This window comes from Streptomyces sp. NPDC047117 (genome assembly GCF_040643545.1).
Taxonomy (GTDB): Bacteria; Actinomycetota; Actinomycetes; order Streptomycetales; family Streptomycetaceae; genus Streptomyces.
In genome coordinates this window covers 1-57671 of the sequence record NZ_JBEYUN010000014.1, presented here as the reverse complement: position 1 = coordinate 57671, position 57671 = coordinate 1, and the positions used below count along the sequence as shown (strand labels likewise).

General features: G+C 73.2%; 37 protein-coding genes and 1 other RNA gene (1 of these 38 running past the window's edge). 18 read left to right on the top strand and 20 right to left on the bottom strand.

From position 1 onward, the window contains the following. A protein-coding gene (locus ABZ840_RS25530) for a nitrate/nitrite transporter (protein WP_361562598.1) crosses the window boundary here: on the bottom strand, positions 1-1032 show its 5' portion. It extends 330 nt beyond the left edge of the window; the window shows 1032 of its 1362 coding nt (coding positions 1-1032); the start codon lies at positions 1030-1032; the stop codon falls past the left edge of the window. Positions 1033-1170: 138 nt separating this feature from the next. Beyond that, on the bottom strand, positions 1171-2139 hold the full coding sequence (locus tag ABZ840_RS25525; protein WP_361562596.1) for a LysR family transcriptional regulator: 969 nt from the start codon (positions 2137-2139) through the stop codon (positions 1171-1173). Positions 2140-2372: 233 nt separating this feature from the next. On the opposite strand from ABZ840_RS25525, the gene ABZ840_RS25520 reads away from it, so the two are divergent. Beyond that, positions 2373-3572: an MFS transporter gene (locus ABZ840_RS25520; protein ID WP_361562850.1), complete on the top strand. Its 1200-nt coding sequence runs from the start codon at positions 2373-2375 to the stop codon at positions 3570-3572. Between the two features lie 129 nt (positions 3573-3701). After that, positions 3702-4880, top strand: coding sequence for an epoxide hydrolase family protein (locus ABZ840_RS25515; RefSeq protein WP_361562595.1), 1179 nt, complete (start codon positions 3702-3704; stop codon positions 4878-4880). Between the two features lie 39 nt (positions 4881-4919). Here the strand turns inward: ABZ840_RS25515 and ABZ840_RS25510 are convergent, their stop codons facing one another. The 6 genes from ABZ840_RS25510 to ftsE form a co-directional block, all read right to left on the bottom strand. Continuing rightward, positions 4920-5912, bottom strand: coding sequence for a PHB depolymerase family esterase (locus ABZ840_RS25510; RefSeq protein ID WP_361562594.1), 993 nt, complete (start codon positions 5910-5912; stop codon positions 4920-4922). 152 nt (positions 5913-6064) lie between these two features. Continuing rightward, positions 6065-6435: a transfer-messenger RNA gene (gene ssrA, locus ABZ840_RS25505) on the bottom strand. A 145-nt stretch (positions 6436-6580) separates the two neighbouring features. Then, positions 6581-7096, bottom strand: a complete 516-nt coding sequence (smpB, locus tag ABZ840_RS25500; RefSeq protein ID WP_030250378.1) for an SsrA-binding protein SmpB — start codon at positions 7094-7096, stop codon at positions 6581-6583. A gap of 18 nt (positions 7097-7114) precedes the next feature. Continuing rightward, positions 7115-8338 (bottom strand): S41 family peptidase, encoded by a 1224-nt coding sequence (locus ABZ840_RS25495; RefSeq protein WP_361562592.1) that lies wholly within the window; start codon positions 8336-8338, stop codon positions 7115-7117. Positions 8339-8405: 67 nt separating this feature from the next. Then, positions 8406-9317 (bottom strand): permease-like cell division protein FtsX, encoded by a 912-nt coding sequence (gene ftsX, locus ABZ840_RS25490; RefSeq protein WP_361562590.1) that lies wholly within the window; start codon positions 9315-9317, stop codon positions 8406-8408. 32 nt (positions 9318-9349) lie between these two features. Further along, positions 9350-10039, bottom strand: coding sequence for a cell division ATP-binding protein FtsE (ftsE, locus tag ABZ840_RS25485; protein WP_361562588.1), 690 nt, complete (start codon positions 10037-10039; stop codon positions 9350-9352). 306 nt (positions 10040-10345) lie between these two features. Between ftsE and ABZ840_RS25480 the strand changes: the two genes are divergently transcribed. Continuing rightward, on the top strand, positions 10346-10546 hold the full coding sequence (locus tag ABZ840_RS25480) for a hypothetical protein (RefSeq protein ID WP_361562586.1): 201 nt from the start codon (positions 10346-10348) through the stop codon (positions 10544-10546). 99 nt (positions 10547-10645) lie between these two features. On the opposite strand, the gene ABZ840_RS25475 is transcribed toward ABZ840_RS25480, so the two are convergent. The 4 genes from ABZ840_RS25475 to ABZ840_RS25460 form a co-directional block, all read right to left on the bottom strand. Beyond that, positions 10646-11518, bottom strand: a complete 873-nt coding sequence (locus ABZ840_RS25475) for a hypothetical protein (RefSeq protein ID WP_361562585.1) — start codon at positions 11516-11518, stop codon at positions 10646-10648. A gap of 310 nt (positions 11519-11828) precedes the next feature. Beyond that, on the bottom strand, positions 11829-12941 hold the full coding sequence (gene prfB / locus ABZ840_RS25470; protein ID WP_361562583.1) for a peptide chain release factor 2: 1113 nt from the start codon (positions 12939-12941) through the stop codon (positions 11829-11831). A 177-nt stretch (positions 12942-13118) separates the two neighbouring features. Beyond that, positions 13119-14378, bottom strand: coding sequence for a serine/threonine-protein kinase (locus tag ABZ840_RS25465; protein WP_361562581.1), 1260 nt, complete (start codon positions 14376-14378; stop codon positions 13119-13121). A 251-nt stretch (positions 14379-14629) separates the two neighbouring features. Then, positions 14630-16348, bottom strand: a complete 1719-nt coding sequence (locus ABZ840_RS25460; protein WP_361562579.1) for a serine/threonine-protein kinase — start codon at positions 16346-16348, stop codon at positions 14630-14632. Between the two features lie 539 nt (positions 16349-16887). Here ABZ840_RS25460 and ABZ840_RS25455 point away from each other — a divergent pair. From ABZ840_RS25455 to ABZ840_RS25430, 6 genes are all read left to right on the top strand, one after another. Beyond that, complete coding sequence (locus ABZ840_RS25455) at positions 16888-20919, top strand: FHA domain-containing protein (protein WP_361562577.1); 4032 nt, start codon at positions 16888-16890, stop codon at positions 20917-20919. A 161-nt stretch (positions 20920-21080) separates the two neighbouring features. Beyond that, positions 21081-22421: an ABC transporter substrate-binding protein gene (locus ABZ840_RS25450; RefSeq protein ID WP_361562575.1), complete on the top strand. Its 1341-nt coding sequence runs from the start codon at positions 21081-21083 to the stop codon at positions 22419-22421. Positions 22422-22425: 4 nt separating this feature from the next. Further along, on the top strand, positions 22426-23775 hold the full coding sequence (locus ABZ840_RS25445) for a sugar ABC transporter permease (RefSeq protein WP_361562573.1): 1350 nt from the start codon (positions 22426-22428) through the stop codon (positions 23773-23775). Beyond that, positions 23772-24653: a carbohydrate ABC transporter permease gene (locus ABZ840_RS25440; RefSeq protein ID WP_361562571.1), complete on the top strand. Its 882-nt coding sequence runs from the start codon at positions 23772-23774 to the stop codon at positions 24651-24653. Before ABZ840_RS25445 ends, ABZ840_RS25440 begins: the two co-directional genes overlap by 4 nt. 152 nt (positions 24654-24805) lie before the next feature. Then, positions 24806-27148, top strand: a complete 2343-nt coding sequence (locus ABZ840_RS25435; protein ID WP_361562569.1) for a CDP-glycerol glycerophosphotransferase family protein — start codon at positions 24806-24808, stop codon at positions 27146-27148. Further along, positions 27145-28062 carry a class I SAM-dependent methyltransferase gene (locus tag ABZ840_RS25430; RefSeq protein WP_361562568.1) on the top strand — a complete coding sequence of 306 codons (918 nt, stop codon included), beginning with the start codon at positions 27145-27147 and terminating at the stop codon, positions 28060-28062. Before ABZ840_RS25435 ends, ABZ840_RS25430 begins: the two co-directional genes overlap by 4 nt. Positions 28063-28125: 63 nt before the next feature. Here ABZ840_RS25430 and ABZ840_RS25425 read toward each other — a convergent pair whose 3' ends face one another. After that, positions 28126-30390 (bottom strand): bifunctional glycosyltransferase family 2 protein/CDP-glycerol:glycerophosphate glycerophosphotransferase, encoded by a 2265-nt coding sequence (locus ABZ840_RS25425; RefSeq protein WP_361562566.1) that lies wholly within the window; start codon positions 30388-30390, stop codon positions 28126-28128. Positions 30391-30542: 152 nt separating this feature from the next. Between ABZ840_RS25425 and ABZ840_RS25420 the strand changes: the two genes are divergently transcribed. Then, the gene (locus tag ABZ840_RS25420) at positions 30543-34100 is read left to right on the top strand and encodes a CDP-glycerol glycerophosphotransferase family protein (RefSeq protein WP_361562565.1); all 3558 of its coding nucleotides are present in this window, start codon (positions 30543-30545) and stop codon (positions 34098-34100) included. A gap of 65 nt (positions 34101-34165) precedes the next feature. Here the strand turns inward: ABZ840_RS25420 and ABZ840_RS25415 are convergent, their stop codons facing one another. The 3 genes from ABZ840_RS25415 to ABZ840_RS25405 form a co-directional block, all read right to left on the bottom strand. Continuing rightward, positions 34166-35167, bottom strand: a complete 1002-nt coding sequence (locus ABZ840_RS25415) for a class I SAM-dependent methyltransferase (RefSeq protein ID WP_361562563.1) — start codon at positions 35165-35167, stop codon at positions 34166-34168. A gap of 141 nt (positions 35168-35308) precedes the next feature. Further along, positions 35309-36904, bottom strand: a complete 1596-nt coding sequence (locus tag ABZ840_RS25410; protein ID WP_361562561.1) for a glycosyltransferase family 39 protein — start codon at positions 36902-36904, stop codon at positions 35309-35311. Continuing rightward, positions 36901-38739: a stealth family protein gene (locus tag ABZ840_RS25405; protein ID WP_361562559.1), complete on the bottom strand. Its 1839-nt coding sequence runs from the start codon at positions 38737-38739 to the stop codon at positions 36901-36903. Before ABZ840_RS25405 ends, ABZ840_RS25410 begins: the two co-directional genes overlap by 4 nt. Before the next feature lie 240 nt (positions 38740-38979). On the opposite strand from ABZ840_RS25405, the gene ABZ840_RS25400 reads away from it, so the two are divergent. The 4 genes from ABZ840_RS25400 (at position 38980) to ABZ840_RS25385 (ending at position 46312) form a co-directional block, all read left to right on the top strand. Next, complete coding sequence (locus tag ABZ840_RS25400) at positions 38980-39996, top strand: hypothetical protein (protein WP_361562557.1); 1017 nt, start codon at positions 38980-38982, stop codon at positions 39994-39996. Beyond that, positions 39993-42839, top strand: a complete 2847-nt coding sequence (locus tag ABZ840_RS25395; protein WP_361562556.1) for a stealth conserved region 3 domain-containing protein — start codon at positions 39993-39995, stop codon at positions 42837-42839. The genes ABZ840_RS25400 and ABZ840_RS25395 overlap by 4 nt, the downstream gene beginning before the upstream one ends. Then, a complete protein-coding gene (gene galE / locus ABZ840_RS25390; RefSeq protein WP_361562555.1) occupies positions 42836-43822 on the top strand; it encodes a UDP-glucose 4-epimerase GalE in 987 nt (328 codons plus the stop codon). The genes ABZ840_RS25395 and galE overlap by 4 nt, the downstream gene beginning before the upstream one ends. 135 nt (positions 43823-43957) lie before the next feature. After that, positions 43958-46312, top strand: a complete 2355-nt coding sequence (locus ABZ840_RS25385) for a bifunctional glycosyltransferase family 2 protein/CDP-glycerol:glycerophosphate glycerophosphotransferase (protein ID WP_361562553.1) — start codon at positions 43958-43960, stop codon at positions 46310-46312. Positions 46313-46384: 72 nt separating this feature from the next. Here ABZ840_RS25385 and ABZ840_RS25380 read toward each other — a convergent pair whose 3' ends face one another. Beyond that, positions 46385-47056, bottom strand: coding sequence for a TetR/AcrR family transcriptional regulator (locus tag ABZ840_RS25380; protein ID WP_361562551.1), 672 nt, complete (start codon positions 47054-47056; stop codon positions 46385-46387). Between the two features lie 156 nt (positions 47057-47212). On the opposite strand from ABZ840_RS25380, the gene ABZ840_RS25375 reads away from it, so the two are divergent. Together ABZ840_RS25375 and ABZ840_RS25370 are read left to right on the top strand one after the other, a co-directional pair. Further along, a complete protein-coding gene (locus tag ABZ840_RS25375; RefSeq protein WP_361562549.1) occupies positions 47213-48124 on the top strand; it encodes an ABC transporter permease in 912 nt (303 codons plus the stop codon). A gap of 16 nt (positions 48125-48140) precedes the next feature. Further along, positions 48141-48938: an ABC transporter ATP-binding protein gene (locus ABZ840_RS25370; RefSeq protein WP_361562848.1), complete on the top strand. Its 798-nt coding sequence runs from the start codon at positions 48141-48143 to the stop codon at positions 48936-48938. 83 nt (positions 48939-49021) lie between these two features. On the opposite strand, the gene ABZ840_RS25365 is transcribed toward ABZ840_RS25370, so the two are convergent. Next, a complete protein-coding gene (locus tag ABZ840_RS25365) occupies positions 49022-53986 on the bottom strand; it encodes an NAD-glutamate dehydrogenase (protein WP_361562547.1) in 4965 nt (1654 codons plus the stop codon). Positions 53987-54468: 482 nt separating this feature from the next. Between ABZ840_RS25365 and ABZ840_RS25360 the strand changes: the two genes are divergently transcribed. Then, positions 54469-55035: a DJ-1/PfpI family protein gene (locus ABZ840_RS25360; RefSeq protein WP_361562545.1), complete on the top strand. Its 567-nt coding sequence runs from the start codon at positions 54469-54471 to the stop codon at positions 55033-55035. Positions 55036-55114: 79 nt separating this feature from the next. Here ABZ840_RS25360 and ABZ840_RS25355 read toward each other — a convergent pair whose 3' ends face one another. Next, positions 55115-55783 carry an HAD family hydrolase gene (locus ABZ840_RS25355; RefSeq protein WP_361562544.1) on the bottom strand — a complete coding sequence of 223 codons (669 nt, stop codon included), beginning with the start codon at positions 55781-55783 and terminating at the stop codon, positions 55115-55117. Positions 55784-55923: 140 nt separating this feature from the next. Continuing rightward, positions 55924-56430, bottom strand: a complete 507-nt coding sequence (locus ABZ840_RS25350; protein ID WP_361562543.1) for a hypothetical protein — start codon at positions 56428-56430, stop codon at positions 55924-55926. A 407-nt stretch (positions 56431-56837) separates the two neighbouring features. On the opposite strand from ABZ840_RS25350, the gene ABZ840_RS25345 reads away from it, so the two are divergent. Then, positions 56838-57416 (top strand): Rv3235 family protein, encoded by a 579-nt coding sequence (locus ABZ840_RS25345; RefSeq protein ID WP_361562542.1) that lies wholly within the window; start codon positions 56838-56840, stop codon positions 57414-57416. Positions 57417-57671 lie beyond the last annotated feature (255 nt).

Genomic DNA, 57671 nt, shown 5'->3' with positions numbered 1-57671 from the left:
GCCGTTGCCGAGGCCGGTGAGCACGAAGAGGGCGATGAAGCCGACGAGGAAGACCGGCAGCGACTCGCGTACCGAGGCGGCGATCACGACGCCCGTCGCGACGCCCATGGCGGCGAAGTTCCCCAGCGTGATCCGCGCGCCCCCGAAGCGGTCGGCGAGCTTTCCGCCGACGGGCCGGATCAGCGAGCCGAGCAGCGGCCCGATGAAGGTCAGCGAGGCCGCCTGCAGCGGGGTCTGCGCGAACTGGTTCTGCAGGACGAGGCCGAAGGCGAAGCTGTAGCCGATGAACGACCCGAAGGTGCCGATGTAGAGCAGCGACATTATCCAGGTGTGCGGGTCGCGCGCCGCTTCCCTGGCCGCGCCGGTGTCATTGGTGACCGGCGCCAGGTTGTCCATGAACAGCGCGGCGCACAGGGCGGCGAGCACGATCAGCGGGAGATAGACGCCCAGCACGAGGCGCGGGTGCGCGGCGCCCGCCGTACCGATGACCAGCAGGCCCAGCAGCTGGATGACGGGTACGCCGATGTTCCCGCCGCCCGCGTTCAGGCCCAGTGCCCAGCCCTTCTTGCGCAGCGGGAAGAAGGAGTTGATGTTGGTCATGGAGGAGGCGAAGTTGCCGCCGCCCACTCCGGTGAGCGCCGCGACCACCAGGAAGGTGGTGTACGAGGTGCCCGGCTCCATCACGAAGGCCGCGGCGACGGTCGGCACGAGGAGCAGCAAGGCGCTCATGACCGTCCAGTTGCGTCCCCCGAAACGCGCCACCGCGAACGTGTACGGCACCCGGAGCACCCCGCCGACCACCGTGGGCATCGCGACCAGGAAGAACTTCCCGGCCGGGTCGACGCCGTACTCGGGCCCCATGAAGAGCACCATCACCGACCACAGGCTCCACACGGAGAAGCCGATGTGCTCGGAGAGCACGGAGAACCACAGGTTGCGGCGCGCGATCCGTTCGCCCCCGTCCGCCCAGAACGCCGCGTCCTCGGGATCCCACGTCTCGATCCACCGCTTGCCCTTGCGTGCCACCGTCATCGCGCCTCCCGGCTCTCGAAGTCACCCGCTCCGACGCTAGGGACGGCGCGTTTCGCGGCGGTGCCGCCAGGTGTCACGGACGCAATATCGCGCTCACCCGGAACCGCGGAACGCGGTGAGTACCGCCCGCGCCGCGCTTCACCCTGCCATCAACCGGGCGTCCTCGGGAGGCAGCCAGGCACCCCGGGGGCGGGACAGCCAGCCGCCCTCCGTGCCCAGTTCGCGCGCCGCGGCCCGCAGCACGTCCAGGCCCGGGTGGCGCAGCCCCCGCCGCCAGACCACCGACACCGGGGACAGCGGCACGGGGTCCACGAGGGGCCGCAGCACCATCCCGGGCGCCTCGATGAACTCCACGCCGGCCAGCACGGACCAGCCGCGCTTCCGTACGACGCGCAGGAACTCGGCCGGGCCGTCGATCTCCGGGTACGGCGCCGCCGCCCGGATGCCGCGCCCTTCGAAGAGCCGGTCGGCGAGGGCGGTCCACTCCGCGGTGTGCGCGTTGCCCGCCCCCGTGTACAGCGTCTCCCCGGCGAGCGCGTCCACGGGCACGGCGGCGCGCGCTGCCAGCGGGTGCTCCGCCGGCAGCAGGACGGCCATCGGCTCGTACCGCACCGGATGGTGGGCGAGCCGGTTCCGCACCCCGCGCGGCAGCCCCGCGACCCGTCCGAAGGACACGTCGAGGCCGCCCGCCAGCAGCCCTTCCGCCGCGCCGGTCAGGCCGCTGTGGAAGCGCGCGGCGAACTCCAGGTCGGGGGCCGCGGCACGGGCCCGCTCCAGCACCCGGTACGCGGTCCCCACCGGCGCGCCCACGTCGACCAGCAGCGGACGCGCGCGGTCGGCGCCGCCGGTGAACGCCGCGGACAGCTCGTCGTGCGCGGCGAGCACGCGCTGGGCGTACGGGAGCAGCCGCTCGCCCTCCGGGGTGAGCCGCACCTGGCGGGTGGTGCGCAGGAACAGCACGGTGCCGAGATCGCGCTCCAGGCGGCGGATGTCCCGGCTGAGGGCTTGCTGGGCGACGTACAGGCGGGCGGCGGCACGGGTGAAGTGGAGCTCCTCGGCGGCGGCCAGGAAGGCGCGCAGCAGTCGAGGCTCTATGTCGTGGGGCACACACCCATGGTGACAAAGCCGGGCCGAGGTCCCCCAGTCCTGGTGGCGGCACATTGACAACCAATATCGGTGAATGGGCGGCGGGAAGGTGTTGGACGCCCCGTGGGCGCCGGCCCGACCGTGGACGGGTGATCCTCTTCCTCGCCGCCCGTCCCGTGACCGCCCCGCCCGTTCCCGGACGCGCACGCCGTGCCGCCGGCCGCACCCGCCGCCCGGCCGCCCGCGGCCCGCGCCTGCCCTTCCTCCGCCCGTACGCCCGGATCTTCGAGGTGCCCGGCGCCCGCGCCTTCACCGCGGCCAACCTCCTGGCCCGGCTTCCCATGGGCATGTTCAGCGTCAGCGCGGTGCTCATGATCGCCGGCTCGCGCGGCTCGTACGCGCTGGCCGGGGCCGTGACCGCGGCCGGGCTCGCGGCGACGGCCGTCGTCGGCCCGTGGACGGCGCGGCTGGCCGACCGCCACGGACAGGGCCGGGTGGCGCCGCTCGCCGCCCTCCTCGCCGTCGCCGGCTCGCTGGCCCTCGTGCTGTGCGTACGGCTCGACGCGCCCGCCTGGACGCTCTTCGCCTCCTACGTGTGCACCGCGACCACGCCCAACACGGGCGGCATGTCGCGGGCCCGCTGGGCGCACCTCTTCCGCGACGACCCCCGTGCCCTGCACACCGCCCACTCCTTCGAGCAGGCGGCGGACGAGGTGTGCTTCATGCTGGGGCCGGTGCTCGCGGCCTTCCTGTGCACGGCGCTGTTCCCGGAGGCGGGCACGCTCGTCGGGGCCGTTCTGCTGCTGACCGGGATGGTGCTGTTCGGGGCGCAGCGCCGTACGGAGCCGCCGCCCGCGCCCCGTACGGGCCGGGTCCGCTCCCCGCTGCGCCGTCGCGGCCTGCCCCCGCTCCTGCTGACCTTCCTGTGCACGGGCGCGGTCTTCGGCTCGCTGGAGGTCGTCACCATCGGGTTCGCCGACAGGCACGGCGTACGTGCGGCGGCGGGCGGCATCCTGGCGCTGCAGGCGGCCGGTTCGTGCGCCGCGGGCCTGCTGTACGGGCTGCTGCCGCCCGCTGACCGGCCCGCCGCGCGCTTCGCCGGCTGCGTGGCGGCGATGGCCGCCCTGATGCTGCTGCCGCTCCTCGGGGCGGCGAGCGGCAGCCTCGCGGTGCTGGCGGCCGCCCTGCTGGTGGCCGGCATGGCGACCGCGCCGACGATGGTCACCGGCATGGGCCGGGTGCAGGCCCTGACCCCCGCGGGCCAGGTCAACGAGGGCCTGACGCTCGCCGTCACCGCCCTGCTGGCCGGCATCGCGGCGGGCTCGGCGGCGGGCGGCTGGGCCACGGACCACCTCGGGAGCGGCGGGGCGGGATACGCCGTACCGGCCGCCGCCGCGGCCCTGGCTGCGGCCGTGACGCTCACCGGGCGCCTCCGGACGGCCCGGAGCGCGTGACGCGGGCCGCGGGGCCCACGCGCTGTCCCGAGTGCGTGCCGCGGGCCGCCGGGCCCCTCGCGGCGGCCCGGCCCGCGCGATCCCGCGTCGCGGTCCCGCCCCGTCCGCGGTGGCCCCTACGGTCGGCCCATGACCTCCGACCGACCGCACACAGAGACCGCTGCCGCCGTCACCCCGTTCCGTATCGACATCCCCGCCGCCGACCTCGCCGACCTGCGCGAACGGCTCGCCCGGACCCGGTGGCCGGACGAGCTGCCGGGCGTCGGCTGGAGCCAGGGCGTGCCGCTCGCTTACCTCAAGGAGCTCGCCGCGTACTGGCACGACGGCTACGACTGGCGGCGGCACGAGGCCGAGCTGAACAGCTACCCGCAGTTCACCACCACCCTCGACGGCACGACCGTGCACTTCCTCCACGTGCGCTCCGGTGCCCCGGACGCGCTCCCCCTCGTGCTGCTGCACGGCTGGCCGGGCTCCTTCGTGGAGTTCCTCGACCTGATCGGGCCGCTCACCGAGGCGGGGTACGACGTCGTCGTGCCGTCCCTGCCCGGCTACGCCTTCTCCGGGCCGCCGGCGAAGCCCGGCTGGGGCGTCCCGCGCATCGCCACCGCGTTCGCCGAGCTGATGCGGCGACTGGGGTACGCACGCTACGGGGTGCACGGCAGCGACTGGGGCGCGATGATCGCCCGCGAGTGGGGGCGGCAGCACCCGGAGGCGGTGGCCGCGGTCCATCTGACGCTGCTGCCCTCCGCGGTGGCGACCGCCGAGCCCACTGAAGAGGAGCGGGCGGGGCTTCTCGAAGCGCAGCTGGCGGAGGTGCACGCCTCTCTGGAGCAGCGCGCGCACGTCCAACGGGAGGAGATGGGCTACGGCATCCTGCAGTCCACCCGTCCGCAGACTCTCGGGTACGCGCTCACCGACTCCCCCGTGGGCCAGCTCGCCTGGATCACCGAGAAGTTCAAGGTGTGGACGGACTCCCGGCACACGCCCGAGGAGGCGGTCGGCCGCGACCGCCTCCTGACGAACGTGATGCTCTACTGGCTCACCGGCACCGCCACGTCCTCGGCACGCCTGTACTACGAGACGATGCACTCCGGGGCCGGCTGGGGCGGGAACACGGTGCCGTCCACCACCCCGACCGCCGTCGCGGTCCTCCCCGCCGACCTGACCCGCCCGGTGCGCCATCTCGCGGACCGGTCGGACGCGGTGGTGCGGTGGACGGAGTACCCGCGCGGCGGCCACTTCCCCGGCCTGGAGGTGCCGGACCTGCTCCTGGACGACCTGCGGGAGTTCTTCGGCACGTTCCGGTGAGCCGGCGCTCTCCGATGGGCGGCCGGGCCGGCGGCGGGCTCAGCCGCCCAGGCCCCACCCCTTCCCCATCTCGTAGGCGGCGCAGAGGTTCACGTCGAGCATGTACGCGCCGGCCGTGCCGCACTGGGCGGGGCCGGTCCCGGGGTCCAGCGGCTGCCCGTGCCCCATGCCGGTGATCTCGTACGTCTCGGCGGCCACCGCGCCCGCCGCGTCCCGGTACACCGCGTGCGGGTGGCCGCCCACCGTGTCCTTGGTGTCCGCGATCCGGTCGGCTCCGTGCACGTTGGTCCACTGCTCGACGAGGTCGGCCATGTTCACCGGCTTCACGGTCGTGTCGGACGTGCCCTGGAAGACCGTGAGCCGGGGCCAGGGGCCGGTGTACCCGGGCCGGGCCGCCCGCACCCGGTCGCCCCACTGCGCGGGCGTCTGGGTGGCGCCGACGTACATGCACACGTACGGCGAGCCCGCCGCCTGCGCACAGCCGTACGGGAGGCCCGCGACCACGCCGCCCGCCGTGTAGGTCTCCGGGTACGCGGCCATCATGACCGCGGTCATGCCGCCGCCGGCCGAGAGCCCGGTGACGTACGCCTTGGAGCCGCCCGCGTCGGCGAGCTGCCTGGCGGTCATCTGCTGGATGGAGGCCGCCTCGCCCTTGCCGCGTTCGATGTCGCCCGCCTGGAACCAGTTGAAGCAGGAGCTGAGGTTGTTGGCGCTCGTCTGGCCCGGGAACACCACGGAGAAGCCCCAGCGGTCGGCGAGTTCGGTCCAGCCGCTCTGCTTGCCGTAGGCGGTGGCGTTCTGCGTACAGCCATGCAGCGCGACGACCACGGGGCGGCCGGCGGGCAGGCCCTCGGGGGCGTAGCGGTACATCCGCAGCGCCCCGGGGTTGCTGCCGAAGCCGGTGACCTCCTCGAGGGTGCCGGCGGCGGACGCGGCGGCAGTGCCCGCCCGCGCGGTGCCGGAGGGCAGGAACAGGGCGGCCAGCAGGGCCGCGAGAAGGATGCTCAGCGCACCTTTGATTGTCTTGTACATGCCCGAGGACGGTAGAAGCGGACGACGCGCCCCGATATGGCGCCGGGCGCCACATCCGGCGCCCGCACCATGGGCCGGACATGACGAAGCCCCGCTGCCCGAGGCAGCGGGGCTTCGCCCACATGGGATGTCCGGAGGCCGGGGCCTCCGTTCGGTGGAGATGGCGGGAATCGAACCCGCGTCCAACGGTGCAGAATCAGGGCTTCTCCGTGTGCAGTCCGCTGCGATTTTCTCAGCCCCGGAGATCACGCGGACAAGTCTCCGACGGGCTCAGTCACTGTTTGATGTCTCCACAGAACCCCGTGACCGGGCTCAGTGGATAAGACCCCTAGCTGATGCCAGGATCCGGGTCGGGATCATCCCCGGGCTGACACTTCGCAGGTCGCTACTTAGGCAGCGAGGGCGAAGGAATCGCGCTTGGTGTTGGCGATTATTGGTTGCGACATATGGTTAACGAGATCATTGCCGCTTCCTCGACACGCTTCCCCTGCTTCGACATCCGCTGTCGAAACCGATCATCCCCATGTTGTGTTTTCAACGCCGGACACTCCGTCCCGCGGAGCGCCCCGCACCCCGTCATTCCGAGGTACGTGTGCCATCGTACGGGAACAACGCGGCACCGTGCCAGCAATATTCCCCGGGGTCACCGGGAGGGCCCTTCCGCCAGGTCAGGCCCGCTGCCGGCGGCGCACCGCCGAGATCGCCCGGTCGGCCTCACGGCGGTCCTGCTGCTCGCGCAGGGTCTGCCGCTTGTCGTACTCCTTCTTGCCCTTGGCCAGCGCGATCTCGACCTTCGCGCGGCCCTTCAGGAAGTACAACTGGAGCGGCACGATCGTGTGGCCGGTCTCCTGGGACTTCGAGGCCAGCTTGTCGATCTCCTCGCGGTGCAGCAGCAGCTTGCGCTTGCGGCGCGCCGCGTGGTTGGTCCAGGTGCCCTGCGCGTACTCGGGGATGTGCACGTTGTGCAGCCACGCCTCGCCGCCGTCGATCTGGACGAAGCCGTCCACGAGCGAAGCCCGCCCCTGCCGCAGCGACTTCACCTCCGTGCCCGAGAGCACGAGGCCGCACTCGTAGGTGTCGATGATGAGGTAGTCGTGCCGCGCCTTCTTGTGCTGCGCAATCAGCTTGCGCCCGGCCTCCGCGGCCTGCCGCTTCGCCTTCGTCTTCGCGTTCGCCTTAGCCATAGTGCGGCCATTTTCGCACTACGACCCGCCCCCCAGGCCACTCATTACTGCTCTGGCCCGGCTCTCCGCACGGTCCTCGGCGGGAATGTCGGGGCGGATGCCCCGGCCGTCGACGCCATGGCCGGACGGGGTGCGGTAGTGGCCGACGGTCAGCTCGGCCACCGAGCCGTCCGCGAGCTTGCTGGGCATCTGGACCGAGCCCTTGCCGAAGGTCGACGAGCCGATCACCACCGCGCGGCCGCGGTCCTGCAGCGCCCCGGCCAGCAGCTCCCCCGCGCTCATCGTGCCGCCGTCGACCAGCACGGCCACCGGCGACTTCGTGGCCTGCCCGCGGTCGGCGTACAGCGCGCGCTGGCTGCCCCGTACGTCGTACGTGGCGACCAGGCCGCCGTCGAGGAACGCGGCGGCCGCGGTGACCGCCTCCCCGACCAGGCCGCCGGTGTTGCCGCGCAGGTCCAGCAGGATGCCGCCGGGCGGGGCCGAGCGGACCGCCTCCCGGATCTCCTCGCCGGTGCCCTTGGCGAACGCCTCGACCTTGATCCGCGTCAGGCCGCCGGGCGCGGCCGGCCGCTCCACGGTGACGTTCGCCGTGCGCAGCCGGGCGCGGTGCAGCGTCACGGACCGGTCCTGGTCCGCGCGCCGGAGCCGCAGCTCCACGGGGGTGCCGGGGGCGGCCGCGCCGCCCGCGCGCTTCGAGGTACTGCCGGCGTCCCCGCGCAGCCCGGCCACCACATCGGTGACGGGGCGGTGGCGGGTGGTACGGCCGTCGACGGCGAGCAGGCCGTCACCGGGCGCGATGCCGGCCCGCGCCGCGGGGCTGTCGGGCCGGACCCGGGAGACCTGGACCCGGCCGTGCTCGCCCTGGCGCAGCCACAGGCCGACGCCGACGTACTCGCCGTCGAGCTCCCGCCGGAAGTCCTCGTACTCGCCCGCGGTGTAGACCGTGGACCAGCGGTCGCCGCTGCGGCTGACCACGTCGGCGGCGGCCTGGCTGCCGGACTTGCCGGCCTTGGCAGCCTCGGCGGCGGCCTCCTCGACGGCCTCGCGGTCCGCCGTACCGTCCGCCGCGGCCCGGCCGTCGGCGACGGTCCGTACCGGTATGTGCCGCTCGGCCCCTTCCCGGCCTTCGCCGGTCCAGGTACCGGCCGCTGCGCCGGTGCCGAGCACGCTCGCCACCACCAACGTCATGGCCGCCCCGCGGCGGATGCGGCGGGGCCGGACAAAGTGCAATCGGCCCGACATGCCGGTGAGTCTAGGCCAGAAAGAAGCGCCGTACGGGCAGTTGCCCGTACGGCGCTCTTGGCATAACTCACACCTTCAGATACTTGCGGAGCGCGAAAAACGCGGCGAGCGCCGGCATCAGAAGACCGATGAGCAGCACCAACGGGAGTACCGCCACCACGGAGTCCCAGCCGATGAAGTTGATCACCTGGATCTTCTCCGCCAGCCAGTTGTTCACGAGGATGAACTTGCCGCCGACGATCAGGACGCACGCGAACGCGGCGCCGATCAGGCCGGCGATGGCGGCCTCCAGGATGAACGGCATCTGGATGTAGAAGCTGGACGCGCCGACCAGCCGCATGATCCCGGTTTCCCGCCTGCGGCTGAACGCCGACACCCGCACGGTGTTGACGATCAGCAACAGCGCAACGACCAGCATCAGCCCCATCACGCACAGCGCGGCGATATTCATGCCGTTGAGCAGGTTGAACAGCGGCTCGACGGTGTCCCGTTGGTCCTGGACCTCCTGGACGCCCGGCCGCTCGCTGAAGGCCGATTTGATGACCGCGAACTTGGTCGGGTCCTTCAGCTTGACCCGGAAGGACTCCGGCAGCTGGTCGGGCGTGACGAGGCCCGCCACGGGCGTGTCGCCGAACTGCTCCTTGTAGTGCTTGTACGCCTGGTCGCTGGACTCGTAGCTCACCTTGTCGACGATCGGCAGCCGGTCCAGCTCGGCGCGGATGTCGTTCTTCTGCTGCGTCGTCGCCGCGCCCTTGGCGCAGTTGGCGCCGGAGTCGGCGTCGTTCTTGTTGCAGAAGAAGATGGAGACGTTGACCTTGTCGTACCAGTAGCCCTTCATCGTGCTGACCTGGTCGCGCATCAGCAGCGAGGCGCCGAAGAGGCCGAGCGAGAGAGCCACGGAGACGATGACGGCGAAGGTCATCGTGAGGTTTCGGCGGAGACCGACGCCGATCTCCGACAGGACGAACTGGGCGCGCATGGCGTCCTTTCAGTGCTGGGGGCCGTACACGCTTAGTGCTGGTAGCCGTACACGCCGCGCGACTGGTCGCGTACGAGCCGGCCCTTTTCGAGTTCCATGACCCGCTTGCGCATCTGGTCGACGATCTGCTGGTCGTGGGTGGCCATGACCACCGTCGTACCGGTGCGGTTGATCCGGTCCAGCAGCTTCATGATGCCGACGGAGGTCTGCGGGTCGAGGTTGCCGGTCGGCTCGTCGGCGATCAGCAGCATCGGGCGGTTCACGAACGCCCGGGCGATCGCGACGCGCTGCTGCTCACCACCGGACAGCTCGCCCGGCATCCGGTCCTCCTTGCCGCCGAGGCCGACCAGGTCGAGCACCTCGGGGACGGTCTTGCGGATCTGGCCGCGCGGCTTGCCGATGACCTCCAGGGCGAACGCGACGTTCTGCCCGACGGTCTTGTTCGGGAGCAGCCGGAAGTCCTGGAAGACGGTGCCGATCTGGCGCCGCATCTGCGGGACCTTCCAGTTGGACAGCTTCCCGAGGTCCTTGCCCAGTACGTGCACCGCGCCGTGGCTGGACCGCTCCTCACGCAGGAGCAACCGCAGGAAGGTGGACTTGCCGGAGCCGGAAGAGCCCACCAGGAAGACGAACTCGCCTCGTTCGATCTCGAGCGAGACGTCCCTGAGCGCGGGGCGGTTCTGCTTCGGGTAGGTCTTGGAGACGTTGTCGAATCGGATCACTGATGCACCACGGTCGACCTGGGTAGGGGCACGGTTTGCCGTGTTGCGGCTCCCGTCGGTGAGCGTGACCATACGCGAACCACGTGGCGCGGCGCAGTCGGCGTCCGGTCTTGGTGCGTTTATTCACGGCACCTACGGGGACAAAACGAGCACATTCCGGCTTCCGCCGAGGGCCTGCGCGCGGCCTGAATACGCCGTGCGCTGCGAGGATTCCCGTAGGCGCGCCGATGTCCGGCCGAGCTGGCACAGTAGAAGAGGGAACCAACGCGCCGGCCCGCGCGTTGGAGCGGGTGAGAAGGAGGTCGCATGACGTACGACCGGCTGGTGTGCGCCAACTGCGCGGCCCCCGTGAACGAGGGCCGTTGCCCGGTGTGCCGGGCGAGCAGGCAGCGACTGCAGCAGCAGAGTGGCCTGACCGGGCTTTTCGCGCAGGTCAACCCGGCGGCGCTGATCGCGCTGCTGGTGGCGCTGGTCGCGGTGGGCCTGCTGTGGGACCGGGTGGGCTGAGGCCCCGACTGATCTTGTGCAGGACGCACCAGGGCCCGGCGCGGAATCCGCGCCGGGCCCTCTGCTGTGCTGCGTGTCGCGCTACGAAGCCGTACGGCCTCAGGCCGCGGCCGCGCCACCCTTGTTGATCAGGCGGGGCAGCATGCGGAAGCCGACGCCGCCGGCGATCATCGTCGCGGCACCGATGAGCAGGAACGTCGTACCGGACGAACCGGTTTCGGCCAGCTCGCCACCGGCCTGCTGCTGGCCACCCTGCGGGGTGTCCTGCGCCTGACCCGGCGTGTTGGCGATGTCCTCCTTGGAGTCGCCCGGCTGCTCGACCGGCGTCTGGCCGCCGTTGTCGGGGCCGGGGCCGGTGTCGCCACCGTCGTCGGAGCCGCCGGCGTTGCCGCCACCGTTGTCGCCGCCGCCGACGTTGCCGTTGTCGCCACCGTTGTCGCCGCCGTTGCCGCCGCCGACCTGGCCACCGTTGCCGTTGTCGCCGCCGTTGCCGCCGCCGACCTGACCGCCGTTGCCGTTGTCGCCGCCGTTGCCGCCGCCGACCTGGCCACCGTTGTCCTGGCCACCGTTGTCGTCGCCGCCGATGACGCCGCCGTCGTCGTCGCCACCGATGGCGCCGCCGTTGTCCTGGCCACCGTTGTCGTCGCCGCCGATGGCACCGCCGTCGTCGTCGCCGCCGCCGATCGCGCCGCCGTTGTCCTCGCCGCCGTCGCCGCCGCCGATCAGACCGCCGTCGGTCTCGCCACCGGTGTCGCCGCCGGTGTCGCCGCCGGTGTCACCACCGTTGCTGCCGCCGCTGTCGCCACCGCCGACGAGGCCGCCGATCAGGCCGCCGATGATGCCACCGTCGTCCTGAGCCTGAGTGCCCGGCGTGGCAGCGGAAGCGGCACCCGTCACGGTGAGCGAAGCGCCCACTGCGATCACGGCACCGGCCGCAACGCGCGCCACGCGCACTCGCGTCTTCTTCGTCATCTAGTGCTACCCCCAGTAGCTACATGTGTCATTGGGGCATCGCTGTGCGGGGCAACGGCCGATGCGGGACACGAGTCCGCTCCGTCTCTCGCAGGCGGTTACCTCAGATCCCCGTTTCACACGCGCCCCAGACATACGCATGCCGCGCACTACCCTTCCCAGATCCCAACGGACCGTCAAGGTCAAATAAAGGCTCGATGACCGTATTGCGGTACTTTGATGGGCTCGGCGGCGTACGACTGTAACCAAATCAGCACAACGAAAAAGCAACCGCCGCCTCGACGGCGACGGTTGCTCCGGGTGTTCCGGTCTAGCCCTGCTGCTCCTGCTGCTTGCGCCAGCGGATGCCGGCCTCCAGGAAGCCGTCGATGTCGCCGTCCAGCACACCCTGCGGGTTGCCGACCTCGAACTCCGTCCGCAGGTCCTTGACCATCTGGTACGGGTGCAGGACGTACGAACGCATCTGGTTGCCCCAGGAATTGCCGCCGTCGCCCTTGAGCGCGTCCATCTTGGCCTGCTCCTCCTGGCGGCGCCGCTCCAGCAGCTTCGCCTGGAGGACGTTCATGGCGGTGGCCTTGTTCTGGATCTGCGAGCGCTCGTTCTGGCAGGAGACCACGATGCCGGTCGGGATGTGCGTCAGGCGGACCGCGGAGTCCGTGGTGTTGACGCCCTGGCCACCGGGGCCGGAGGAGCGGTACACGTCGACCCGCAGGTCCGACTCGTCGATCTCGATGTGGTCGGTCTGCTCGACGACGGGCAGCACCTCGACGCCGGCGAACGACGTCTGGCGGCGGCCCTGGTTGTCGAACGGGGAGATCCGGACCAGGCGGTGCGTGCCCTGCTCCACGGAGAGCGTGCCGTAGGCGTACGGCACGTTGACGGCGAAGGTGGTCGACTTGATGCCGGCCTCTTCGGCGTACGAGGTCTCGTACAGCTCCGTCTTGTAGCCGTGCCGCTCGGCCCAGCGCAGGTACATGCGCTGCAGCTTCTCGGCGAAGTCGGCGGCGTCCACGCCACCCGCCTCGGCGCGGATGTTCACGACCGCCTCACGGGAGTCGTACTCGCCGGACAGGAGGGTGCGCACCTCCAGCTCGTCCACGGCCTTGCGGACCGCGGTCAGCTCGGACTCCGCCTCGGCCTGGGCGTCATCGTCGCCCTCGTCCGCGGCCAGCTCGAACAGCACTTCGAGGTCGTCGACCCGACCGCGCAGCTCCTCGGCCTTGCGCAGCTGGCCCTGGAGGTAGGAGAGCCGGCTGGTGACCTTCTGGGCGTTCTCCACGTCGTCCCAGAGGTCGGGGGCCGCTGCCTGCTCCTCGAGCGCAGCGATATCGGCCCTCATCCTGTCGAGGTCGAGGACGGCCTCGATCGACGCCATGGTCGAGGCGAGGGACTTCAGCTCTTCGGATACATCGACGACTGCCACGACTCCAGCCTAACGGCTGGGGAAGGCGACCTGACCCGTGGCCGTCCCCGGCCGTCCTCGTAAGGCCTCGCACGGCCCCCGGACGGACCGGACGGTGGGCATGTGCGGCGCCGTCGCGGTTGCCCGCGCGGTTCCCCGCGCCCCTTGCGGGGCGCGCCACTGCTGCGGGGCCGTGCGTTACGGCACGTCCGGTGACGACTGCTGCGTACCGGGGCGGGCGTCGTCCGGGGCGTCGTCGCCGGAGGCGAGCCACGTGCCCAGGCCCGCGGCGACCACGAGGGCACCCGCCGCGAGGCCCAGCCGGACCCGGCGCTTCCGTACCCGGTGACGGGCAGAGCCCGCCCGGCGCTCACCCGCGGCGCGCGGCGTGCGGGCCGTGCCGTGTGCCCCGCCGGCCAGCTCGTCCGGGCCCGGCACCCGCATGCTCGTGTGCGTGTCCCGATTGGAGTCCGGAGCCGCGCCGTGGACCAGCGGCACCGCTCCACGGACCCTGCCGCCCTCCTCGGGCGCCGGGTGGTACGGGCCGCCCTCCTCGCGGGCCGCCTCCGGCACCGCGGCCGGCTCGTCGGCCTCCTCCTCGCTCTCCGGCTCGTCGATGTCCAGCGGCGGGATGCCCGCCAGCGACGGCTGGATCTCCCGCAGCCGGGCCGCCAGCTCGGGGGCGCGGAGCCGGGAGGCCGGCGCCTTGGCCAGGCACTGGAGGAGCAGCTGCCACAGCTCGTCCGGGATGCCGGGCAGCGGCGCCACCCGCTCGGTGACGTGCCGGCGGAGCACCGCGCCGGGGTGTCCGCCCCCGAAGGGCGTGAAGCCGGCGAGCAGCTCGTACAGGACCGTGGCCAGCGCGTAGACGTCCACGGAGGCGCGGGGCGGGAGGCCCTCGATGATCTCGGGGGCGAGGTAGTCGGGGGTGCCGATGACCCGGGTGGAGCGGGTGCGGCGGGGCGAGTCGACCAGGCGCGCGATGCCGAAGTCGGTGAGCAGGGCGGGGTGCGCGCCGCCGGGGCCGAGCGGGCCCTCCATGTCCAGCAGGACGTTCTCGGGCTTCACGTCGCGGTGCACGATGCGCGCGGCGTGCGCGGCGGCCAGGCCCTCGGCGACGTCGGCCACGATGGCGACCGCGGCCTCCGGGGCCAGCCGGCGCTGGGCGTCCAGGCGGGTCCGCAGGTCCGTGCCCCGGACGAGGTCCATCACCAGCGCGAGGTCGTTGCCGTCCACGACCAGGTCGCGGACGCCGACCACGTGCGGGTGGTCCAGGCTGAGCAGCGCGGCGCGCTCCTGCACGAAGCGGCCGACCAGCTCCTGGTCGGAGGCGAGGTCCTCGCGCAGCAGCTTGATCGCCACGGCCCCTTCGGGGCCCTCGCCCAGCCACACCGTGCCGGCGCTCCCACGACCGAGGATCTGGTGGGCGGTGTACCGGCTGCCGATCTTCCGTGCCAAGACTGCTCCGACGGGTCTTGTCCGACAGGTGACGGCCCGCGGCGCGGATGCGCGGGGGCCGCGGCCCGGGGCGCGGGGGTGCGCGGGGCCGATGCTGGCGACAAAACTACGCGGGCCGCGGGGCTTTCGGCGCCCCGGACGCCGTCAACCGCCACTTCTCCGCCGGAAAATCTGCTGGGATGTCGACAAATCTACGACGTCCCCTTCCGGCGGAGCGGTGGCGGCGGACGGGTCCGCTTACGGGCGGGCCGCTACTGGCCCACCGACTTCGAGGCTTCGCCGATCGTGGACACCCAGTCCGAGACGTCGGTCCACCACTGGCTGATCTGGTTCCAGAAGCTGCGGCCCTGGCCGATCCAGTCCTGGAGCGGGGTCAGCTCCCAGATGAGCCAGCAGCCGACCACGATCAGCACGATCATGATCAGGCAGCCCTTGAGGCAGCCCAGGCCCGGGATGTGCACCGGGTTGGCGCTGCGCCGGCGCGGCTCCCGCTCGCGGCGGCGCGGCTCCGGGGCCGGCGGCCGCGGCTCGTACCGCTGCGGCGGCGGCTCCTGTCGGCGCTGGCGCGGCTGGGGCTGCGGCGGCTGCTGGTACTGCGGCGGCTGCTGCCCGTACTGCGGCTGCTGCTGGTACTGCTGGGGCGGGGGCTGCGGGGGCCGGCGCTGGGGGCGGCGGCGCAGCGGGTCCTCGTCCGGGTTCAGGTACTGGACCTGGGTCTGCTCGTTCCGGTCCCGGGCGGCGCGCAGCTGGTTCCCCCAGGGGTGGGGCTCCTCGGGCTGCTGCGGATCACCGCCGGGCGGGCCCGGCGGTACGGGCGGCATCGCGCGGGTCGGGTCGCCGCTCCCCGGGGGGCGCCCGGAGTCGGCGCCGAAGCCGGCGGCTGCGGCGCCCGCCGCCGCACCGGCCGCGGCGGCGCCGGTGGTCGGCATGACGTTGGTCGCGGCGGACGGGTCGTACGTACCGCCGCCGGCGCCGCCGGAGGGCAGTACCTGGGTCGGATCGGCGTCACCGCTGCCGCCGCCGTCGGCTCCGGTGTCGGGCACGGGCGCGGGCGCCGGGTCGGGCGCGAGCAGGGCGGCGACGCCCAGCGCGGCCTCGGCCTCGGCGGGCGAGGCGTGCACGCCGATGCCGGCCGCGACCACGCGCAGGGCACGGGCGAGGTTCTCGGCGCTCGGCCGCCCCTCCGGGCGCTTGCTCAGGCAGCGCTCTATGACGGTCCACAGCGGCTCGGGAACGCTGCCCGGACGCTGCGGGTCCTCGCTGAGGTGCCGGTGCAGCACTTCGAGGGCGGTCGAGCCGGCGAACGGCGGACGGCCCGTGACCAGCTCGTACAGCAGGATGCCCGCGCCGTAGATGTCCACGGCGGAGGTCTGCGGGCGGCCCTCGGCGGACTCCGGCGCGACGTACGCGGGGGTGCCGACGAACTCCTGGGTACGGGTCAGGCCCGGGGAGTCCGCGAGCCGGGCGATGCCGAAGTCGGTCAGCATCGGATGCATCTCGGCGGCGCCGTCGGCCCCCGCGAGCAGGACGTTCGCGGGCTTCAGGTCCCGGTGCACGACGCCGTCGGCGTGGCTGGCGGCCAGCGCGTCGGCGATCTGCGCGGTCAGCAGCGCGGCCGCGACCGGGCTGAACGGGCCGTTCCGGCGCAGGTACTGGTGCAGGTCCGGGCCGTCGACCAGGTCCATGACCAGGGCGAGCAGGTCACCCTCCACGACCAGGTCGCGGGTCCGGACGATGTTCGGGTGGGTGAGCCGCAGCAGGACGGAGCGCTCGCGCAGGAAGCGCATCACCACGTCCGGGTCGTGCGCCAGCTCCTCTTTGAGAACCTTGATCGCGACCGTCTCGCCGGGCTGCCCGGCGACGGCGGCCTCCTCGCCCGCCGTCTCCCGCTGGCGAGCACGCCAGACGGTGCCCGTGGCGCCGCGTCCGAGCGGCTCCTCGAGCAGGTATTTGCTCCCTACCGGCCGCACGTCATGGGCTCCCTGGTCGTTACTGAGCAGCTGCCTGATCTGCGCTGTCTGTCGGGCTGTGGGGTCTGTGGGCCACTCCGGTGTGCCGGGCAGGCCCTTCCGCCCCACCATAGTGCCGTGTTCCGCGGCCGCTGCCGGGCGGATCCCGTGGTCCGGGGCGGTTCCGTCCGGGTCGTCCGGTAAGGGACCCGGCGGGGCTCCTCGGAAAGACGCCGGTTCCGGACGGATGGTTGCTCCCTACCCACGTCGCTGACCATTCAGTGGACGATCTTTGGCCGATCATGGGTCGCAAGCAGCCACTTTTGCACACATGCGTGACCGAACAAGATCACTGAAGGACAGTCGCCCCGCCTGTTGTCGGTGGCAGGTGCGAGGATGCTCTCCAGCACGGCAGCGGTGGGGTACGGGGGCACTGTGCCGCGGCGTGCGGCGTGCGCATGCACGCGGACTTGGACTTGTACGTGCCGACGTGTCCGGGCGCGGTGGGGGGAGGTGACGGTCCCCGCCGCATTGCCGGGCGGAAGGGACCGTTGACGGCGATGCAGATCCGGCTGACCGTCCTCGGGCCGCGCAGCGGCCACTCCACCCGTGCCTGCGACGTGCTCGTGACGGCCCCTGCCGGTACGGCGCTCTCGGCGGTGGCCAGCAGCCTCGCGGCGGCCGTCGCGGGCGCGGGCGCCGACGTCGGAGGGGCCGGCGCCGGCAGCGGCCCGGTCGTGCTCTACGCCGGCCAGGAGCGGCTCGACCTCCAGCGTGCCGCGCTCGGCGAGCCGCCACTGATAGACGGCGCGGTCCTCTCCCTCCAGGGCCCCGGGCCCGCGCCGGCGCACGGCCTGCCCGCCGGCCCCGCCCGGCTGCGGGTCGTCTCCGGCCCGGACGCGGGCGGCGTGCATCTGCTGCACGGCGGCCAGATCCGCATCGGCCGCTCCGCGGACGCCGACGTGCCGCTGGACGACCCCGACGTCTCCCGGATGCACTGCGCGGTCACGGTGGCGCCGGACGGCGCGGTGACCGTGGCCGACCTCCGCTCCACGAACGGCACGGCGGTCGACGGCACCGAGATCGACGACCGCCCGGCGCTGCTGCCCCCGGGCGCGCTGCTCCGCATCGGCGAGTCCGCGCTGCGTCTCCAGCCGTCCCCCGCCTCCCCCGATCCCCTGCTCCCGGCCACCCCGGACGGCGAGGGCCGGCTGCGCGTCCACCCGGCGGACGGCGGCGCCCCCGGCGAGGAGCACCACTCGTCGCCCGGCGGCCCGTCCCCGTACGGCGCGGCGGGCTCCGCCCCCTCTTACGGCCCCCGGAGCGCGGCCCCGTACGGCGCTGCGCACGGCAGTTCGTACGGGAGCGAGCGCGGCGCCGGCAGCGGGTCGCCGCGCGCGGAGGGCGTCGGGACGGGCCGGATCGACGCGGGCCCGGCGCGCGCCACGGGCATCGGTCCCGGTCACGGCCCGGCGCAGGAGGTCCACGGCACGGCGGGCCGGCACAGAGCGGAGTCCGCCGGGACCGCCGCGTACGGAGCGGAGCCGGCGGACACGTACGGCGCCCGGCCCGCCGCGGCCCCGTACGGCGCACAGCAGTCGGATGCCGACGCCTGCGGCACGGACGACCGGCGCGCCGCCGGCCCGTACGGCGGCGCTCCCGGGACCGGGCCGTACGCGGCCGGGACGCCGGGTGCCGCGGAGTACGCCGCCGAGGCGCGCGCGGCGGAGGGATACGCCCCCGAAGCCCGCGTCACGGACCGCTTGGAGCCGGACCGGTACGCGCCGACCGCACCCGAAGAGCAGCACCGGCCGCGCGCGCAGCACGGCCATCCGTACGCCCCGCAGCAGGACGAGCCGGCCCGGCAGCAGCACGGCCACCCCCACGGCGCCCACCCCGGGCAGCCGGCAGCGGGCCCGTACGGCGGCGCGCACGGCCACCCCGCCGACAGCGCCGGCGCGCGGGCCCCCGTCTCGGGGCGGCGCGGCACGCCCGTGCGGGGCACCCCGGCCGCCGCCGTCGGGTTCGGCGCGGGCCAGGACGCCCATGACGTACCGGAGCAGGCGGGGCACGACGGCCGGGCCCCGGCCGGGCCGCCCGCTCCCGATGCCCGGTCCGCGGCCACGCACGGCGGCCGGGAGCAGCTGGTGGGCCCGTTCGCGGAGCCCGGCGCCGAGACGGAGGCCGACGACGGCGCGTCCCCGTCCCGCCGGCCGACCCGCCGGGGCGGCCTGAGCGCGTGGGCGCGCCGGCTGGCCGGCGGCCGCGCCGCCGCGGAGTCCGGGACCGACGAGGACGAGGAAGCCGCCCCGGAGGCCGCCGCGTACGGCCCCGTGGAGCAGGCTCCGTCCGCAGACGGCCCCGCGGCGGAGAGCCGGGGACCGGCCGCGCACGAACGCTGGCCGGACGCGGCGACGGTCCTGCTCACCGCCCTCGGCCCCGGTCCTCGCCTGTGGGAGCGGGACGCCGGGCATCCGGACGCGCTGGCCGTCCGGCTGGGCACCGCCGACCGCGCGGGCGGCCGGGCCGCCGTGCCGGTCACGGTCGCGCTGCGCTCGGCCGGTTCGCTGGGCCTGGCCGGGCCGCGTCCGCGCCTCTCCGGACTGGCGCGGGCCGCGGTCGCCCAGTTCGCCGCGCTGCACGCGCCGGGCACGCTGGAGATCGTGCTGCTCGCCGCCGACCGCACCCGCACCGCCGCGCAGCGCCTGGAGGAGTGGTCCTGGCTCGGCTGGCTGCCGCACGTCCGCCCGGCGCATGCCCAGGACTGCCGGCTGCTGCTGGCGTACGACAAGGACCAGGCCGCCGCGCGCACCACCGAGCTGGTGCGGCGGCTGGACGACGGGCCGCTCGGCCCCGGCTGGGCGAGCGCCGAACGGTCGGCGGTGGCCGCGGCGGCGGCCCGGCACCGCGGCCCGTACACCCTCGTGATCGCCGACGGCGACCCCGGCACGTCCGGGCTGCGGGAGACCGTGGCGCGGCTGGCGGCGGGCGGCCCGTCGGTCGGCGTCCATGTGCTCGCGCTGGCCGAGACGCCGTCGGCGTCGCCGGTGTATCCGCTGGCCGCGACGTACGAAGCGGCCCGGGCGGCGTCGCCCGCCTTCGGGGAGTGCGGGGCCGTGGCGGTGCTCAGCGGCGATGTGGCCACGGCGCTGCGCGTCGTGCAGCCCGGTGCCCCGCTGGCCCCGGCCGCCCCGGGTGCCGCGGTGACCGGCAGCATCGCCGTGAACGGCGTCCCGCAGAGCGTCGCCGGGCCGTACGGCGCGGGGACGAACGGCACGGTCGCGACCGTGGACGCGGTGTCCCTGCCCTGGGCCGAGCGGTTCGCGCGCGCCCTGGCGCCGCTGCGCGAGGCCGAGTCCGTGCGGACGGACCGCGGCGCGCGCAGCGCGGCGGTGCCGCTGCCCGACACCACCCGGCTGCTGGACGAAATGGGACTCGCCCGGGCCACGCCCGCCTCCCTGATGGCCCGCTGGGCGGCCACGGCGGACAGCGAGGAGCCCTCGGCCCCCGCGGTGCTGGGCGCGGGCCCGCACGGCCCGGTGCACGCCGACCCGGCCGCCGACGGCTGCCACTTCCTGCTGGAGGGCGGTCCGGGTACGGGCAAGACCGAGCTGCTGCGCTCGATCGCCGCCTCGCTCGCCGCGGCCGACCGTCCGGACCGGCTCTCGCTGGTGCTGGTCGACGGCGCGGGCACGGAGCGTGGTGACGGCCTGCGGCTCTGTACGGACCTGCCGCACGTCACGGCGCATCTGGCGGCCTCGGACCCGGTGCTGATGCGGGAGTTCGCACAGGCGCTCTCCTCGGAGCTGAAGCGGCGCGCGGAAATACTGGGCGGCACGGGCTTCGCGGAGTGGCGGGCGAAGCACCTGGCGGCGCCCCGGGTGATCGGTCCGCGCCGGTCCACGGAGGGCCGTACGGCGACGGCGGGCGGCACGGCCTCCCCCGCGCCCGCGTCGGCCGCCGGGTACGAGAGCGGCGCCGACCGGTCGGGGCTGCTCGACACCCCGGCGACCAGCACCCTGCGGCTGCGCCCCCGGGAGCGGACGCAGGGCGCGGCGGCGGCCGAGGGCCAGGGGGCCGACGGCTTCGCCGCCGTACCGCCGATGACCCGGCTCTTCGTGGTCGTCGACGACTTCGACGCGCTGGTCGCCCCGGCGCTGGGCAGTACGGGCCGGCCCGCCGCCGGCTCCGTGGTGCGGGCGCTGGAGGCGGTCGCCCGGGACGGCGCCGCGCTCGGTGTCCATCTGATCGCCTCGACCGGCCATCCGGACCGTACGGCCGCCACCGCGACCGCCGAGCGGGCCGGGCTCCGCGTGGAGCTGGGCACGGAGAGCGATCCGGCCGAGCCGCTGCCCGTCGGGCGCGGCCGGCTGTTCCGCGCGGCGGACGGTTCGGCGACGCCCTTCCAGGCGGGCCGGGTGACGGGCCGGATACCCCGGACGTCCACCCTGCGGCCGACGGTCGTGCCCCTGGAATGGCAGCGGATGGGCGATCCGCCGGCCCGCCGGCCGCTGCGCGAGCTGGGCAACGGCCCGACCGACCTGGCCCTGCTGGCGAGCGCGCTCCAGAAGGCGGCGAAGTCCGTGCCGTAGCTTCAAGTGCAACCGTGCAACGAATGGGTCGCCGTACGGAAAAGCCGGGTTACCCGCCGTGGTAACGGCCCGGTCACGACGGTGCGTTGCAGTCGAACGCACTATTGCTCGGGCTTCCCGGCGCCGGTAGGACTGTCGCACGGCGAACGGGAGGGCGACGGATGCGTCACGCAACGCTTCGTACGGCAACGGCACTTGTCGCGGTGGGGGCTCTGGCACTGACCGGCTGCGGAGGCGACAGCGGGGGCCAGAGCGAGGGCGAGGCCAGTAACAACAGGGCGCCCACGGTCTCACTGCCGAAGCTGAAGGGGCAGACGCTCCAGGTGACGGCCGTGTGGACCGGCCCCGAACGGGAGAACTTCACCAAGGTCCTCGCCGAGTTCGAGAAGCGCACGGGCGCCAAGGTGGAGTTCGTGCCGAGCGGCGACGACATGGCCGGCTTCATCGGCTCCAAGGTCGCCGGCGGCGGCGCGCCGGACGTCGCGATGCTCCAGCAGGTCGGTGTGTTGCAGGAGTTCGCGAAGAAGGGCTGGATCAAGCCGCTCGGCCCGGCCGCGAAGAAGGAGCTGTCGGCGAACTTCTCCCGGGGCTGGCAGGACCTGGGGAGCGCCGGCGGCAAGAGTTACGGCGTGTACTTCAAGGCCAGCAACAAGTCGCTGGTCTGGTACAACACCCAGGCGTTCGAGAACGCGGGGGTGTCCGAGCCGAAGGACTGGAAGGGCTTCCTGAAGACCGCCAGGACGCTCGCGGACTCCGGCGTCGAGCCGGTCTCGGTGGGCGGCGCGGACGGCTGGACCCTCACCGACTGGTTCGAGAACGTCTATCTCTCGCAGGCCGGCCCGGAGAAGTACGACCAGCTGGCCAAGCACGAGATCAAGTGGACCGACCCGTCGGTGAAGCAGGCGCTCACCACGCTCGGCTCCCTGTTCGGCGCCAAGGGCCTGCTCGCGGGCGGCAACGGGGGCGCGCTGCAGACGGCGTTCCCGCAGTCGGTGACGCAGACGTTCAAGGACGAGCCGAAGGCCGCGATGGTCTCCTCGGCCGACTTCGCCGCGGCCAACATCGGCCAGACCAAGGCGAAGATCGGCGCGGACGCCAAGGTCTTCCCGTTCCCGGCGGTCGGCACGGAGTCCCCGGTGGTGACCGGCGGGGACGTGGCGGTGGCGCTGAAGGACAACAAGGCGTCGCAGGCGCTGCTGACCTACCTGGCCTCCCCGGACGCGGCCCGGATCTGGGCGGAGCAGGGCGGCTTCGTCTCCGCCAACAAGAAGCTGGACCCGTCGGTGTACCCGAACGCGGTGTTCAAGGAGATCGGCAAGGCGCTGGTCGCGGCCGGTGACGACTTCCGCTTCGACATGTCCGACCAGGCCCCGGCGTCCTTCGGCGGCAAGCCGGGGCAGGGCGAGTGGAAGGCCCTGCAGGACTTCCTGAAGAACCCGAAGGACGTGGCGGGGACCCAGGCGCAGCTGGAGAAGGACGCCGCCAAGTCGTTCGGGAACTGACGCCATGGCCCCCCGAGGCACCGCGGCCGCCGCACCGGCTCCCGGCAAGGGCGCCCAGGCGTCCGGCAAGAGCGTGACGGGGACGCGCCCGTGGATCGCGGGCGCGTTCCTCCTCCCGGCGCTGCTGCTGCTCGGCGCGCTGGTGGTCTATCCGATCGGGTTCTCGCTCTGGCGCAGCTTCTTCGACGCGCCGGGCAGCGGCTTCGTGGGGCTGGACAACTACGGGGAGCTGTTCGCCGACGAACGGATCCGCACGGCGCTGAAGAACAACGTCATCTGGGTGGTGGTCGCGCCGACCGTGGCCACCGCGCTGGGGCTGATCTTCGCCGTGCTGACCGAGCGGGTGCGCTGGGGCACCGCGTTCAAGCTGATCGTCTTCATGCCGATGGCGATCTCCATGCTGGCGGCGGGCATCATCTTCCGGCTGGTGTACGAGCAGGACCCGGAGCGCGGGGTGGCCAACGCGGTCTGGGTGAGCGTGCACGACACGTTCGCCGAGCCCGCGCCGTACCCGGGCGCCAATCCGCGGCCCGACGCCGACCTCAAGCCCTCCGGCGGCGGCTCGTTCACCACCACGGATCCGGCGAGGACCGGTACGGCGGTGGGCCTGCCGCTGGTGGCGGTGCAGCCGGACGACGTCAAGGGCGCGCACCGGGCGGTACCGGCGAAGCCGCGGCCCGGGCAGATCACCGGCACCGCCTGGCTGGACTTCACGCGCGGGGGCGGCGGCACCCCCGACAAGATCGACAAGCAGGAGAAGGCGCTGGCCGGCCTGAAGGTCGAGGCGGTCAGGGACGGCAGGGTGGTGGCCACGGCGACCACCGCGGCGGACGGCACGTACGCGCTGCCCGCCCGTGCCGAGGGGGCGAAGCTGCGGCTGCCCGCCGCGAACTTCGCCGAGGCGTACAACGGCGTCGACTGGCTGGGTCCGACGCTGGTGACGCCCGCGATCATCGGCAGCTACGTATGGATGTGGGCGGGCTTCGCGATGGTGCTGATCGCGGCGGGGCTGGCGAGCGTGCCGCGGGAGCTGCTGGAGGCGGCCCGGGTGGACGGCGCGAACGAGTGGCAGGTCTTCCGCCGGGTGACGGTGCCGCTGCTGGCGCCGGTCCTGGTGGTCGTGCTGGTCACGCTGATGATCAACGTGCTGAAGATCTTCGACCTGGTGTACATCATCGCGCCGGGCGCCAGCCAGGACGAGGCGAACGTGCTCGCCCTCCAGCTGTACCAGTCCTCCTTCGGCACGGACGTGAACCAGGGCATCGGCTCCGCGATCGCGGTGTTCCTGCTGCTCCTCGTCTCACCGGTGCTGATCGTCAATATCCGGCGTCTGCGGAAGGAGCGGCAGCGATGACGGCGGCCGACGGGGCGGTTCGCGCCCGGCAGTCCCTGGCCGCGCGGTTCGCGGCCCGTACCGGCGGCGGCGTGCTGCGGGTCTTCCTGCTCCTGGCCGGGCTGTTCTGGCTGATGCCGACGGTCGGGCTGCTGATCTCCTCGCTGCGCGACCCGGCGGACGTCGCGGAGAGCGGCTGGTGGGAGGTGTTCGTCAAACCCGCCCAGCTGACGCTCTCGGGGTACGGCAATCTGCTGGGCAACGCCAAGATCATGGACTCGCTGCTGACCACCGCGCTGATCACGGTGCCGGCGACGGTGCTGGTGGTGGTCATCGGCTCGCTGGCGGGCTACGCCTTCGCCTGGCTGGACTTCCCCGGGCGGGACGTCTGGTTCATGGTCGTGGTGGGACTGCTGGTGGTCCCGGTACAGGTCGCGCTGATCCCGGTGGCGAAGCTCTTCGGCGCGGTCGGGCTCTTCGAGACGACGGCCGGAGTGGTGCTGTTCCACACGGCCTTCGGGCTGCCGTTCGCGGTGTTCCTGCTGCGGAACTTCTTCGCCGAGATCCCGCGCGAGCTGCTGGAGGCGGCCCGGCTGGACGGCGCGGGCGAGCTGCGGCTGTTCACCCGGGTGGTGCTGCCGCTGGGCGGCCCGGCCATCGCGTCGCTGGGCATCTTCCAGTTCCTGTGGGTCTGGAACGACCTGCTGATCGCGCTGATCTTCGCGGACAGCGGCAACCCGCCGATCACCGTGGCGCTCCAGCAGGAGGTGCGCCAGTTCGGCAACAACATCGACGTGCTGGCGCCCGGCGCCTTCATCTCGATGATCATCCCGTTGGTGGTCTTCTTCGCCTTCCAGCGGCAGTTCGTGTCCGGCGTGATGGCGGGCGCGGTGAAGTAGCCCGGTTTCCGGCTCCGCGTTCACTCGTACGGGTGCGTCTCCTCAGCCACCCGGGCGCAACCGGCCGCCGCGCCGCATGCCGGCGCGGCGGGGCCGGGAACGATCGCTGACCGACAGCGCAGCCGGTCGCCGATCTATGGATGTGCCCTCTCTTGCCACGGTTCAGCGTCATCGTTCCCGCTTACCAGGTCCAGGCGTACCTGCCGGAATGCCTGGAGTCCGTCCTCGGCCAGGACTGGACGGACTTCGAGCTGATCGCGGTGGACGACGGTTCGCCGGACGGCTGCGGGGAGCTCATCCGCGACGCGGCCCGCCGCGACGACCGGGTGCGGCCCGTGCACCTGCCGGCCAACACCGGGCTCGGCCCCGCCCGGAACGCCGGGATCGCCCGCGCCCGCGGCGACTACCTGCTCTTCCTGGACGGCGACGACACCCTCACGCCGGGCGCGCTCAGCGCGGTGGCCGCCCGGCTCGCCGCGACCGCCTCCCCGGACGTGCTGGTCTACGACTACGCCCGTACCTCCTGGTCCGGCACCGCCACCCGCAACCAGTACGCGCACCTCCTGGCGCAGCGCGGCCCGGAGGTCTTCCGGCTCGCCGACCGGCCCGGGCTGCTGCGGCTGCTGATGGTGGTGTGGAACAAGGTCTACCGCCGCGACTTCGTCCAGCGGCAGCGGCTCACCTTCCCGCCCGGCTACTACGAGGACACCCCCTGGACGTTCCCGGCGCTGGCGACCGCCGAGTCGCTCGCGGTCCTGGACCGGGTGTGCGTGCACTACCGGCAGCGCCGCCGGGGCAGCATCCTGCGCACCACGGGCCGCGGCCACTTCGACATCTTCGACCAGTACGACCGGGTCTTCGCCTTCCTGGACTCCCGTCCGGAGCTGGCCCGTTGGCGGCCGCTCATGGCCCGCCGGATGACCGACCACCTCACGGCCGTCTACGCGGCGCCGGGGCGGCTGCCGCGGGACAGCCGGGCCGAGTTCTTCCGGCGGGCCGCCGCGCACTGCCGCCGGTACCGCTGCCCCGCTCCGGCCCGGGTGCCGGGCGGCCCGCCGCCGCGCCTGGGCGTCCGGGTCCGGCACGGTCTGGTGCGGCTGGGCTGGCACCGCCCGTTCCGGCTGCTGGCCGGCGTGCAGCGGCTGCGCCGGGCCGTGGGCCGGCCGGCGCGGGGGCTGCTGCGGCAGGGCAGGCGGGCCGCGCTCGGGCTGCACTACCGCCTCCAGCGGGGGCTGCCGCTCCGGGCCGATCACGCGGTGTTCGCCGCGCACTGGCACCGCGAGTACGCCGGCGACCCCGCCGCCATCGAGGCGAAGCTGCGCGAGCTGCGGCCGCAGATGCGCACGGCGTGGGTGGCGGCGCCCGGGTACGAGGACACGGTGCCGCCGGGCGTCCGGTGGCTGCGGCCCGGGACGGCCGCCTACTGGACCGCGCTGGCCCGCTCGAAGTACCTGGTCAACAACGTGAACTTCGACGCGCGGCTGATCAAGCGGCCCGGTCAGGTGGTGCTCCAGACGCACCGCGGCACGCCGCTGAAGCACATGGGCCTGGACCTCCAGGAGCGGCCGGCCGCCGCCCGGGACACCGACTTCGCGCGGCTGCTGCGCGGCGTGGACAACTGGGACTACAGCCTCTCCGCCAACCGCCACGCCACGCTGACCTGGGAGCGGGTCTACCCCGCCGGGTACACCACGCTGGAGTACGGCCGGCCGCGCAACGACCGCTTCCAGCACGCGACCGCCCAGGACGTGCTGCGCATCCGTGCCGAGCTGGGCATCCCGCCGTCCGCCACCGCGATCCTGTACGCGCCGACCCACCGCGACTACCGGCGGTTCCGGCAGCCGGCGCTGGACCCGCGGCGGCTGCTGCGGGAGCTCGGCCCCGGCTTCGTGGTGCTGGTGCGGCCGCACTTCTCCTCGCTGGAGGGGCCGCCGTACGCCGCGGACGTGCCGTGGGGGCCGTCCGGGGACGGGGTGATCGACGTGAGCGGTCACCCGTGCGTGGAGGATCTCTGCCTGGCGTCGGACGCGCTGGTGACCGACTACTCCTCGCTGATGTTCGACTACGTGAACCTCGACCGGCCCGTGGTGGTCCTCACCGACGACTGGGAGGCGTACCGGGCGACCCGCGGCACCTATTTCGACCTGCTCCGGAACCCGCCGGGGCCGGTGGCGCGCAGCGAGGACGAGCTCATCGAGATCTTCGCGAGTCCCGCATGGCGCGGTACCCGTTCGGCCGCTCTGCGGGCCACTTTCCGTTCACTTTTCTGCCCTTACGATGACGGCCACGCCGCGGAACGCGTGGTACGCCGTGTGTTTCTCGGGGACGAGGGAGCGCCTCCCGAAGCCGTGCCCCTCGACGAGCGACGGCCCGCGCCTCCTCCTGAGCGGGCCCGCCGTCTCGCGGTGCCGCAGCCGGTGCCCGGGCCCACAACAGCACACGCGTCGCATGTCGCCCTCGATTCCCCCGACCGTCTGGAGACGGACCGCACATGACTGCCCTCACCGCAGACCAGAGTGCCGAACAGCTCCCGCGCCCCACCCGGCTTTCCGACGTCAAGGGCTGGTTCTTCACCGCCGACCAGCTCATGTTCGACTGGTTCCTCGCCCGCCAGGCACGCCGCGAGGAACCGGGCGATCTGCTGGAGCTCGGCGTGTACATGGGAAAGAGCGCCATCTTCATGGGCGACCGGCTGCGTGCCGGGGACCGCTTCACGGTCTGCGACCTGTTCGACTCCCCCGCCGAGGACGCCTCGAACTCCAAGGAGATGGCGAAGTCCTACGCCACCCTCACCCGCCGCGCCTTCGAGGCGAACTACCTCTCCTTCCACGACGAGCTGCCGCACATCGTGCAGGGCCTGTCCTCGGTGATCCGCGCGCACGTCGGGGACGACAGCTGCCGCTTCGCGCACATCGACGCCTCGCACCTGTACGAGCACGTGCACGGCGACATCCTGGCCGTACGGGAGCTGCTGCGCCCGCACGGCGTCGTCGTGCTGGACGACTACCGGGCCGAGCACTGTCCGGGCGTGGCCGCGGCCACCTGGCAGGCGGTGACCACCGGCGGGCTGAAGCCGCTGTGCATCACCGGCACCAAGTTCTACGGCACCTGGGGCGACCCCGAGCCGGTCCGCGCCGAGCTGCTGGAGTGGCTGCGCTCGCGCGACGATCTCTGGCACGAGGTGCAGTCGGTGGCGGGTGAGCAGCTGATCCGGCTCTCCGCCAAGGGCGCGCAGGAGCCGGCGCACCCGGAGTCACGCCACCGGGTGCGGCTCGGTTCGCCCGGGCTCCCGCATGCCGCGGGCCGCGGGGGCCGGCCGGGCCGGAGCGCGCTGCGGCGCGTCGCGGTGAACGTGCTGCCGCCGGTGGTCACCAAGGCGATTGTCGCTGCCCGTCAACGGACGCGCTGAGCTGCACCGGGCAGTTCCCCGGCCGCGGCACCGTTGTGGCCGGTCGCGCAGTTCCCCGCGCCCTCACGGGGCACGTACGCCGGCCGGCTCGTCCCCGCCGAGCGCCGCCTCGCGCGGGGCCGGGGCGACCGTGCGGTCCGCGGGCGGTACGACGGGCAGCAGCTCGTCCTCGCCGAGGAAGACGCGGCGGACGACGCGCTCGGCGGCGAACCCGTCGTCGTACGGGCAGAACCGGTCCCGGAACGCGGCCCGCAGCTCCGCCGACCGCTCGTCCGCCCAGCGCCCGGAGCGGAAGACGTCGGCGACCTCCGCCTCGTCGCGGGCGACGTGGCCGGGGGTGTCGCCGGGCACGCCGGAGAGCAGGTCGAAGTAGACGCCGCGGGCGTGCCGGTAGGCCTCCCAGTCCGCGGCGTGCACGACGATCGGCCGGTCGAGGTTGGCGTAGTCGAACATCAGCGAGGAGAAGTCGCAGAGCAGGGCGTCGGACGCCAGGGCCAGCTCCTCGACCGACGGGTGCCGGGAGACGTCCAGGATGCGGCCGGCCTCCTCCAGCGCGGCGAGCCGGGAGTCGGCGCCGTAGAAGTAGTGCGTACGGACCAGCAGCTGGTGGCCCTCGCCCAGCGCGTCCGCCAGCCGCTCCAGGTCCAGCGGCGGGTTGAAGCCGCGCTCGTAGTCGCGGTGGGTGGGCGCGTACAGGATCGCGGTGGCGTCCGGCGCGATGCCCAGCTGGGCCCGGATCCGGCGGACGTCCTCGGCGCCGGCGGTGAAGTAGGCGTCGTTGCGCGGGTAGCCGGTGGGCAGCGTCTCGTAGTCGCTGGGGTAGACGCGCTGCCACACCTCGGTGGAGTGCGGGTTGGCGGAGAGGCAGTAGTCCCACTGGTCGGCGTGGTCGAGCAGGCGCAGGAAGCTGACGCCTTGCGCGGCCGCCGGGTGGCGGCGCAGGTCCATGCCCATCTTCTTCAGCGGGGTGCCGTGGTGGGTCTGGACGTAGACCTGCTCGGGGCGCTTGTGGACCGCGGGCGGGAAGTTGGCGTTGTTGACGAGGTACTTGGCGCGGGCCATCACCTCCCAGTACCGGCGGGAGTTGACCGTCACGGCCTCCACACCCGGCGGCACGTCGTCGCGGTGCTTGCGGTCCACCAGCCACACGCCCCTCAGATGCGGCGCCAGCTCGCGGGCCCTGGCGTGGATCGCCGCCGGGTTGCAGAGCACGCCGCGGTTCCAGTACGCGGCGTAGACCACGAGGTTCTCGTCGACGGGGCGGCGCAGCTGGAGGGCGTAGTAGCGGCGGTAGACGGTGCGTGCCGTGCTGTTCTTGCGGGCCCGCAGCTTCTTGACGGTGCGGTGCCGCAGCGTCCCGGCGCGCTGCCGGGAGCGGTAGACGGCGTAGGAGTTCAGGTGGGGCGGCAGCTCGGCGCCGGCCGGGCGGTGCCGGCGCAGGACGCGGCCCAGCTCGCGGAAGAAGTCGGGCCGGTCCCCCGGGCGCACCCGGCCGTCGTCCTCCATGATCCGCAGCAGCCGTGCCACGGCGTGCGCGAAGAGGACGCCGCGCGCCGTCTCGATGCCGCCGCCCAGCCCCGTCCCGGACAGCACACGGAACAGCGCGTCGTACCGGTCGAGGACCGCGAAGTGGTGGCGTCCGGGCACGGTGGACGCGCTGCCCCTGCGGCGCTTGCGCCAGGTCACGCACACCCGGTCCAAGCAGGCGATCCGGGACGCCGCCAGCAGCGTCTGGAAGACCACCGGCACCTCGTCGTACGGGCCGTCGGCGAACGCGAAGCCGTGCGTCTCCCACAGGTCGCGGCGGACCGCGCGGTTCCAGGCGGCGGGCAGCACGGTCAGGCACGCGGGCACGTCCTCGGCGGTGAAGACGGTGTCGGCGTGCGCTTCGAGGAACTCCCGGTCGGCGCTGCCGTGCCGCTGTTCCCAGACGTTGAGCCGGTCGTGGTCGAAGAGCAGCACGTCGGGGTCGCCGGCGGCCCGGAGCCGGGCGTCGGCCGCGGCCAGCGCGCCGGGGGCGAGGAAGTCGTCGCCGTCGAGGAAGAGGAGGTACTCGCCGGTGGCGCGGCGGGCTCCGGCGTTGCGGGCCGGGCCGACGCCGCCGGGGCGCTCCAGGTGCACCGGCACCACCCGCGGGTCGCTCGCCGCGCAGGCGTCGATGATCGCCCCGTCACCGCCGTCCGAGCAGTCGTCGACGGCGATCAGCTCCACTTCCTCGAAGGACTGCGTGAGCACGGAGTCCAGGCAGTGGCGCAGGAAACCCTGCACGCCGCGGGCCGGGACGATGACGCTGAAGCGGGGCATGGCCATCCAGGGGTCGGTACGCACGGTGCGCCGCCAGCGTAGTCAGATGATTACCCTCCGTCCGGTTCCTGCGCCGGGGCCGGTCACTCCAACAGCGCAGGAAATGTGACGGGTGGGGCCGCAGGGGGGTTGGACTGGTGTTCCGTGCGTCCCCTGGAAAAGGTGTGGTCTGCTCCATGGCTCCCCGGCTGACCGTCGTCGTCCCGATCTACAACGTCGAGGAGTACCTCCCCGAGTGCCTGCGGTCGGTGGCGGCCCAGACACTCCGAGACCTGGACGTGGTGATGGTCGACGACGGCTCCACCGACTCCGGGCCCGACCTCGCCCGGGAGTTCGCGGCGCGCGACCCGCGCTTCCGGCTGGTGTCGCAGCCGAACGGAGGCCTGGGACACGCCCGCAACACCGGCGCCCGGCACGCCGATCCGCGCACCGGCTACCTCACCTTCATGGACAGCGACGACGTCCTGCCGCCGCGCGCCTACGAGGGCCTGGTGTCGCTGCTGGAGGAGTCCGGCTCGGACTTCGCGACCGGCAACGTCTGGCGGCTCACCTCCGAGGGCCGCAGCCAGGCGTGGCAGCACAAGACCATGACCCGCACGGTCCGCGGTACCCACATCAGCAAGGACCTCACGCTGCTGGCCGACCGGGTGGCGTGGAACAAGGTCTTCCGGCGCACCTTCTGGGACCGCCACGAGCTGGCCTTCCCCGAGGGCGTGCTGTACGAGGACACCCCGCTGACCATCCCCGCGCACTTCCTCGCCGAGTCCGTCGACGTCCTCCACGAGCACGTGTACTACTGGCGCATCCGCGAGGGCTCGATCACCCGCCGCCGCACCGACGTGAAGGGCGTACGGGACCGGATCGCGGCCGTGGACGGGGTCAGCCGGTTCCTCGCCGACCCCGAGCGCACCCGCTGGACCCGGCACAAGCGGGACTACGACCGCTCCGTCCTCCTGGACGACCTGCAGTACTTCATCGACGCGCTGCCCATGGCGGGCGAGGAGTACCACCGGGTCTTCATGACCGGCGCCCGGGACTTCCTCAGCCGCATCGACCCCACGCTCCACGACGAACTCCCCGTCGAGCAGCGGGTGAAGTGGGCGCTGATCCGGGAGGGCCGCCTCGACGACCTGCTGCGGCTGCTGGAGTACCAGCAGCGCAACGCCGCCGGCTTCCACGTGGCCGGCCCGCCGCTGCGCAAGCGCGCGGTACTCACGGTGGGCGGCGGCCGGCCGATCCCGCTGCCGCCCGCCGTCACCCGGCTCACCTCCCGGGACCTGCCGGTGCGGGCGCGGCTGCGGGAGGCGGTGTGGCGGGACGGCAAGCTGGTGCTGCGCGGCTACGCCTACATCCGCAACATCGCGGCGCCCGGCCGGCTGAGCTGCCTGAAGGCGGCGGTGCTGATGTCGGGGAAGCGCAAGGTCGTGCTGCCGGTGCGGTCCGTGGCCGCGCCGGACGCCACCCACAACTCCCGGCAGGAACAGCACTGTTACGACTGGTCCGGCTTCGAGATCACGGTGGACCCCAAGCGGCTGGCCAAGGGCGGCGCCTTCACGCCCGGGCAGTGGAAGGTGGGCATCGCGGTCGCCGGGGCCGGGGTGGTGCGCCCGGCCGCGTTGCGCGCCCTGGACACCGGCTCCGGCGCCTCCCCGCTGCCGCACGAAGTGGCCGACGGGATGCGGATGGTGCCCTGGTACAAGGACGGTCGGCTGCACCTGTCCGTGGAGCGGACCGTACGGCGGCTGACGGGGCAGCGCGCGGCGGGCGACGGCACGGCCGAGCTGACCGTGCGGGACGACTCGGCGAACGCGCCGGTGGCGCTGCGGCTGACCCGCCGCGGCCCCGGCGAGCCGGTCGAGCAGCCGCTCACGGGGGACGACGTGACGCCCGAGGGCACCGGCCACCGCCTCACCCTGCGGATCGACCCGGCCGGACTGGCCGTTCACGCGCCGGCCGCCGGGGAGCTGCCCGAGGGACTCGGCGAGGAGACCGGCGCCACCTGGGACCCCGTACTGGTCTACGGGGACGGCAGGACGGCCCGCATCGCCGCCGACCCCACCGGACCGGCCGGGCGGCAGGTCGACAGCAGCGGCCGGGAGCTGGTGGTCACCGCCACCGCGGCCGGCAACCTGGTCCTGCACACGCGGGCCCCCGAGCCGTTCGCCGACCGGCTGGCGTGGCGGCCGGACGGGACGCTGGAGGTGGCCGGGGTGCTGCCCGGCGCGGCGGCCGGCCCCGCGCGGATCAGCGCCGTGCTGCGGCACAGCCGGTTCGCCGCCGAGGCGGTCTTCGCCGCCGACCGGGACGGCGAGCGGTTCACCGCCGCGCTGCGGCCCGGGGCGGTGCCCTCCTGCGGCGGCGACCTGCCGCTCCGCGAGGGCCGCTGGTACCTCTTCCTGCGCACGGCGGAGCCAGGCGCCGGCCACCACGACGGCGGCGACCTGCCCGTACGGCTGTGCCCCACGCTCTTCTCCGGGCTCCCGGCGGCCTGCCCGGCGGCGCCCAAGCCGCTCACGGTGGACCGCCGCTTCCACGACCGGGTGTTCGTCGAGGCGGGCCCCGCCGTGCCGGACGCGGACCGCGGCCCGTACCGGCAGCGGCTGCTCCGCGAGGAGCACTACCCGCGGCGCCGCTCACGCGCGCTGCGCGACACCGTCCTCTTCAACAGCTTCGACGGGCGCTGCGGCGGCGACTCGCCGCGCGCGGTGCACGAGGAGCTGGCGCGCCGCGAACCGGCGGCGGAGCACCTCTGGGTGGTCCGCGACGCCCGCGCGACGGCCCCGGCCGGCACCCGTCCGGTGCTGCTGGGGAGCGCGGAGTGGCACGAGGCGCTGGCCCGCAGCCGCCGCGTCGTCACCAACACCCACCTCCCGGAGTGGTTCGTCCGCCGTGCGGGGCAGCAGGTGCTGCAGACCTGGCACGGCACCCCGGTCAAGCGCATCGGCACCGACCTGGCCGGCACGCTCTGCGCCGACCTGGTCCACCTGTGGCCGCAGCCGCGCCGCGGCCACCAGTGGAGCGTGCTGCTCTCCCCCAACGCGCACAGCACGGCCCTGCTGGGGCGGGCGCTGGGCTACGAGGGCGAGATCCGGGAGACCGGGCTGCCGCGCACCGACGTCCTGGTCTCCGGCGACGTCTCCGGCGACCGCGACGAGCCGGCCCGGCGGGTGCGCGAGCGGCTGGGCATCCCCGAGGACAAGAAGGTGGTGCTGTACGCGCCGACGCAGCGCGACGACAAGGCGTACGACGCGGACCACTACCAGCTCCACCTGCCGCTGGACCTGGCCCACGCCGAACAGGCGCTCGGCGACGATCACGTCCTGCTGCTGCGCAGCCATCCGCTGGTGGCCGACCGGGTGCCGGCCCTGCCCGGCGGCTTCGTCCGGGACGTCAGCGACTTCCCCGACGCGATGGAGCTGCTGCTCGCCGCCGACGTGCTGGTGACGGACTACTCCTCGCTGGCGGTGGACTTCGCCAACACCGGGCGTCCGCTGCTGTTCCTGACGCCGGACCTGGCGCACTTCCGGGACACCGTGCGCGGCTTCACCTTCGACTTCGAGGCCCAGGCGCCGGGGCCGCTGCTGTCGGACACCGAGGAGCTGGTGGCGGCCCTGCGCGACCTGGACGGGGTGGCTCGGCGCCACGCGGACGCCCACGCGCGGTTCCGTACGGCGTACTGCGCGCGGGACGACGGCGGCGCGGCGGCCCGCGCGGCGGATCTGCTGCTGGGCTGAGGTCTGAGGCCCCGGTGCCGGGCGCCGGGCTCCGGGCTCAGCCCCGGTTCACCGGCGCCGGTTGTTCAGCCCCGGTTCCGCAGCCGCCGGAGGCCCTTGACGACGAAGGGCGGCAGGAGCAGCAGCGCCGCACGCCGGGCGCGGGCCTTCGGACGGCGCCCGGCAGCGCGCCGCTGCGCCGCCTCGGCCTCCTGCGCTGCGGCGGTGGCCCGCGCGTCGGTGTCGGCGCGGCGGCGCCGGATCTCCTCGGCGGCGCGTTCCTCGGCCCGCAGCGTCTCGTAGTACCGCGACCGCGGGAGTTCGGGGGCGGCCAGGCCGTGGCCGCTGATCAGGCGCAGCACCCGGTGCCCCGCGATGGTCTGGAGGTCGGCGTGGCAGTCGCCGCGGCCGACGATCTCCATGATCAGCGCCTGCTGCCGGGGCGCCGGGTCGCCCCAGGTCCCGTAGAACTTGCTGCGGCCGACACAGATGGGCCGCAGCCCCTGGGTGAACAGCGCCTCCCAGACGGCGGCGGAGACGCCCGGCGTGTGCTCCGCCCGGTAGTCGTCCAGCGCGACCACTCCTTCGGGGGAGAGCACGCGGCGGGCGGCCGCGAGGTCCCCCCGTACGTGGTCGTACAGGTGCGAGGCGTCGATGTGCACGAAGCGGCAGCTGCCCGGGGCCACGCGCTCCGGGACCAGCGTGGTGGGGCCCTGGAGGACGGTGGGCAGCTCGTCGTGGAAGGCGAGGTAATTCGCTTCGAAGGCGCGGCGGGTGAGCGTCGCGTACGAGCGCGCCATTTCGCCGGCGTTGGCCTCGTCCCCGGGCGTGGAATCGAAGAGGTCGCAGACCGTGAATTCCTCCCCCGGATTCAGGTGGCGGCCCAGGAAGACGGCGCTCTTTCCCATGTAGGCGCCCATTTCCAGCAGGTCGCCACGGACGCCGGTACGGGCCTGGTGGGTCAGCAGCCAGTCGAACAGCAGCTGGTCCTGGCCGAAGAACCAGCCCTCGACGTCCGCGAGCGTGCCGGGGCGCGGCAGCGCGGCTCCGGCGGGCGCGGCGAGGGTCTCGGTGTGCAGTGGTGTCATGTCCGGCCTCTCGACGGGAAACGCGGTGCCGGACATTAGCGGCCGGACGCCGCGGATCCGCGAATTGCCGGGACTTCGGCGCGTAAGGGGAATTCCGGCCCGCCGGCACCGCCCGCCGGCACCGCCCGTCGGCGCATCCCGTCAGCGCCGCCGTACGAAGAGCGCGACATTGCCGCTGATGCCGTCGTGCCAGGAGCGCTGGACGCACACCTCGTGCAGCAGACGCCAGTTCGCCCGATACCACGCGCTGCGCCGGAACCAGCGGGTGCGGTCCACCCCGTCCGCGACGACCAGCCAGACCCGGTCCGCGCGCAGCAGCCGGGCGCGGATCTCGCGCAGCGGCGCTTCCCGGCCGTACAGGGTGCCCGACGGGCCGGGCTCCGCTCGCAGGGTGAGGTCGGTGAGGCCCCGGAAGGCCCCCGGGTACGCGAGCCGCACGCCGCGTTCGTGGCGCGGGAGGAAGAAGACGCCGTCGCCGGCGCGTGCCTCGCGGTGGACGAGGGCGGCCACCGCGGCGAGGTCGTCGGCCCGGCTCTCGGGGCGCCGCTCGTGCTGCTGCGCGGGCAGCTGCCCCAGGAACGCCGCGGCCGCGCAGGCCGCGCCCGCCACCGTCACCCAGCGCGGCGGAAAGCCCCTGCCGCGCCGCACTGAGATCCGGTCGGCCAGGCTCTCGGCCCCCACCGCCGCGGCCAGCGCCAGCCCCGGCACCGCGAAGAACAGGTAGCGGTGGGTGAAGACCGGGAGCTGCTGGGCGGCCGCGAAGAGGACGAACGGCGGCACCACGGCCCACGGGACGGCCACGGCCGCCGCGCCGAGCGGCCCGCGACGCGGCAGCGGACACATCGCAGCGACCAGGGCCAGGGCGAGCAGCACCGCGATCAGGACCGGGGAGGGGCCGGCCAGGGCGCTCAGCGCGTGCCCCGCGTCGCGGGCCCCGGGCGCGGCCAGCCAGCCGATCTGGGCGCTCTGCCGCTGGGACACCAGCACGACCGGCGCGACGGCGGCGGCCACCGCGCAACAGGCCGCCGCCCACCGCCACCGCACGGCCCGCGGTACGCGCGCGACCAGCAGGGTCACCGCATGCGCGGCCAGGAGCAGCGCGGCGAATTCGTGCAGCACGGCGGTGACCGCCGTGACGGCCGCGTACCCCGCCCAGTGGCGGGCCCGGCCGCCGCGCACCGCCGTGGTCAGCAGCAGCGTCGACAGCGCGGCACCGGCCGCGACGAGCGCGTACGAGCGGCCCTCCTGGGCGTAGTGGCTCACCGACGGCAGGGCGGCGAGGAGCAGCCCGGCCCACAGGCCCACGCGGGGCGCGGCGAGCCGGCTGCCGAGCAGCGCCACGAGTCCGGCCGCCGCGGTCGCGCCGAGCACGGACGGCAGCCGCAGCACGGTCCCGTTGCCGAGCGGCAGCCCGAAGAGGCCGTGCACGAGGGCCCCGTAACCGTGCATCAGGGCGTAGTACAGGCCGTGCACCGCGTCGGCGGTGCCGAGCAGGTCCCGCAGCTGCGGCAGCGGCCGGCCGGCGACCTGCGCGGTGACCGCCTCGTCCCGCCACAGCGTGCCGCGGTCCAGGCCCCACAGCCCGAGCGCGAGCGTCACCGCGCACGGGACGAGGACGGCGACGGCCGTGGCGCGGCGCCGCTTGTCCGGGCCGGCGTGCGCGGACCCCGGGACGCGGCCGGGCACGGGAGCCGCAGGCCGTTCCTCCTCGGGGTCGGCGACGCTCGGTCCGCTCATTCCGGCTCGGGCAGCTCGTACGGGCTCGGCAGCGGGAAGTACGCCTCCAGGAACGGCCTGAGCAGCGCGAGCTGGTCCGCCAGGTCGGTCTCCTCCGACTGGGTGTCGTTGAGGCAGAAGACGTCCCGGTCGCGGTGGGCGAGCAGCCGGTCCAGCCGGTTGACGGCGTTCGGCCGGGAGAGGTCGAGGTAGGAGTAGGCGATGTCGGCGGGCAGCGCCCGGCCGGTGTGGAACGCGTAGTAGTGGTGCAGCGAGGACGGGATGGAGATGTCGTCGATGCTGCGGAAGCGGTGCGAGGCGGTCGCCCGGTGCTCGCTGCCGAACTCCCGCTCTATCTCGGCGAGCACGCTGCGCCGCAGGGCGTGCGGGACGTGCTTCATCTTCTGCACCGGGGTGGTGCCGAAGCGGGCCTCGATGAGCGCGCGGTTGTTCTTGCCCGCGACGGACACCGGGACGTCGTCGTCGCCGGGCGGCCCGAGCGGCACCAGCGCGGGCGAGGGGAAGTACTTCGTCAGCCCGTTGGCCAGGAAGAAGTCGTGCGGGGAGGCCTCCCGGCCGAGGAACACGTCGTCGTTGAAGTAGAGGAAGTGCTCCGAGAGGCCGTGTATGTGGTGCAGCTGGCTCTCGATGGCGTGCGAGTTGAACGTCGGCAGGTCACCCGCTTCGGTGAATATCTCGCGGTGGCTGACGACCTTCACGCGCGGGTGCGCGGTGTTGAGCCAGACCGGCACCTGGTCGTCGGTGACGAGGTAGACGTCCCGCACCCAGGGCGCGTACATGTCCAGCGAGCGCAGCGAATAGCGCAGCTCGTCGCGGTTGGCGTAGCGCGCCGCGTTGGCCGCCTCGTCGTGGTACGCCTGCCCGGTGAACGCGGCCCGGCGCTCCAGCCACGCCGGGTCGGCGCCGTCCACCCAGGTGTAGACGACGTCGACGGGGAAGGTGATGTCGCCGGGCAGCGGCACGGTGAAGTCCCGGTAGGTGGCGACCTGCTCGGCCCGGCGGTCGCCGGAGCCGTTCGGGCAGGTGAAGAGCGCGGCGGGGACGCGGATCCGGGGCCCCTGGACCGGCACCCACTCGGTGACGGCGTTCCGCCGCGGGGCGACCAGCCGGTCCTCCTCGCGCGGCCAGAACTCCACGTCGCAGCCGTACGCCTCGTCCAGGACGAGCGAGCGCCCGGGGTCCGTACGGAACCAGGTGACCCGGAACAGCCCGGCGCGCCCGGCCCGCTGCCAGCCCCCGGAGTCGTAGCCGGGCACGGTGTGCCGGACCTCGCGCCCCGGCGTCAGCAGGGAGACGTAGCCGGGCAGCTCGCGGCACCGCGCGGCCAGCGCGGCCAGCGCGCGCGAGCCGTCCTCCGCCGCCACCGCGACCACGCCCCGGCCGCGCTCCTTGCCGCGTACGCAGAAGTGGTCGACGCCGGCCCGTTCCAGGGTCTCGGCGACCGTGACGAGGTTGTCGCGGCGGGCCCGGGCGGGCGAGAGGTCGTGCTGCACGAGGGCGATGCGCGGGTGTCCGGCGACCATGGCGACGGCCCGGCCGGGGCCCGCGGCGAGAGCGCGGTGGGCGAGCGCCACGCCCCGGGTGCGCAGCCCTTCCAGGTGTCTGGCCGTCGCCAGCCAGCTGACCTGCTGCTTGATGCGGCGGCGCAGCTCCGGGGTGGAGCGGGTCGCGATGGCGCGCCGCAGGTGCTCCGGTACGGCCTTGCGGTAGACCGACACCAGGGTCGACGCCTCCGGATTGACCCGCCGCACCGTCCCGCCGGCGCGGCCGGCACCCGGATGCCGTACGGGCCGGCGGCGTGGTTCGGCCGTCCGCTGTCCCATCTGTGCACTCACTCCGGTCTCCCCCTTTGTGTCACTCCCTGCGGTCCGGTCATTTACCCCTATGGGCGTTTGATGCAACTATGACGCCGTACGTCCCGGTACACATCCGCTGTGCGTCCGGTCCCTGTGGGCGCCCGCCCCTCATAGGGGAGAACTTTCCTCAAGGGATGACTCGTCAGCGGACGAGAAGGATGCCCCGCCATGTGACCGACGGGCGCCGACCGCGCCCATCCGAAGGGAGCGCCGGCCGCCATGCACCAGGTCCTGCTGTCCCGGGCGGTGAAAGCCGGCCGCCGTGCCCGTCGCGCGGCGGCCGGCGTGCGCCGCCGCGTCGAACGCGTCGACACCGTGCCGGTGCTCGCCGCCCGGCTGCGCCCACGGCCCGTCCTGCGCCCCGTCCACCTCTCCGTGCTGGGCGGCCGTACCCTGAACGTCGCGGTCCGTTACCCCCGCCGCGCCGACGGAATCAGCACCGCACTGCTCCATCTGGACCACCACGGCCACCGCCGGACCGCCCCGCTGACCCCCGAGCCACAGCCCGACGGCACCCTGCTGCTCACCGCGACGGCCCCGCTCCGCTTCGCCCCGCACGACGGGCCCGCGGAGCCCGGCGTCCTCGCCCTCGGACCCGGCGTCTGGCGGCTCTCCCTCGCCGTGACCGACGCGACCGGCCGGGAGACGCTGGCCGACCTCCGTGCAGCGCCGCCGCGCACCGTGGCCGGGCCGACCCTCCCGCACTCCCCCGACCCCGGAAGCGGCGCCCTCTTCCGCCCCGTGCGCTCCGCCGACGGCCACGCCCTGCTCAAGGTCGCCCGCCCCGCCCCGCAGGCCGAACTGGTCGCGCTCGGCCTGCGCTGGGACCGCGTCACGGTGCGGGTCCGGCTGGTCGGGCCGCTGCCCCGGCACGCCGGCTGGACCGCCGAGGCGGTCCGCCAGGGCTCGGGCTCCACCGTGCTGCCCATGCCGCTGGAGCAGGGCGCGGGGCATCTCACCGCCGACCTCCCGCTGGCCGCGATGGCCGCCGACGGACACGTCCAGCACACCTGGGAGGTGCGGCTGCGGTCCGGGCGGACCCGGCTGAAGGTCGGCCGCCGGCTGACCGACGTACGCCACCCGAAGCGGGTCTTCCGTACGCCCTACCGCTCCATAGCGCTGGCGGACGGCCGGCTGCTGCGGGTGCACGCCCGGCTCTCGGCGGCCGGACACCTCACCGTCAGCTGCGCCGCGTACGCGGTGCCCGCCCACCAGCCCTCGGAGGACCGGCCATGAGAATCACGTTCCTGCTGACCCTCGGCGACGAGATGGGCGGCACGGAGATGGCCGCGTACACCCAGGCGGCCCACCTCGCGCCGCGCCACGACGTGTCGGTGCTGAGCGTCTTCCGCACCCGCTCCGAGCCGTTCTTCCCCGCCGGCCGGGACATCCGCCGCCGCTACCTGGTCGACCGGACCGGGCCGTACGAGCGGCCGGTGCGCCGCAGCGGCCTGGACGAGGCGGCCTGCCGCACCCTGGCCTCGCTGCCCAGCGAGCTGATCGAGCCCGCCTGGGAGCACACCTTCAACCGGCTCTCCGACGTCGAGCTGAGCGCCGCGCTCGCCGCCCTGGACACCGACGTGCTGGTCACCACCACGCCCGCGCTGATGGCCGCGGCCGCCGAGCTGGTGCAGGGCCCGGTGATCACCGTGCACCAGGAGCACCGCGCCTCCCAGCTGCGCGGCGTCAGCGGCGAGCCGCTGCTCCGGTACGCGCCGCGGATCGACGCGCTGGTCTCGCTGACCGAGCGGACCGCCGAGTGGTTCCGCGAGTCCCTCGGCCCGGCGGCGCCCGAGCTGCCCGTGATCCCGAACGCGGTGCCCGACGGCTACCGCCCGCGCTCCGACCTCGCGGGCCGCACGATCGTGGTGGCCGCCCGGATGACCCCGGAGAAGCAGCTCGATCACGCCGTACGGGCCTTCGCGCAGGTCGCGGAGGACCATCCGGACTGGCGGCTGCGGATCTTCGGCGACGGCCCGCAGGAGGTCAAGCTGCGGCAGCTGGTCGAGGGCCTGGCGCTGCACGACCGGGTCGAACTCCTCGGCCGTACGCGCGAGATGACGGAGGAGTGGGCGAAGGCCAGCCTGTGCCTGCTGCCGTCCCGCAACGAGGCCTTCCCACTGGTGCTGCTGGAGGTGTTCGCGGCCGGGGTGCCGGTCGTCGCGTACGACATCGTGACCGGACCCGCCGAGATCGTCCGGCACGGCGTGGACGGCCTCCTCGTGCCGCCCGGCGACGTGGACGCGCTGGCCGCCGCGCTCGGCGAACTGATGGGAGATCAGGAGCGGCTGGAGGCGTACGGGAGCGCCGCGCGCGCCGGGGTGTACGAGCGCTTCTCCGGCGAGCTGGTCACCGGCGAGTGGGAGCGGCTGTTCGAGAAGCTGGTGGACCGCCGGGACGCGCCGGACCGGCTCGCGGCCCGCGCCGACCGCACCGCGCTGCGCATCGCGGCGGGCGGCGGCCGGGCCTTCAGCGTGGCGGCCCCGCACGGCGGCCCGCTCGCGCCCTCCGCCGACGCGCAGAAGGCCCGCGAGGTGCTGCTGAAGGCCCAGGACCGCTCGGGCCGGCTGGTCCGCTCCGCCGGCCGGCTGGCGGAGCTGCGCGACGACCTCACCGCGCCGCAGGTCGCCGACCGCAACCTGGAGCTGGCCACGGACGCGCTGCGGGCCCACGGGATCGGCTACGTCCTGCTGCGGGACGAGGCGGTCGCGCACCGCGTCGCGGTGGCGGTCGAGGACCGGGAGCGGGCGCTGGCCGCGCTCGCCGAGGAGCTGCGCGGCGAGCCGGTCTACGGCGAACTGGTCTCGCCGCGCGGCCACGCCCCCGGCGCGCTGCTCGCCGAACGGCTGCGGGAGGCCGGCGAGATCGCGGGCGTACGCGTCTTCAAGCCGGTGACCAGCGAGAGCCGCACGCTGCGGTACGGCCCGGCGTTCGGCTGCACCGTGGAGTTCTGGGCGCCGGACGAGGAGGACGGCTGGCGCGAAGCGCCGCGCGGCACCACGCTGCTCGGCCCGCGCCTGCCGGACCTGGAGCCGACGGCCACCTGGCGGGTCGCGGGCCGGGACCACCCGACGCCCGCCGCCCTCGCCGACACCCTCATGTGGGACATCGACTTCCCCGTCGACGTCGTCTACACCTGGGTGGACGACGCCGACCCGGCGTGGCGGGAGCGGCGGGACGCGGCCCGGCGCGCGGCCGGCCTGCCCACCGACCACGTGGACAGCGGCGACGCCCGCTTCCGCAGCCGCGACGAACTGCGGCACTCGCTCCGCTCGCTGGCGATGTACGCGCCCTGGGTCCGCACCGTGCATCTCGTCACCGACGACCAGGTGCCCGACTGGCTGGACACCGCGCACCCCGGCCTGAAGGTGGTCGACCATCGCGAGCTGTTCGCCGACACCGCACAGCTGCCGACCTTCAACTCGCACGCCATCGAGAGCCAGCTGCACCGCATCGAGGGCCTGTCGGAGCAGTTCCTGTACTTCAACGACGACGTGTTCCTGGGCCGCCCGCTGCCGGCCTCGGCGTTCTTCCACAGCAACGGCACCGCGCGCTTCTTCCGCTCCCCCACGGCCGTGCCGCCCGGCGAGGTGACCGAGGACGACGAGGGCTACTTCGCCGCCGCCAAGAACAACCGGGCCCTGCTGAAGCGGGAGTTCGGCCGCGTCGCCACGCACAGCTTCCTGCACGCCCCGCACCCGCTGCGGCGCAGCGTCCTCGCGGAGATCGCCGACCGCTTCCCCGAGGAGGTGGCGGCGACCGCCGGCAGCCGCTTCCGGGCCCGTACGGATCTCTCCATCGCCTCGTCGCTGCACCACTACTACGGATATCTGACCGGTAAGTCGACGCCCGCGACCATTTCCTGCTCCTTCGTGAACGCCGGCCGCTACGACCACCACACTGTCCTCAGCCGCCTGCTGGCCTCCCGCAGCCACTCCGTCTTCTGCATCGGGGACTCGGCGGAGGCGGAGGTGCCGGCCGCGGAGCAGGACCGGGTGGTGCGTGCCTTCCTCGGCGCGTACTTCCCCGTACCGTCGCCGTACGAGCGCGGCGGAGCCGAGGAGAAGGAGCGAGCATGACCTGGCTGATCACCGGTGGCGCGGGGTACATCGGGGCGCACGTGGTGCGCGCCATGACGGGCGCGGGCGAGCGCGCGGTGGTGCTGGACGACCTGTCCACCGGCGTGGCGGAGCGGGTGCCCGAGGGCGTCCCGCTCGTCGTCGGGTCGACGCTGGACCGGCCGCTGCTGGACCGCACGATCGCGGAGCACGAGGTCTCCGGGGTGGTGCACCTGGCGGCGAAGAAGCAGGTCGCCGAGTCGGTGGAGCTGCCGCTGCTGTACTACCGGGAGAACGTGCACGGGCTCCAGACGCTGCTGGAGGCGGTCGCGGCGGGCGGCGTCGGCCGCTTCGTCCTCTCCTCCTCCGCCGCGGTCTACGGCATGCCCGACGTGGACCTGGTCACCGAGGACACCCCGTGCGTGCCGATGAGCCCGTACGGCGAGACCAAGCTGGCGGGCGAGTGGCTGACCCGGGCGGCGGGCCGGGCCCACGGCATCTCCACCGCCTGCCTGCGCTACTTCAACGTGGCGGGCGCCGCGGCCCCGGAGCTGGCCGACACCGGCGTCTTCAACATCGTCCCGATGGTCTTCGAGAAGCTCACCGAGGGCGCGGCGCCGCGCATCTTCGGCGACGACTACGACACCCCCGACGGCACCTGCGTCCGCGACTACATCCACGTCGAGGACCTGGCCGACGCGCACCTGGCGGCCGCCCGCAAGCTCGGCGAGCGCGGCCCGGTCCGCGACCTGACGGTCAACATCGGCCGCGGCGAGGGCGTTTCCGTACGCGAGATGGTCGATCTGATCGCGGAGGTCACCGGCCACCGGGACCGCCCGGCCGAGGTCACCGCGCGGCGCCCCGGCGACCCGGCGCGGGTGGTGGCGGCCGCCGACCGGATCGCCGCCGAGCTGGGCTGGAAGGCCCGGCACGACGTGCGCGACATGGTCGCTTCGGCATGGGCGGGCTGGCTGCTGCGGCACCCGGAGGCGAAGCGCGACTGAAACTTGTTCGTACTTTTAACGAACAAGCGCACAACCAACTCCTCGTCCCTTCCGTCTCACAGGTAGCGAAAAGGAACCGCATTTCGGGCGATTCCGCTTTCTGTGCTCGGTCCGATACGAGGAGTAGTTTCCGTAATGCCCGCACCTGGTGGCTCCGCCGCATCGCCTCGCTTCAGCATCGTCGTGCCGGTATTCAAGGTGCAGGGCTACCTCCGCGCCTGCCTGGACTCGGTGCTGGCCCAGACGTACGCCGACTTCGAGGTCGTCGCGGTGGACGACCGCTCGCCCGACGGCTCGGGGGCGATCCTGGACGAGTACGCGGCCCGTGACCCGCGCGTCGTCCCGCTGCACCTCCCCGAGAACAAGGGCATCGGCAACGCCCGCAACGAGGGCGTGGCGCACGCCCGCGGTGACTACCTCCTCTTCCTCGACAGCGACGACACGCTGCTGCCGGACGCGCTGGAGTCCATAGCCGCCCGGATCAAGGAGACCGAGGAACCGGACATCCTGGTCTACGACTACGCGCGCACCTTCTGGTGGGGCGAGGCCAAGCGCAACCGCGACGCCGAGGTGCTCTCCGCGCCCGGCCCCGAGGTCGGCACCATCGACGACCGGCCGGACCTGCTGCGTCTGTTCACCGTCGTGTGGAACAAGGCCTACCGACGCGACTTCTACCTCGCCGGCGGCTTCAGCTTCCCCGACGGCTTCTACGAGGACGCGGTCGTCGTCTACGAGTCGCTGTTCAGCGCCGAGCGCATCGCGCTGCTGGACCAGGTCTGCGTGCACTACCGCCAGCGCCGCCAGGGCAACGCGCTGCGCACCCCCAGCCGCGCGCACTTCGCCGCGTTCGCCACGTACGAGCGGCTGTTCGCGTTCATCGAGGAGCGGCCGGCGCTGCACCGCTGGCGCGCCTTCCTTTTCGAGCACATGATCGACCACTACCTCTTCATCCTGGCCCGCCCGGACCGCGTGCCGCACGCCGCGCGCCCGGAGTTCTTCCGGCTGGCGGCCCAGCACTACCGCCGCTACCGGCCCGCGGACTTCGTCCGCCCCAAGGGCGTGATGGGCGTCCAGTACGACGCGCTCGCCCGCGGCTCCTACGCCGCGTTCGCCGCCCTGAAGCTGGCCGCCAGGGGCCGCAAGAAGGCGGCGGGCCGCCTGAAGAAGGCCAAGCACACCCTCGGCAAGCAGGCGTACGCGCGCTTCTACCAGCTCCAGCTGCGCCGCCCGCTGGACCCGCACCTCGCCGTCTACTCCGCGTACTGGAACCGCACCCCCGCCTGCAATCCGCTCGCGATCTACGAGAAGGCCAAGGAGCTGGCGCCGCAGGTGCACGGCGTGTGGGTGATCAAGCAGGGCATGGAGGAGACCCTCCCCGAGGGCGTCGACCACGTGATCGTGGGCTCGCCGCGCTACTGGGAGGTGATGGCCCGCGCCACGTACCTCGTCAACAACGTCAACTTCGCCGACGCGGTCGTGAAGCGCCCCGGGCAGATCCACCTCCAGACCCACCACGGCACCCCGCTCAAGCGGATGGGCATCGACCAGCAGCAGTACCCGGCGGCCGCCAAGGGCATGTCCATGCGCAAGCTGCTGCAGCGCGCGGACCGCTGGGACTTCAGTGTCTCCTCGAACCAGCACACCACCGAGCAGTGGGAGCGGGTCTACCCCTGCGCCTTCCAGTCGCTGGACACCGGATACCCGCGCAACGACGTGTACTACCGGGCGACCGCCGAGGACGTGCTGGAGATCCGCGAGCGCCTCGGCATCGCGCCGGGCCGCACCGCCGTCCTGTACGCGCCGACCGTCCGCGACTACCAGAACGGCTACATCCCGCGGATGGACCTGGAGCGCGTCACCCGTGAGCTGGGCCCGGACGTGGTGCTGCTGGTGCGCACCCACTACTTCTACGGCGAGAACGACCGGCTGGCCGAGCTCCAGGAGCAGGGCCTGCTGATCGACGTCTCGCGCCACCCGTCGGTCGAGGAGCTGTGCCTGGCCGCCGACGCGCTGGTCACGGACTACTCGTCGATCATGTTCGACTACGCCAACCTCGACCGCCCGATCATCACCTACGCGGACGACTGGGACGTGTACGTGAAGTCCCGCGGCGTCACCTTCGACCTGCTGTCCGGCGAGCCGGGCGACACCCCGGGCACCGTCGCCACCAGCGAGGACGAGCTGATCGCCGCCTTCCGGGACGGCACCTGGAACGGCGCCGAGGCCGCGGCCCGCCGCGCCGCGTTCCGCGCCCGCTTCTGCCAGTGGGACGACGGCCACGCGGCCGAGCGCGTGGTCCGCCGGGTCTTCCTGGGCCAGGAGGAGACCCCGTCCGTCCTGCCGCTCGACGAGCGCACGGTCGCACCGACGCCGCGCGAGGCGGCGGCGACCGGCTCGGGCGTGGCCACGCTGCCGGTGCAGACCGGCACGGTCGTCACCGACAACCCGGGCGCCGACGCCACCCCGTCCGACATGGGCCTGGCGGGCTGACAAGCGGTCCCGCGCCCCGTCAGGGGCGCGGGGAACTGCGCGACCGGCCACAGACGGCCCGCAGCCGACGAACTACTCCCCCGCGGAGCGCGGACGCGCGCCGAGCGCCGTCGCCACCGCCGCCGCCAGCTCGTCCAGGTACCCCTTGGGCAGGTCGCCACGGAGGACGACCACCCGCCAGTACAGCGGCCCGGTGATCAGATCGAGGGCGAGACGTACGTCGACGCCCTCCGGCAGCTCGCCGCGCGACACCGCCCGCCCCACCATCGCCCGCGTCATCGACTCCTGTGAGTCGTGCAACGCGCTCCGCAGCGCCTCGGCGATCTCCGGGCTGCGCGCCGCCTCCGCCAGCAGGTCCGGGATGATCTGCGCGGCCATCGGATGGCGCAGCGCCCGGGACGCCACCTCCAGCAGCATCCGTACGTCACCGCGCAGCGTGCCGGTGTCCGGCACCGGCATGCCCTCGGCGGCCAGCGCGGTGACCACGTCCAGGACGAGGTGCAGCTTGGAGCGCCAGCGGCGGTACACGGCGGTCTTGCCGACCCCCGCGCGCCGCGCGATGCCCTCGATCGACATCCGGCCGAACCCGACGGCCGCCAGCTCCGCGAAGACCGCTGCCCGAATGGCGGCGGTCTTCTCCTCGCGCAGCACGGCGGCGCCGGCCGGCGCCCGGCGGGCCGACGGCGCAGGCCGGCCCGGCGGTACCTGAGGTGCCGCTTCGGTCGGTGCTGGGTCCTTTGCCATGGAGGGAGCATAGCGTCGCGACGGGACGGTTGCGTTTCGACGTACGCGCGCCCTACTCTCGGGTTGCGACGATACGGAGCCGTCTCGTCGTGAGTTCCTCAGCCTCGCGGTGCCACCAGCCTCGCAGCGCCCGCGTCCACGCACGAAAGCGGACTGATGTCTCAGACCCTCACGCGTCCGGTTCCCGCCGCCCCGCCGGACTCCGATCCGCGCGCCCTCGCCGAGCGGTACGGCCTCTCCGTCAGCGGCCGCCGCCCGTCGCTCCCCTCGTACGTCCGGCAGCTGTGGCAGCGGCGCCACTTCATCTCGGCGTTCTCCAGCGCCAAGCTGACCGCCCAGTACAGCCAGGCCAAGCTGGGCCAGCTGTGGCAGGTCGTGACGCCGCTGCTCAACGCGCTGGTCTACTACCTGATCTTCGGCCTGCTGCTGGGGACGAACCGGGGCGTGGACGACTACATCCCGTTCCTGGTCACCGGCGTCTTCATCTTCACCTTCACGCAGAGCTCGGTACTCGCCGGCACCCGCGCGATCTCCGGCAACCTCGGCCTGGTCCGCGCGCTGCACTTCCCCCGCGCCTGCCTGCCGATCTCGTTCTGCCTCATGCAGCTGAAGCAGCTGCTGTTCTCCATGGGCGTGCTGGTCGTCATCGTGCTGGCGTTCGGGATCGTGCCCGGCTGGTCGTGGCTGCTGGCGATCCCGGCGCTGTGTCTGCAGTTCGTCTTCAACACCGGGCTGGCCATGATCATGGCGCGGCTGGGCAGCAAGACCCCCGACCTGGCGCAGCTGATGCCCTTCATCCTGCGCACGTGGATGTACGCGTCCGGCGTGATGTACAGCATCAGCCACGTGACCCAGGGCAAGAACATCCCCGGCTTCGTGCACTTCCTGCTGGACGTGAACCCGGCCGCGGTCTACATCGACCTGATGCGCTTCGCGCTCATCGACTCGTTCCACGCCGACAAGCTGCCGCCCCACGTGTGGCCGCTGGCGCTGGGCTGGGCCGTCGTCATGGGCATCGTGGGTTTCGTGTACTTCTGGAAGGCGGAGGAGCGGTACGGCCGTGGCTGAGCAGCAGAGCACCGATCTGGAGCAGCCGGCGGTGGAGGCCACCGCGGCCGCCGAGGAGCGCATTCCCACCGTCATCGCCGATGACCTGCACATCGTCTACCGCGTCTACGGCACGGGCGCGGGCCGGGGCAGTGCCACCGCGGCGCTGAACCGGATCGTGCGCCGCAAGCCCTCCACCGGCGTGCGGGAGGTGCACGCGGTCAAGGGCGTGTCCTTCACCGCCTACCGGGGCGAGTCGATCGGGCTGATCGGCACCAACGGGTCGGGCAAGTCCACCCTGCTCAAGGCGGTGGCCGGACTGCTGCCGGCCGAGCGGGGCCATGTCTACACCCACGGCCAGCCCTCGCTGCTGGGCGTGAACGCGGCGCTGATGAACGACCTGACCGGCGAGCGCAACGTGATCCTGGGCGGCCTGGCCATGGGCATGTCCCGGGACCAGGTCCGCGAGCGGTACCAGAGCATCGTCGACTTCTCCGGCATCAACGAAAAGGGCGACTTCATCTCCCTGCCGATGCGGACCTACTCCTCCGGGATGGCTGCCCGCCTGCGGTTCTCCATCGCCGCGGCCAAGGACCACGACGTCCTGATGATCGACGAGGCCCTCGCCACCGGCGACCGGAAGTTCCAGAAGCGCTCCGAGGCCCGCATCCGCGAGCTGCGCAAGGAGGCCGGCACGGTCTTCCTGGTCAGCCACAACAACAAGTCCATCCGGGACACCTGCGACCGGGTGCTGTGGCTGGAGAAGGGCGAGCTCCTCATGGACGGCCCCACCGCCGACGTCCTGAAGGAGTACGAGGCCTTCACCAAGAAGTAGCCGGCGGCAGCACGAAAACCGCGAAGAACGGGGAGGGCCCCGGAGCACATGCTCCGGGGCCCTCCCCGTTCGGCGTCAGCGGCTCAGCCGTGCTGGCGCAGCAGCGTCCGCATCGTGCGCATGGCGACCGAGAGGTTGGCCAGGTCGAAGGCGTCCGACCCCTCGATCTCCTCCAGCGTGGCCCGCGCCCGGCCCAGGATCGCGGCGTTCTTCTCCTCCCACGCCTTGAAGCGCTGCTCCGGCGTGGCGCTGCCGTTGCCCGCCGAGAGGACGTCGGCGGTCAGCGCGGCGTGCGCGGCGAACAGGTCCTCGCGGATGGCGGCCCGGGCCATGGACTGCCAGCGGTCGTTGCGCGGCAGCTCCAGGATGCGGTCCAGGAGCTGGTTGATCCGCAGCCGGTCGCCCAGGTCGTAGTAGACCTCGGCGACGTCCAGCGGTTCCTTGCCGGTGCGGTCGGCGATGGCCACGATGTCCAGCGCGGGGAAGGCCGACGAGAACCCGGCCACCCGGTGCGCCAGCTCCTCCGGCACGCCCGCCTCGGTGAGCTGCCCGAAGATCGACTGGTACCACTCCATGTCGCTGCCGCGCAGCAGCTTGGGCAGCTCGGCCCAGACCGCGGCGACCCGGTCCCGGAAGAAGTCGATGGTGCCGGACAGCTCCAGCGGCTGCGGGCGGTTGTTGAGCAGCCAGCGGGTGCCGCGCTCGACCAGCCGCCGGGAGTGCAGCCGGATGCGGGTCTGCACCTCGGCCGGCACCTTGTTGTCCAGCGCCTCGACGTCGTCCCAGACCCGGCCCAGGTCGAAGATCGCGCGGGCCGCGGTGTGCGCCCGGACGACCTCTTCCAGGGAGGCGCCGGTCTCCTCCTGCATACGGTGCAGGAAGCTCGTGCCACCGCTGTTGACCGTGTCGTTGACCAGCACCGTCGTGGTGATCTCACGGTGCAGGGCGTGGTGGTCGACCTGCTCCGGGAAGCGCTCGCGCAGCGCGGACGGGAAGTACGCGTGCAGCAGGTGCCGGAAGTACGGGTCGTCCGGGAGCTCGGTCTTGATCAGCGCGTCGGCCACCGTGATCTTGGTGTACGCCAGCAGGACCGCGGTCTCCGGCTGCGTCAGGCCGCGGCCGTTGTTCAGCCGCTCCCGGATCTGCCGGTCGGAGGGCAGGAACTCCAGCGCCCGGTCCAGGTGCCCGTCGCGCACCAGCCGGCGGAGGAACCGCTGCTGGGCGTGGAGCATGCTGGAGGACTGGGCGATGGCCAGCGACAGGGCGACGTTCTGCGCGTAGTTGTTGCGCAGCACCAGCGAGCCGACCTCGTCGGTCATCTCGGCGAGCAGCTTGTTGCGCTGCTTGACCGTCATGTCGCCGTCGGCCACCACGGAGTTCAGCAGGATCTTGATGTTCACCTCGTGGTCAGAGGTGTCCACGCCGGCGCTGTTGTCGATCGCGTCGGTGTTGATCCGGCCGCCGTTCTGGGCGTACTCGATGCGGCCGAGCTGGGTCAGGCCCAGGTTGCCGCCCTCGCCCACGACCTTGACCCGCAGGTCCTGACCGTCGACCCGGATCGCGTCGTTCGACTTGTCGCCGACGTCCGCGTTCGACTCGGTCGAGGCCTTCACGTACGTCCCGATGCCGCCGTTCCACAGCAGGTCCACCGGCGCCTGGAAGATGGCCTTCATCAGGTCGGCCGGCGTCATCTTCGTGACGCCCGACTCGATGCCCAGCGCGGCACGGACGTGCTGGTTGATCGGGATGGACTTGGCCGTACGCGGGTGGATGCCGCCGCCCTGGGACAGCAGCTCCTTGTTGTAGTCCGCCCACGAGGAACGGGGCAGCTCGAACAGCCGGCGGCGCTCGGCGTACGAGGTGGCCGCGTCCGGGTTCGGGTCGAGGAAGATGTGCCGGTGATCGAATGCGGCCACCAGCCGGATGTGCTCGGAGAGCAGCATGCCGTTGCCGAACACGTCACCGGACATGTCACCGACGCCGACGACCGTGAAGTCCTCGGTCTGGGTGTCCGTGCCCAGCTCCCGGAAGTGGCGCTTGACCGACTCCCAGGCACCGCGCGCGGTGATGCCCATGCCCTTGTGGTCGTAGCCCGCCGAACCGCCGGAGGCGAAGGCGTCGCCCAGCCAGAAGCCGTAGGACTCGGCGACCTCGTTCGCGATGTCGGAGAACTTCGCGGTGCCCTTGTCGGCCGCGACGACCAGGTAGGTGTCGTCGCCGTCGTGCCGGACCACGTCCTCCGGGTGCACGACCTCACCGCCGACGAGGTTGTCGGTGATGTCCAGCAGACCGGAGATGAAGGTCTTGTACGAGGCGATGCCCTCGGCCAGCCACGCGTCCCGGTCCACGGCCGGGTCCGGCAGCTGCTTGCCGACGAAGCCGCCCTTCGCGCCGACCGGCACGATGACGGTGTTCTTGACCATCTGCGCCTTGACCAGGCCGAGGATCTCCGTACGGAAGTCCTCCCGCCGGTCCGACCAGCGCAGACCACCGCGCGCCACCTTGCCGAAGCGCAGGTGGACGCCCTCGACGCGCGGCGAGTACACCCAGATCTCGAACGCCGGGCGGGGCGCCGGCAGGTCCGGGATGGCCTGCGGGTCCAGCTTCAGCGACAGGTAGGAGTGCGGCTCGCCGTTGCTGTCCTTCTGGAAGTGGTTGGTGCGCAGCGTCGCCTTGATGACGGTGAGGAACGACCGCAGGATGCGGTCCTCGTCCAGCGAGGCCACCTGGTCCAGCGCGCCGTCCAGCTCCTCCAGCAGCCCGTCGATCAGCTCCGTGCCGGCCCGCTGCCGGGCCGGGGCCATCCGCGCCTCGAAGAGGTGGACCAGCAGCCGGGTGGTGTGGACGTTGTAGGAGAGGGTGTCCTCCATGTACGTCTGGCTGAAGGTCGAGCCGGCCTGCCGCAGGTACTTCGCGTACGCGCGCAGCACCATCGCCTGCCGCCAGTCCAGGCCCGCGCCCAGCACCAGCTTGTTGAAGTTGTCGCTCTCCGCGCGGCCCGTCCACACCGCCGTGAAGGCGTCCTGGAAGCGCTCGCGGTAGTCGTCGCCGTTCGGCCGCTCCGGCATCCGCAGGCCGAAGTCGTAGATCCAGGAGCTGGACCGGTCCTGGCAGCGCAGCTCGTGCGGCCGCTCGTCGACCACCTCGACGCCGAGGCGGTTCAGCAGCGGCAGCACCTTGGACAGCGAGACCGGGTCGCCGGTGCGGTAGATCTTGAAGCGGCGCTCGCCGGGGCCGGCGCCGACCGGCTCGTACAGGCTGACCTCGAAGTTCCGGCCCTCCTCTGCGGTGCGCAGCTTCTCCAGGTGCTGGAGGTCGGCGACCGCGGCGCGCGGGGAGTTGTCGGCCTTGTAGCCCTCGGGGAAGGCGTGCGCGTACCGGCGCAGCAGCTCGGCCGCGCGCTCCTCGCCGCACTCGGCGTTCAGCGCCTCGGCGAAGCCGTCCTCCCAGGAGCGGGCCGCCTCGACCAGCCGCGCCTCGATGCGGTCCGCGTCGGCGTCGGTGAGGTCGGGCAGCGAGGCGCCCGGCGCGACCCGGATGACGAAGTGCAGCCGGGAGAGGATGGACTCGGTGTTCCAGGCCGTGAAGTCGACGCTGGTGCCGCCCAGCTCCTCCTTGAGGATGTCGATCAGGCGCAGCCGGACGCCGGTGGTGTAGCGGTCCCGCGGGAGGTAGACCAGCGCGGAGTAGTAGCGCCCGTACTCGTCCTGGCGCAGGTACAGCCGCAGCCGGCGGCGCTCCTGGAGGTAGAGCACGCTGGTGGCGATGGCGCGCAGCTGGTCGACCGGGGTCTGGAACAGCTCGTCGCGCGGGTAGGTCTCCAGGATCTGGAGCAGGTCGCGGCCGTCGTGGCTGTTGGGCGAGAAGCCGGCGCCCTCCAGCACCTCGGTGACCTTGCGGCGGATGACCGGCACGCGGCGGACCGACTCGGTGTACGCGGCGGACGAGAACAGGCCGAGGAAGCGGCGCTCACCGACGACGTTCCCCTCCGCGTCGAACTTCTTCACGCCGACGTAGTCGAGGTAGCTCGGCCGGTGCACGGTCGCACGGCTGTTCGCCTTCGTCAGGATCAGCAGCTTGTGCTCGCGGGCCTTCTTGCGGGCGTCCTTGGGGAGCCGGTTGAAGGACGGGGAGACGGGGTGGCCCTCGTCGTCCTCGTGGTGCTGCGGGTCCGAGCGCAGGATGCCCAGGCCGGTGCCGGGCACCGCGGTGAGCACGTCCTCGTCGCCGTCGGCCTCGCCGGGCGCCGAGGTCAGCTCGTACTCGCGGTAGCCGAGGAAGGTGAAGTGGTCGGCGGCCAGCCAGCGCAGCAGCTCGCGGGCCTCCTCCACCTCACGGTCGCGCAGGTCGTCGGCGGTGGGCTCGGCGGGCAGCTCGTCCGCGATGCGCAGCGCGGAGTCGCGCATCTTCTCCCAGTCCTCGACGGCCTCGCGCACGTCGTTGAGGACCCGCACCAGATCGGCGGTGATCTGCTTGAGGTCCTCGCGGTCGGTCTCCCGGTCGATCTCGACGTGGATCCAGGACTCCACGAAGGCGTCGTGCGGCAGCTCGGCGCCCTTGTCCTTGCCGGGCGTGCCGTGCGCCTCGTCCTCGGCGTCCAGGACCTCGATCAGCTTGCCGGTGACGTCACGCCGGACGACGACCTGCGGGTGGATCACGACATGGATGCCGCGCCCCTGCCGCGACAGCTCGTTCGTCACGGAGTCCACGAGGAAGGGCATGTCATCGGTCACGACCTCGACGACGGAGTGGCTGCAGGTCCAGCCGTTCTCCTCGACGGTCGGGGTGTGCACTCTGACGTTCGCCGTGCCCTGCGGCCGGTTGCCCGCGAGGCGGTAGTGCGAGAGCGCCGCGCCGAAGATGTCGACCGGGTCCCGCCCGGTGAGGTCCTCCGGGGCGGTGTGCAGGTAGTAACGCTGGAGGTATCCACTGAGGGTGTCCGGGTCCAGGCCCGGTACCGGTGACTGCCCTCCCGCCGGCCCGCTCTCAGCGACCCTGGCGGCCTTCGTGAGCAGCTCGGTCTTGGCTTCGTCCAGCTTGGTCTGCATGTCCTCTGGCTCCTGTCGCGCGCCGTTGCGTGACGTTGTGGAAATGAGTGGAAACGGCATGACGCCGGACCGGCGCATCACGGAACCCCGGGATGGACCCGGGATCGTGTCCGGTCGGATTCGACGCTATGCCGCGATGAGGGGCGACCGGGGCGGAATTGGCCAGATTTGACATTCCTGGCACCTGGTCGACACAGGAATGATCAACGGCCGCCCGGGCACCGTCGTGTCCCGGGCGCGGGGCAGGGGCCTCGACGCCCCCGCGGGTTATCGCGCTGATCACGCTGCCAGGCTATCGCTCCTGGCCCGGTGGTCGTCATGGGCCTTGTGTGTACAAAACCACACTCAGTTCTTTGCCGGTATGGACAGAGACGTACCTCGTCCGGTCTCACTCGGGCGTCCGCAGGGGGTCTTGGCAAGCGCTGCCGACCGGAGGACCTTGAGCGGTACGGAGTCGGACGCGAGCCGCGCGGAGGTACGCCATGGCAGCCAGAATCCTGATCGTGACCGGGGACGCGGCGGAATCCCTGGAGGTTCTGTACCCCTACCAGCGGCTCCGCGAGGAGGGCTACGACGTCCATATCGCCGCCCCGGCCCGCAAGACGCTGCGGTTCGTCGTCCACGACTTCGAACCTGGGTTCGATACGTACACCGAGAAGCCCGGCTACACCTGGCCGGCGGACCTGGCGTTCTCCGAAGTCGACCCGGGCAGTTACGCCGCTCTGGTGATCCCCGGCGGCCGGGCCCCCGAATACCTGCGCAACGACGCCGAGCTGCGCAAGGTCGTCAAGGCCTTCTTCGACGCCGACAAGCCGGTCGCCCAGATCTGCCACGGCCCCCTGCTCACGGCGGCGATCGGCCGCCTGAACGGCCGCCGGGTCACCTCCTATCCCGCGCTGGAGATGGACATGCAGGCCGCGGGCGCCGGCTACCGCGACGCCGAGGTCGTCGTCGACGGCACCCTGGTCTCCTCCCGCGCCTGGCCCGACCACGCCGGCTGGATGCGCGAATTCCTGAAGGTCCTGCGGGCCAAGGCACCGGCGGGGTGAGGGAGGGGCGGCCCGCGGTGGTGCGGCGGGCCCGGAGCGCCGGGCGCCCCGGCGCTCCGAGGTCAGGTCCGTGCGGCCCTCAGAGGGCCAGGCGCTCCGCCGTCAGGACGGCCTCGGCCAGGCTGTCGACGACCGGCACACCGGCCTCCAGGAGGCTCGTCCGGCTGTGCGAGCCGCCCGTGTAGAGCACCGCGTGCGCCCCCGCGTACCGGGCCGCCAGCGCGTCGTCCACGGCGTCACCGATGACGACCGTACGGCCGGGATCGACCCGCGCGCTCTCCAGCGCCGCGAGGTGCCGCACCATGTGCTCGCTCTTGCCGCCGCCGGACGGCCCGGTCCGGCCGTCCACCCGTATGAAGTGCGCCTCGATGCCGAAGTCGCGCACGAGCGGCAGCAGCTCCTCGTGGCCGTACATGCTCAGGATCGACTGGCTGCGCCCTGCCGCGCCCCAGCTCTCCAGCAGCGTCTCCACGCCCTCGGCGAGCGCGCACGCCGCCCGCTGGAGGGTGTAGTGCCGGTGGAACGCCTCGTCCATGACCGCCCACTCGGCATCGGTCGGCAGCCGCCCCATCAGCCGCTCGTAGAACCGCGGGACCGGCACGCAGTACAGCTCGCGGTAACGCTCCAGGGTGATCGGAGGCAGGCCGATCTCACCGAACGCGGCGTTGGTCGCCCCGATCACGGCGTCGATGTCGTGAAAGAGCGTGCCGTTCCAGTCCCAGACGATGTGCGTCGCGTGCTTCCCCATGCGAAAAAGGTACCCGCGCCCACCGACAATCCGGCCGCCCGCGCCCATAACCGCAGGTCAGGCCCATAGGGGGCTCAGGAGATAAGGCGGGCTACGGCATCGCGCGACCGCCCCGCTCCGACCCGGGTCCGAGCCCGCCGTCAGCCGATCAGGTTCGGAATCTCCTGCACACCGAACCACATCAGCTCGTGGTCCTCGGCCCCGTCCACGGTGAACTGCGCGTCGTCGTCGCCCTGGTCCGCCGCGCCCAGTGCCGCGGCCGCGGCGGTGACGTCCGGCTCCGCGTCGTCCGAGTCGACATGCACGGCGGCCGCCTTCTTCATCGGCACCGGCCCGACCACCCGCACGACGCCCAGCGCCGACTTGTCCAGCCCCCGGTCCGGGTCCACGGACGCGGCACCGTCGGCGACGTCGACGGCCACCACGACGCGCCGCCTGGCGGCGCCGGGGTCGGTGGCCAGCAGCCGCAGCGAGGCCTGAGCGGCCCGGTTCAGCGCGGCGTACTCCAGCTCCTCGATGTCGTCGGAGACGTACCACTCGCGCAGCGCGGGCGTGACGGCGTAGGCCTCCAGCGGGCCGGAGCCCACCTCACCCGCCTTGTACGCCTCTGCGAGACCGGAGAGGGTCAGGGGGACGTAGACACGCATGGCCGCCGCTTTCGTATCGGACTGCTGGGACTGGTCGCTCTGATCGGGCGCAGGCAGCCAGCATACGGGCGCGGGTCCCCCTTCGTGCCGCCGGTACGGCCCGGGGACGGTCCGCCGGACACCCCGCCCGACACCGCCCTCGGCCGGGCCGCGCACCGCCCATCACCCTGATAGGTGAATCTTCCGGCCCCCTCCGTCGCACGCACGACCGCCTTGCCGCCCCTCCGAGCACCTCGGTAGAAGAGCCCCACGCAAAAGCTACTGCCCGGTACCGATACCCAACGGGAACGGGCGAAACGGGGGCCACGATGATCACGACCACGCCAACCGCCACAACCACGTCACAGCCCGAAACACCACCCGCCTCGGCGTCGGCGTCGGCGGCTTCGGTTTCTTCGGCGTCGGCGTTGGCTGCCGCAGCCTCACGCGCCGCCGCGGCCTCTACCGCAGCCGCCCCACCAGCGTCCCGCCCCGGCACCCCGGGCCGTACCGACGGAACGTCCCGTGCGGGCGGCGCCCCGAGCCGTCCCGGGGGGCGCCGCGACAGCCGCCGCCCCGGCGACCGCACGGCTCCGAGCGGCCCCCGTACGCCGGGTGGCCCGCGCGTCGACGCCCGCCGTCGGGCGGCGGAGCGGCAGCCGCACCGCTGGTTCGCCGATCAGCTCGTCCTCACCCTGAGCGGCCGGCGGCCCGTCCACGCGCTGCTGGGCCACGCCCTGCCCGCCGCCTACGACCGGCTCGCGGAACTCGCCCCGCAGGCCCCGCTGCGCCCCGTAGGGCCGTACGGTCACGCTCCGGAGCCCCGGGTCCGCGACTGCGGCGTGTACTCCCCGCGGCGCGGCGTCATCGAGGCCTTCGCCCGGATCACCGCAGGCGAACGCGTACGCGCCCTCGCCTTCCGCCTCGAACGCGGCGACGACGCCCGCTGGCGCTGCGCCGCCCTGGACATCGGCCCCTCAACGGCCGTCTGGAGCCGCACCACCTGAACCGCCACCGGCCTTGCCACCGGCCCCGACCCGGGCCCGGCCCCGAGCCTGAGGCCCCGGAGCAACCGGACCCCCGGCACACTCGCCGCTCCGGCCACCCGAGCCCGCAAGAGCCCGGGTGGCCGTCCCACGACAAAGCCGGGGCCCCGCAGCACTCGCTCAAGCCGTTGCGGGAGGCCGCGGGGTACGGAGGTGCGGGTGGTCCGGGGCGTGCGGGGGCGGGTGCTCCGTGTGCCGATCTGGTGGCGGTGGCCC

Bases quoted from the DNA above. Each gene is read 5' to 3' on its own strand.
- ABZ840_RS25515 (WP_361562595.1), top strand. From the start codon at position 3,702: ATGACCTCCGACCGACCGCACACAGAGACCGCTGCCGCCGTCACCCCG.
- ABZ840_RS25440 (WP_361562571.1), top strand. From the start codon at position 23,772: ATGACGGCGGCCGACGGGGCGGTTCGCGCCCGGCAGTCCCTGGCCGCG.
- ABZ840_RS25410 (WP_361562561.1), bottom strand. From the start codon at position 36,904: ATGAGCGGACCGAGCGTCGCCGACCCCGAGGAGGAACGGCCTGCGGCT.
- ABZ840_RS25420 (WP_361562565.1), top strand. From the start codon at position 30,543: ATGGCTCCCCGGCTGACCGTCGTCGTCCCGATCTACAACGTCGAGGAG.
- ABZ840_RS25375 (WP_361562549.1), top strand. From the start codon at position 47,213: ATGTCTCAGACCCTCACGCGTCCGGTTCCCGCCGCCCCGCCGGACTCC.
- ABZ840_RS25445 (WP_361562573.1), top strand. From the start codon at position 22,426: ATGGCCCCCCGAGGCACCGCGGCCGCCGCACCGGCTCCCGGCAAGGGC.
- ABZ840_RS25385 (WP_361562553.1), top strand. From the start codon at position 43,958: ATGCCCGCACCTGGTGGCTCCGCCGCATCGCCTCGCTTCAGCATCGTC.
- ABZ840_RS25450 (WP_361562575.1), top strand. From the start codon at position 21,081: ATGCGTCACGCAACGCTTCGTACGGCAACGGCACTTGTCGCGGTGGGG.
- ABZ840_RS25480 (WP_361562586.1), top strand. From the start codon at position 10,346: ATGACGTACGACCGGCTGGTGTGCGCCAACTGCGCGGCCCCCGTGAAC.
- ABZ840_RS25400 (WP_361562557.1), top strand. From the start codon at position 38,980: ATGCACCAGGTCCTGCTGTCCCGGGCGGTGAAAGCCGGCCGCCGTGCC.
- ABZ840_RS25380 (WP_361562551.1), bottom strand. From the start codon at position 47,056: ATGGCAAAGGACCCAGCACCGACCGAAGCGGCACCTCAGGTACCGCCG.
- ftsX (WP_361562590.1), bottom strand. From the start codon at position 9,317: ATGCGCGCCCAGTTCGTCCTGTCGGAGATCGGCGTCGGTCTCCGCCGA.
- ABZ840_RS25365 (WP_361562547.1), bottom strand. From the start codon at position 53,986: ATGCAGACCAAGCTGGACGAAGCCAAGACCGAGCTGCTCACGAAGGCC.
- ABZ840_RS25355 (WP_361562544.1), bottom strand. From the start codon at position 55,783: ATGGGGAAGCACGCGACGCACATCGTCTGGGACTGGAACGGCACGCTC.
- ABZ840_RS25475 (WP_361562585.1), bottom strand. From the start codon at position 11,518: ATGACGAAGAAGACGCGAGTGCGCGTGGCGCGCGTTGCGGCCGGTGCC.
- ABZ840_RS25455 (WP_361562577.1), top strand. From the start codon at position 16,888: ATGCAGATCCGGCTGACCGTCCTCGGGCCGCGCAGCGGCCACTCCACC.
- ABZ840_RS25415 (WP_361562563.1), bottom strand. From the start codon at position 35,167: ATGACACCACTGCACACCGAGACCCTCGCCGCGCCCGCCGGAGCCGCG.
- galE (WP_361562555.1), top strand. From the start codon at position 42,836: ATGACCTGGCTGATCACCGGTGGCGCGGGGTACATCGGGGCGCACGTG.
- ABZ840_RS25350 (WP_361562543.1), bottom strand. From the start codon at position 56,430: ATGCGTGTCTACGTCCCCCTGACCCTCTCCGGTCTCGCAGAGGCGTAC.
- smpB (WP_030250378.1), bottom strand. From the start codon at position 7,096: ATGGCTAAGGCGAACGCGAAGACGAAGGCGAAGCGGCAGGCCGCGGAG.
- ABZ840_RS25495 (WP_361562592.1), bottom strand. From the start codon at position 8,338: ATGTCGGGCCGATTGCACTTTGTCCGGCCCCGCCGCATCCGCCGCGGG.
- ABZ840_RS25430 (WP_361562568.1), top strand. From the start codon at position 27,145: ATGACTGCCCTCACCGCAGACCAGAGTGCCGAACAGCTCCCGCGCCCC.
- ABZ840_RS25395 (WP_361562556.1), top strand. From the start codon at position 39,993: ATGAGAATCACGTTCCTGCTGACCCTCGGCGACGAGATGGGCGGCACG.
- ABZ840_RS25360 (WP_361562545.1), top strand. From the start codon at position 54,469: ATGGCAGCCAGAATCCTGATCGTGACCGGGGACGCGGCGGAATCCCTG.
- ABZ840_RS25510 (WP_361562594.1), bottom strand. From the start codon at position 5,912: ATGTACAAGACAATCAAAGGTGCGCTGAGCATCCTTCTCGCGGCCCTG.